This window comes from Corynebacterium sp. LaCa117, assembly GCF_046717765.1.
In the GTDB taxonomy this organism is placed as follows: Bacteria; Actinomycetota; Actinomycetes; order Mycobacteriales; family Mycobacteriaceae; genus Corynebacterium; species Corynebacterium kefirresidentii.
On the sequence record NZ_CP177102.1, the window covers coordinates 1 to 55,490 of the forward strand.

Annotated in this window: 51 protein-coding genes, 4 tRNA genes and 6 pseudogenes (1 of these 61 running past the window's edge); 30 read left to right on the plus strand and 31 right to left on the minus strand. The window is 57.5% G+C overall.

Annotation, left to right across the window (positions count from 1 at the left end; all coding sequences use genetic code 11):
- The 5 genes from dnaA (at position 1) to gyrB (ending at position 7,566) form a co-directional block, all read left to right on the plus strand.
- On the plus strand, positions 1–1,638 hold the full coding sequence (gene dnaA / locus ACLI1L_RS00005; protein WP_411707714.1) for a chromosomal replication initiator protein DnaA: 1,638 nt from the start codon (positions 1–3) through the stop codon (positions 1,636–1,638).
- Between the two features lie 746 nt (positions 1,639–2,384).
- Positions 2,385–3,566, plus strand: a complete 1,182-nt coding sequence (dnaN, locus tag ACLI1L_RS00010) for a DNA polymerase III subunit beta (protein WP_411707715.1) — start codon at positions 2,385–2,387, stop codon at positions 3,564–3,566.
- Positions 3,566–4,777 (plus strand): DNA replication/repair protein RecF, encoded by a 1,212-nt coding sequence (gene recF / locus ACLI1L_RS00015; RefSeq protein ID WP_411707716.1) that lies wholly within the window; start codon positions 3,566–3,568, stop codon positions 4,775–4,777. Before dnaN ends, recF begins: the two co-directional genes overlap by 1 nt.
- The gene (locus ACLI1L_RS00020; protein WP_411707717.1) at positions 4,770–5,339 is read left to right on the plus strand and encodes a DciA family protein; all 570 of its coding nucleotides are present in this window, start codon (positions 4,770–4,772) and stop codon (positions 5,337–5,339) included. Before recF ends, ACLI1L_RS00020 begins: the two co-directional genes overlap by 8 nt.
- Positions 5,340–5,496: 157 nt before the next feature.
- A complete protein-coding gene (gene gyrB, locus ACLI1L_RS00025; protein ID WP_294164487.1) occupies positions 5,497–7,566 on the plus strand; it encodes a DNA topoisomerase (ATP-hydrolyzing) subunit B in 2,070 nt (689 codons plus the stop codon).
- Between the two features lie 70 nt (positions 7,567–7,636).
- Here the strand turns inward: gyrB and ACLI1L_RS00030 are convergent, their stop codons facing one another.
- From ACLI1L_RS00030 to ACLI1L_RS00050, 5 genes are read right to left on the minus strand one after another with little or no spacing between them, the layout of a single operon-like run.
- On the minus strand, positions 7,637–9,112 hold the full coding sequence (locus ACLI1L_RS00030) for an MFS transporter (protein WP_411707718.1): 1,476 nt from the start codon (positions 9,110–9,112) through the stop codon (positions 7,637–7,639).
- Between the two features lie 42 nt (positions 9,113–9,154).
- Positions 9,155–9,592, minus strand: coding sequence for a DUF6918 family protein (locus ACLI1L_RS00035; protein ID WP_411707719.1), 438 nt, complete (start codon positions 9,590–9,592; stop codon positions 9,155–9,157).
- A gap of 20 nt (positions 9,593–9,612) precedes the next feature.
- Complete coding sequence (locus ACLI1L_RS00040) at positions 9,613–9,969, minus strand: hypothetical protein (RefSeq protein ID WP_005326875.1); 357 nt, start codon at positions 9,967–9,969, stop codon at positions 9,613–9,615.
- 38 nt (positions 9,970–10,007) lie between these two features.
- Positions 10,008–10,268, minus strand: coding sequence for a hypothetical protein (locus ACLI1L_RS00045; protein ID WP_005326874.1), 261 nt, complete (start codon positions 10,266–10,268; stop codon positions 10,008–10,010).
- A gap of 6 nt (positions 10,269–10,274) precedes the next feature.
- On the minus strand, positions 10,275–10,496 hold the full coding sequence (locus ACLI1L_RS00050) for a CopG family transcriptional regulator (protein WP_250409439.1): 222 nt from the start codon (positions 10,494–10,496) through the stop codon (positions 10,275–10,277).
- Between the two features lie 79 nt (positions 10,497–10,575).
- Between ACLI1L_RS00050 and gyrA the strand changes: the two genes are divergently transcribed.
- The 4 genes from gyrA to ACLI1L_RS00070 all read left to right on the plus strand — a co-directional run bounded on the left by gyrA (position 10,576) and on the right by ACLI1L_RS00070 (position 13,791).
- Positions 10,576–13,128 (plus strand): DNA gyrase subunit A, encoded by a 2,553-nt coding sequence (gene gyrA, locus ACLI1L_RS00055; RefSeq protein WP_411707720.1) that lies wholly within the window; start codon positions 10,576–10,578, stop codon positions 13,126–13,128.
- Positions 13,129–13,131: 3 nt separating this feature from the next.
- Positions 13,132–13,470 carry a DUF3566 domain-containing protein gene (locus ACLI1L_RS00060; protein WP_408921700.1) on the plus strand — a complete coding sequence of 113 codons (339 nt, stop codon included), beginning with the start codon at positions 13,132–13,134 and terminating at the stop codon, positions 13,468–13,470.
- Between the two features lie 162 nt (positions 13,471–13,632).
- A tRNA-Ile gene (locus ACLI1L_RS00065) sits at positions 13,633–13,709 on the plus strand.
- Positions 13,710–13,718: 9 nt separating this feature from the next.
- Positions 13,719–13,791: transfer RNA gene (locus tag ACLI1L_RS00070), tRNA-Ala, on the plus strand.
- A gap of 355 nt (positions 13,792–14,146) precedes the next feature.
- Here the strand turns inward: ACLI1L_RS00070 and ACLI1L_RS00075 are convergent.
- Positions 14,147–15,354: pseudogene (locus ACLI1L_RS00075) on the minus strand (IS110 family transposase).
- Between the two features lie 346 nt (positions 15,355–15,700).
- Here ACLI1L_RS00075 and ACLI1L_RS00080 point away from each other — a divergent pair.
- On the plus strand, positions 15,701–16,078 hold the full coding sequence (locus tag ACLI1L_RS00080) for an MmcQ/YjbR family DNA-binding protein (protein WP_200436167.1): 378 nt from the start codon (positions 15,701–15,703) through the stop codon (positions 16,076–16,078).
- Positions 16,079–16,145: 67 nt separating this feature from the next.
- Complete coding sequence (locus ACLI1L_RS00085) at positions 16,146–16,631, plus strand: MarR family winged helix-turn-helix transcriptional regulator (RefSeq protein ID WP_086589162.1); 486 nt, start codon at positions 16,146–16,148, stop codon at positions 16,629–16,631.
- An 18-nt stretch (positions 16,632–16,649) separates the two neighbouring features.
- On the opposite strand, the gene ACLI1L_RS00090 is transcribed toward ACLI1L_RS00085, so the two are convergent.
- Entirely contained in the window at positions 16,650–17,198 is a 549-nt protein-coding gene (locus tag ACLI1L_RS00090) for a DNA-3-methyladenine glycosylase (RefSeq protein ID WP_200436168.1), read from the minus strand.
- Positions 17,198–18,061, minus strand: a complete 864-nt coding sequence (locus tag ACLI1L_RS00095; protein ID WP_005329703.1) for a polysaccharide deacetylase family protein — start codon at positions 18,059–18,061, stop codon at positions 17,198–17,200. The genes ACLI1L_RS00090 and ACLI1L_RS00095 overlap by 1 nt, the downstream gene beginning before the upstream one ends.
- Before the next feature lie 167 nt (positions 18,062–18,228).
- Between ACLI1L_RS00095 and ACLI1L_RS00100 the strand changes: the two genes are divergently transcribed.
- Together ACLI1L_RS00100 and ACLI1L_RS00105 are read left to right on the plus strand one after the other, a co-directional pair.
- Positions 18,229–18,301: transfer RNA gene (locus ACLI1L_RS00100), tRNA-Ala, on the plus strand.
- Between the two features lie 247 nt (positions 18,302–18,548).
- Entirely contained in the window at positions 18,549–18,797 is a 249-nt protein-coding gene (locus ACLI1L_RS00105; RefSeq protein ID WP_005329702.1) for a hypothetical protein, read from the plus strand.
- Here the strand turns inward: ACLI1L_RS00105 and ACLI1L_RS00110 are convergent.
- From ACLI1L_RS00110 to ACLI1L_RS00120, 3 genes are all read right to left on the minus strand, one after another.
- Positions 18,794–19,264 carry a GNAT family N-acetyltransferase gene (locus ACLI1L_RS00110; protein WP_034668745.1) on the minus strand — a complete coding sequence of 157 codons (471 nt, stop codon included), beginning with the start codon at positions 19,262–19,264 and terminating at the stop codon, positions 18,794–18,796. The two genes, ACLI1L_RS00105 and ACLI1L_RS00110, sit on opposite strands and share 4 nt — an antisense overlap.
- Before the next feature lie 97 nt (positions 19,265–19,361).
- Positions 19,362–19,565, minus strand: a complete 204-nt coding sequence (locus ACLI1L_RS00115; RefSeq protein ID WP_005329698.1) for a hypothetical protein — start codon at positions 19,563–19,565, stop codon at positions 19,362–19,364.
- Between the two features lie 133 nt (positions 19,566–19,698).
- The gene (locus ACLI1L_RS00120; RefSeq protein WP_005329697.1) at positions 19,699–20,433 is read right to left on the minus strand and encodes a hypothetical protein; all 735 of its coding nucleotides are present in this window, start codon (positions 20,431–20,433) and stop codon (positions 19,699–19,701) included.
- Between the two features lie 282 nt (positions 20,434–20,715).
- Between ACLI1L_RS00120 and ACLI1L_RS00125 the strand changes: the two genes are divergently transcribed.
- Together ACLI1L_RS00125 and metE are read left to right on the plus strand one after the other, a co-directional pair.
- Positions 20,716–21,648: a methylenetetrahydrofolate reductase gene (locus tag ACLI1L_RS00125; RefSeq protein ID WP_248099367.1), complete on the plus strand. Its 933-nt coding sequence runs from the start codon at positions 20,716–20,718 to the stop codon at positions 21,646–21,648.
- Positions 21,635–23,905, plus strand: coding sequence for a 5-methyltetrahydropteroyltriglutamate--homocysteine S-methyltransferase (metE, locus tag ACLI1L_RS00130; RefSeq protein WP_411707721.1), 2,271 nt, complete (start codon positions 21,635–21,637; stop codon positions 23,903–23,905). The genes ACLI1L_RS00125 and metE overlap by 14 nt, the downstream gene beginning before the upstream one ends.
- 49 nt (positions 23,906–23,954) lie before the next feature.
- Here the strand turns inward: metE and ACLI1L_RS00135 are convergent, their stop codons facing one another.
- Positions 23,955–24,593, minus strand: a complete 639-nt coding sequence (locus ACLI1L_RS00135) for a DedA family protein (protein WP_150850937.1) — start codon at positions 24,591–24,593, stop codon at positions 23,955–23,957.
- Positions 24,594–24,735: 142 nt separating this feature from the next.
- On the opposite strand from ACLI1L_RS00135, the gene ACLI1L_RS00140 reads away from it, so the two are divergent.
- Positions 24,736–26,373, plus strand: coding sequence for a dihydroxyacetone kinase family protein (locus ACLI1L_RS00140; protein WP_411707722.1), 1,638 nt, complete (start codon positions 24,736–24,738; stop codon positions 26,371–26,373).
- Here ACLI1L_RS00140 and ACLI1L_RS00145 read toward each other — a convergent pair.
- Positions 26,333–26,992 carry an HAD family hydrolase gene (locus ACLI1L_RS00145; RefSeq protein WP_411707723.1) on the minus strand — a complete coding sequence of 220 codons (660 nt, stop codon included), beginning with the start codon at positions 26,990–26,992 and terminating at the stop codon, positions 26,333–26,335. The two genes, ACLI1L_RS00140 and ACLI1L_RS00145, sit on opposite strands and share 41 nt — an antisense overlap.
- Positions 26,993–27,061: 69 nt before the next feature.
- On the opposite strand from ACLI1L_RS00145, the gene ACLI1L_RS00150 reads away from it, so the two are divergent.
- The 3 genes from ACLI1L_RS00150 (at position 27,062) to ACLI1L_RS00160 (ending at position 30,116) form a co-directional block, all read left to right on the plus strand.
- Complete coding sequence (locus ACLI1L_RS00150) at positions 27,062–27,592, plus strand: peptidylprolyl isomerase (RefSeq protein ID WP_034668743.1); 531 nt, start codon at positions 27,062–27,064, stop codon at positions 27,590–27,592.
- Between the two features lie 109 nt (positions 27,593–27,701).
- Complete coding sequence (locus tag ACLI1L_RS00155; protein WP_411707724.1) at positions 27,702–28,355, plus strand: rhomboid family intramembrane serine protease; 654 nt, start codon at positions 27,702–27,704, stop codon at positions 28,353–28,355.
- 306 nt (positions 28,356–28,661) lie between these two features.
- Positions 28,662–30,116 (plus strand): phytoene desaturase family protein, encoded by a 1,455-nt coding sequence (locus tag ACLI1L_RS00160; RefSeq protein WP_411707725.1) that lies wholly within the window; start codon positions 28,662–28,664, stop codon positions 30,114–30,116.
- Here the strand turns inward: ACLI1L_RS00160 and ACLI1L_RS00165 are convergent.
- From ACLI1L_RS00165 to ACLI1L_RS00205, 9 genes are all read right to left on the minus strand, one after another.
- Positions 30,067–30,633, minus strand: coding sequence for a hypothetical protein (locus ACLI1L_RS00165; RefSeq protein WP_411707726.1), 567 nt, complete (start codon positions 30,631–30,633; stop codon positions 30,067–30,069). The two genes, ACLI1L_RS00160 and ACLI1L_RS00165, sit on opposite strands and share 50 nt — an antisense overlap.
- Positions 30,634–30,704: 71 nt before the next feature.
- Positions 30,705–30,974 carry a cell division protein CrgA gene (gene crgA / locus ACLI1L_RS00170; RefSeq protein ID WP_005326260.1) on the minus strand — a complete coding sequence of 90 codons (270 nt, stop codon included), beginning with the start codon at positions 30,972–30,974 and terminating at the stop codon, positions 30,705–30,707.
- 64 nt (positions 30,975–31,038) lie between these two features.
- Entirely contained in the window at positions 31,039–32,997 is a 1,959-nt protein-coding gene (gene pknB, locus ACLI1L_RS00175; RefSeq protein WP_411707727.1) for a Stk1 family PASTA domain-containing Ser/Thr kinase, read from the minus strand.
- A 3-nt stretch (positions 32,998–33,000) separates the two neighbouring features.
- Positions 33,001–34,446, minus strand: a complete 1,446-nt coding sequence (locus ACLI1L_RS00180) for a serine/threonine-protein kinase (protein WP_411707728.1) — start codon at positions 34,444–34,446, stop codon at positions 33,001–33,003.
- Positions 34,446–35,876, minus strand: coding sequence for a penicillin-binding transpeptidase domain-containing protein (locus tag ACLI1L_RS00185; protein WP_411707729.1), 1,431 nt, complete (start codon positions 35,874–35,876; stop codon positions 34,446–34,448). Before ACLI1L_RS00185 ends, ACLI1L_RS00180 begins: the two co-directional genes overlap by 1 nt.
- A complete protein-coding gene (locus ACLI1L_RS00190) occupies positions 35,873–37,225 on the minus strand; it encodes an FtsW/RodA/SpoVE family cell cycle protein (RefSeq protein WP_086589191.1) in 1,353 nt (450 codons plus the stop codon). The genes ACLI1L_RS00185 and ACLI1L_RS00190 overlap by 4 nt, the downstream gene beginning before the upstream one ends.
- Before the next feature lie 3 nt (positions 37,226–37,228).
- A complete protein-coding gene (locus ACLI1L_RS00195) occupies positions 37,229–38,593 on the minus strand; it encodes a PP2C family protein-serine/threonine phosphatase (protein ID WP_411707730.1) in 1,365 nt (454 codons plus the stop codon).
- Positions 38,590–39,042, minus strand: a complete 453-nt coding sequence (locus tag ACLI1L_RS00200) for an FHA domain-containing protein (protein WP_005329668.1) — start codon at positions 39,040–39,042, stop codon at positions 38,590–38,592. The genes ACLI1L_RS00195 and ACLI1L_RS00200 overlap by 4 nt, the downstream gene beginning before the upstream one ends.
- Positions 39,043–39,067: 25 nt before the next feature.
- Positions 39,068–39,901, minus strand: a complete 834-nt coding sequence (locus ACLI1L_RS00205) for a DUF3662 and FHA domain-containing protein (protein ID WP_005329666.1) — start codon at positions 39,899–39,901, stop codon at positions 39,068–39,070.
- A 199-nt stretch (positions 39,902–40,100) separates the two neighbouring features.
- On the opposite strand from ACLI1L_RS00205, the gene ACLI1L_RS00210 reads away from it, so the two are divergent.
- Both ACLI1L_RS00210 and ACLI1L_RS00215 read left to right on the plus strand, forming a co-directional pair.
- Positions 40,101–40,188 (plus strand) — tRNA-Leu (locus tag ACLI1L_RS00210).
- Between the two features lie 241 nt (positions 40,189–40,429).
- A complete protein-coding gene (locus ACLI1L_RS00215) occupies positions 40,430–41,170 on the plus strand; it encodes an SDR family NAD(P)-dependent oxidoreductase (RefSeq protein WP_239194784.1) in 741 nt (246 codons plus the stop codon).
- 18 nt (positions 41,171–41,188) lie between these two features.
- Here the strand turns inward: ACLI1L_RS00215 and ACLI1L_RS00220 are convergent, their stop codons facing one another.
- The 4 genes from ACLI1L_RS00220 to ACLI1L_RS00235 form a co-directional block, all read right to left on the minus strand.
- On the minus strand, positions 41,189–41,476 hold the full coding sequence (locus ACLI1L_RS00220; RefSeq protein WP_204610597.1) for a helix-turn-helix domain-containing protein: 288 nt from the start codon (positions 41,474–41,476) through the stop codon (positions 41,189–41,191).
- A gap of 199 nt (positions 41,477–41,675) precedes the next feature.
- Positions 41,676–41,888 (minus strand): helix-turn-helix transcriptional regulator, encoded by a 213-nt coding sequence (locus tag ACLI1L_RS00225; RefSeq protein WP_204611392.1) that lies wholly within the window; start codon positions 41,886–41,888, stop codon positions 41,676–41,678.
- A complete protein-coding gene (locus tag ACLI1L_RS00230; RefSeq protein ID WP_239194781.1) occupies positions 41,872–42,060 on the minus strand; it encodes a hypothetical protein in 189 nt (62 codons plus the stop codon). Before ACLI1L_RS00230 ends, ACLI1L_RS00225 begins: the two co-directional genes overlap by 17 nt.
- Before the next feature lie 386 nt (positions 42,061–42,446).
- Entirely contained in the window at positions 42,447–43,064 is a 618-nt protein-coding gene (locus ACLI1L_RS00235) for a class I SAM-dependent methyltransferase (RefSeq protein WP_204610596.1), read from the minus strand.
- 980 nt (positions 43,065–44,044) lie between these two features.
- Here ACLI1L_RS00235 and ACLI1L_RS00240 point away from each other — a divergent pair.
- Entirely contained in the window at positions 44,045–44,764 is a 720-nt protein-coding gene (locus ACLI1L_RS00240; protein WP_411707731.1) for a type IIL restriction-modification enzyme MmeI, read from the plus strand.
- Between the two features lie 41 nt (positions 44,765–44,805).
- On the opposite strand, the gene ACLI1L_RS00245 is transcribed toward ACLI1L_RS00240, so the two are convergent.
- Positions 44,806–45,774, minus strand: a complete 969-nt coding sequence (locus ACLI1L_RS00245) for a hypothetical protein (protein WP_411707732.1) — start codon at positions 45,772–45,774, stop codon at positions 44,806–44,808.
- A 71-nt stretch (positions 45,775–45,845) separates the two neighbouring features.
- Between ACLI1L_RS00245 and ACLI1L_RS00250 the strand changes: the two are divergent.
- The 4 genes and pseudogenes from ACLI1L_RS00250 to ACLI1L_RS00265 form a co-directional block, all read left to right on the plus strand.
- Positions 45,846–46,045: pseudogene (locus tag ACLI1L_RS00250) on the plus strand (hypothetical protein).
- A gap of 162 nt (positions 46,046–46,207) precedes the next feature.
- Positions 46,208–46,825 (plus strand): IS3 family transposase, encoded by a 618-nt coding sequence (locus ACLI1L_RS00255; protein ID WP_411707733.1) that lies wholly within the window; start codon positions 46,208–46,210, stop codon positions 46,823–46,825.
- Complete coding sequence (locus ACLI1L_RS00260; RefSeq protein WP_411707734.1) at positions 46,822–47,127, plus strand: integrase core domain-containing protein; 306 nt, start codon at positions 46,822–46,824, stop codon at positions 47,125–47,127. Before ACLI1L_RS00255 ends, ACLI1L_RS00260 begins: the two co-directional genes overlap by 4 nt.
- 22 nt (positions 47,128–47,149) lie before the next feature.
- Positions 47,150–47,587: pseudogene (locus ACLI1L_RS00265) on the plus strand (integrase core domain-containing protein); the annotation flags it as partial.
- A gap of 309 nt (positions 47,588–47,896) precedes the next feature.
- Here the strand turns inward: ACLI1L_RS00265 and ACLI1L_RS00270 are convergent.
- The gene (locus ACLI1L_RS00270; protein ID WP_408923094.1) at positions 47,897–48,478 is read right to left on the minus strand and encodes a hypothetical protein; all 582 of its coding nucleotides are present in this window, start codon (positions 48,476–48,478) and stop codon (positions 47,897–47,899) included.
- A gap of 17 nt (positions 48,479–48,495) precedes the next feature.
- Here ACLI1L_RS00270 and ACLI1L_RS00275 point away from each other — a divergent pair, with 17 nt between their 5' ends.
- Complete coding sequence (locus tag ACLI1L_RS00275) at positions 48,496–49,197, plus strand: recombinase family protein (protein ID WP_411707735.1); 702 nt, start codon at positions 48,496–48,498, stop codon at positions 49,195–49,197.
- A 128-nt stretch (positions 49,198–49,325) separates the two neighbouring features.
- On the opposite strand, the pseudogene ACLI1L_RS00280 reads toward ACLI1L_RS00275, so the two are convergent.
- Positions 49,326–49,658 (minus strand): annotated as a pseudogene (locus tag ACLI1L_RS00280) (transposase); the annotation flags it as partial.
- Between the two features lie 700 nt (positions 49,659–50,358).
- Here ACLI1L_RS00280 and ACLI1L_RS00285 point away from each other — a divergent pair.
- Together ACLI1L_RS00285 and ACLI1L_RS00290 are read left to right on the plus strand one after the other, a co-directional pair.
- Positions 50,359–51,507, plus strand: a complete 1,149-nt coding sequence (locus ACLI1L_RS00285; RefSeq protein WP_411707736.1) for a hypothetical protein — start codon at positions 50,359–50,361, stop codon at positions 51,505–51,507.
- Entirely contained in the window at positions 51,504–53,270 is a 1,767-nt protein-coding gene (locus tag ACLI1L_RS00290) for a hypothetical protein (protein WP_284790841.1), read from the plus strand. Before ACLI1L_RS00285 ends, ACLI1L_RS00290 begins: the two co-directional genes overlap by 4 nt.
- A 435-nt stretch (positions 53,271–53,705) precedes the next feature.
- Here ACLI1L_RS00290 and ACLI1L_RS00295 read toward each other — a convergent pair.
- Positions 53,706–54,084, minus strand: a pseudogene (locus ACLI1L_RS00295) (IS6 family transposase); the annotation flags it as partial.
- A 294-nt stretch (positions 54,085–54,378) separates the two neighbouring features.
- Positions 54,379–54,723 (minus strand): pentapeptide repeat-containing protein, encoded by a 345-nt coding sequence (locus ACLI1L_RS00300; protein WP_049358518.1) that lies wholly within the window; start codon positions 54,721–54,723, stop codon positions 54,379–54,381.
- A 187-nt stretch (positions 54,724–54,910) separates the two neighbouring features.
- Between ACLI1L_RS00300 and ACLI1L_RS00305 the strand changes: the two are divergent.
- Positions 54,911–55,490 (plus strand): annotated as a pseudogene (locus tag ACLI1L_RS00305) (IS6 family transposase); it runs 102 nt beyond the window's last position.

The window sequence follows — 55,490 nt, forward strand, 5'->3', positions numbered from 1 at the left end:
GTGACTGACCCACAAGCGAACCTGCATGCCATTTGGCGCGCGGTCGTTGATGACCTGCTCGCACAATCCGAGCAACCCAATTCCGAGGTCCCTAGTTTTTCCCATTCACAGCGCCTTTACCTGCAACTGGTCCGCCCCATCATGATGGTCGAGGGCTACACCCTCGTTGCCGCCGAGAACCTCGACGCCAAAAATGTGGTCGAAAATGAACTGGGCGAGTACATCGCCAAGGCCTTAACCCGGCATCTCGGGCGCCCCTGCTCCTTCACGGTTACCTTGGCTACTCCGCAAGAACCACAACCACCGGCCACAGAGCCTTCTCCACAGACAGCTCCCCCGCAACAGCAGCAGGCTCCGCAAGCGCAACAACCCCAGCACACGGAGCCTCCCCAGAACTACATTCCGCGCCCGCAACACTCTGATACCGGTACACAACCAGCGCCCGCACAAAACAACTGGCAATCCAGCCATGCCCCAGCCAGCTTGGATGAACTTGCCCAGCACTATAACCAGCAGCAGGCGCAGTCCGCGGGAAATTTCACCGACGCTAGCTCTAATTCCGCTCGCATCCCGCGCGAGGCTCCGGCACATGATCCCAACCGTGAAACTTCACTGAATCCGAAGCACACCTTCGATAGCTTCGTTATCGGGTCTTCGAATCGTTTTGCCAATGGTGCAGCCGTTGCCGTGGCCGAAAATCCCGCCCGTGCATACAACCCACTATTCATTTGGGGTGGCTCTGGTCTAGGAAAAACGCACCTTTTGCACGCCGCTGGTAACTACGCCCAGGTGCTGCACCCGGGTCTGCGCGTGAAATATGTGTCTTCGGAAGAATTTACGAATGACTATATTAATTCGCTACGTGATGACCGCCAGGAATCCTTCAAACGGCGCTACCGCAACCTCGACATCTTGATGGTCGATGATATCCAGTTCTTGGAGGGTAAAGAATCCACCCAGGAAGAGTTCTTCCATACTTTCAATGCGCTGCACCAAGCCAATAAGCAGATCATTTTGTCTTCGGACCGCCCGCCGAAGCAGCTGACAACGCTGGAGGATCGCCTCCGCACGCGCTTTGAAGGCGGACTTATTACCGATATTCAGCCGCCAGATCTGGAAACGCGTATCGCGATTTTGATGAAGAAGGCGGCAAATGACGGCACCGAGGTGGATCGCTCCGTGCTCGAGCTCATTGCCTCGCGCTTTGAATCTTCCATCCGCGAGCTCGAAGGCGCACTTATCCGCGTTTCGGCCTATTCCTCTTTGGTAGATGAGCCAATCAACGTAGAGATGGCGGAAATCGCATTGCGCGATCTGGCCCCGGATTCCGCTGATCGGCAGATCACCGCTACCTCAATCATGGAGGTCACGGCAGACTTCTTCGATATTGATGTAGAAACTCTGCGCGGCGCCGGCAAGAAGCGCGCGGTAGCGCATGCTCGCCAGCTGGCGATGTATTTGTGCCGCGAGCTTACCGAGCTGTCCCTGCCCAAGATCGGTGAACAGTTCGGCGGTAAGGACCACACCACCGTCATTTATGCGGATCGCAAGATCCGCAAAGAGATGACTGAAAAGCGCAATACATACGACGAGATCCAGGCGCTTACCCAGCGCATCAAGAATCGCGGTCGCGCCTAGATCTCGCCACCTTTTCTACAGCTCGTTCCTTAAGCGCCTTCCTTATATAAAGGAGGGCGCTTTTGTCTGTCCCTTTGTCACTTCGCGGATTCTGCTCGTACTACTTAAAGGTGAGACCAGAACTATAAGATCAGAGATTCTTGACTGAGACGCCGAAACTTGGTTCAAACCGTCCACACAGCCGCCTACACCTTCGTGTAATTCCACAAAGAACCCAGAAGATCCGCGAAAAGTACTCTCTTAACTGCGAAAAGAGTTATCCACAGCGTTATTCACACTTGTGTAATTCCACCTTTGTAATTCATAGATCTTACTCACAGTTTTAAATTCCACAGGCTCTATGCTGGGAGAACCACCCTGTGATCAGCGCTGTGTGTAGATCGGTGATCAAATGACAAAACCTGTGGATAAAACGGCGATCCCGTTAGTTGTCCACATTTTCCCCCGATTGATCACAGCAAGATCACAAGAATTGGCACACCCCGGATCTGTGTCCTGAACTTGTTGTTTAACTAGTTACCCACAGATCCCACAGCGCTTATTACTACTACTAAATTATTTCTCTGATCTGTATAGAAGAAAGAGGGTGTGTGGAATTCGGCCCGGCCTGCCTTTGGCCAGGCGCGGATCGAGCAGGCAAAGATGGAATTACACGTTGTGGCGCACCGCGCCCGATGCGGTAAGTTGGAAGCCAGTCTTTTGTAAGTAACAAATTTCCTACTTGCCTCAGAGGAGCTCTTCGCACCATGGATGAAGCCGTGTCATTTCGCGTGGCCAAAGATGACCTTGCCAACGCCGTAGCGTGGGTTGCTCGTAGCCTGCCGTCCAAGGTCACCCAGCCTGTGCTCCGCGCGATGCTAATCACCGCGGATGACAACGGTCTTGAGTTCACTGGCTTCGATTACGAGGTGTCCACCCGCGTCCGAATCGCCGGAATGGTGGATGAGCCCGGACAGATCGCGGTAGCCGGCAAGCTCCTCTCTGACATCGTCGCTTCCCTGCCCAACAAGGAAGTGGAGATTTCCCAGGTAGATTCCAAGGCCCTGGTTACTTGTGGTTCTTCCCGCTTTGAGCTGCCACTGATTCCTCTGGATGATTACCCGCAGCTCCCGGTTCTGCCGGAGGTTACCGGCACCATCCAGCCACAGCTATTCGTCGAGGCCATCCATCAGGTCGCCGCTGCGGCCGGCAAGGATGACACCTTGCCCATGCTCACCGGTGTGCACATGGATATCCGTGGCAAGGACATTGAGATGACGGCAACGGACCGCTTCCGCCTGGCCATGCGCACCTTGGAATGGGAGCCGAAGTCGCCGGATGTCGAAGCCAAGCTGCTAGTACCTGCTAAGACCCTGCAGGAAACCGGTCGTTCTTTGGATCCACATCTCAACATTCCAGTGGAGATCGCCGTGGGCACCGATGACAATATTGGTGCCGATGGCCTCTTTGGCCTGCACGCGGATAATCGCGAGACCACCACTCGCATGCTGGATGCGGATTTCCCTAATGTGCAGCCCCTGCTGCCGAAGAATCACACCAATATTGCCTCCATTGAGGTCGCCCCGCTGCAGGAAGCAATTCGCCGCGTGTCGTTGCTGACGGATCGCAACGCGCAGATTCGGATGGAGTTCGCCGATGGCCAGGTGACCCTTTCGGCCGGTGCGGATGCTGGTAATGCGACCGAGACCCTGCCGTGTGCATTCCATGGCCGCGATGAATTCCTCATCGCCTTCAATCCGGGCTACCTCAAGGATGGCTTGGCCGTCATTAATACCGACCGCGTGGTCTTCGGCTTTACCGAGCCTTCGCGCCCAGCCATCATGATCCCAGAACCGGAAGAGCTGCCTGAGGCCGATAAAGATGGCAACTTCCCCACGCCGGAGACCAACTTCACCTACCTGCTCATGCCGGTTCGCCTGCCGGGCTAATGTACGTCAGGGATCTCGATGTTCGGGATTTTCGCTCGTGGCCCGAACTTAATGTGCAGCTAGGGCCAGGGATCACCCTTTTTGTCGGGCGCAATGGCTTTGGCAAGACCAATATCGTTGAGGCCATTGGCTATACCGCTCACCTTTCCTCCCACCGCGTTTCCCACGATGCACCGTTGGTGCGTCAGGGCGCGGATAGTGCGCGGGTGTCTATTACCGCGGTGAACCAGGGCCGCGAGCTTACTACCCATTTGCTGATTAAGCCCCATGCGGCCAACCAGGCGCAGATTAATCGCACCCGCCTGCGCAGCCCCCGTGAGCTGCTGGGCGTGGTAAAAACTGTGCTCTTCTCCCCGGAGGACTTGGCCCTGGTGCGCGGGGAGCCGGCTGGGCGCCGCGCCTACCTCGATAGCATCATTGCCTCGCGGACTCCGCGGCTAGCGGGTGTGAAGGCTGACTACGATAAGGTGCTCAAGCAGCGCAATGCCCTGCTGAAATCGGCCTCCGCCAGCCTGCGCCGCGGCTATTCCGATAGCGATGGCGCCGCGGCACTGGCTACCTTGGATACCTGGGATGCGCAGTTAGCCCGCCTCGGAGCCCAGGTTATTGCCGCGCGCCTTGCGCTTGTCGACGCCCTCTTGGACCACATCCCCGCCGCCTATTCCGGCCTAGCGCCAGAATCACGGCCGGCACATGTGGAGTATAAGTCCACTATCGATACCTCTGACCGCGAGGTATTAGAGGCCGTCTTGCTTACCGAGCTGGCGAACGCTCGGCAGCGCGAAATCGAACGCGGCATTTCCCTCGTGGGCCCACACCGCGACGATCTGGTGCTTAATCTGGGTGATCAGCCGGCCAAGGGCTTTGCTAGCCACGGCGAGACATGGTCCTACGCCATCGCGCTGCGCCTGGCGGAATTCAACGTCCTGCGCCAGGAGGGAGGATCCGATCCGGTGCTCATCTTGGATGATGTCTTTGCTGAGCTCGATGCCAAGCGCCGCAAGCAGCTGGTCCACTTGGCCGCCGAGGCCGAACAGGTGCTCATCACCGCGGCCGTGGATGAGGATCTTCCCGGAAACTTGGAACCCATCGTGCGCTACCGCGTGAGTGTAGAAGATACCGAGACCGGCCGCATTTCCAAGCTCAGCGCCGAAGATTCTGCCGAAGATCTTGCTCAAAATGCCGCTGAGGAAGGTGAGGGGAATGAGTGAGGATCAAGGGGGCGTCGGCAAGCAGCGCATCGATCCCATCACCCAGTACTTCAAGCTGGTTCGGTCCACCTCCAAGAACCCGCCGAAGCTGACCCGCCCGGTGCCGAAGATGCCGGTGCCTTCGCTGGAGAAGGCGCAAAAGCAGGGGTATATGGGCTATCAACGGGGCATTCCCACAGGACCAGATGGCAGGAAGAAACGGCGCACGCTGGCCGTGCCGAGCCTGGGGTCCCAAATTAACCGCGAGGTGGTCAATCGTGGGTGGGAGCATGATCTGGCTAATGGCTGGGTGATGGGCAATTGGGAGCATCTGGTGGGCGAGCGCATTGCCGCGCATACGCAGCCGCAGCGGATTAAGGACAAGATTGTCTATGTATCCTGCGATAACTCCACGTGGGCAACGGAGCTGCGCTACCTGCAGCGGCAAATCCTGCGCAAAATCTCTGACCGCCTAGGCCCCGATGTCATTGTGGAACTGCGGATTCACGGACCGAAGCAAAGGCGCAATTATGAGGGGCGGCAGTGGGTCAAACCGCAAGGATCACAAGATACCTACGGCTAATAGGCTGAGGTTTACTCAGACCTGCACAATGTGAATAACCTCAGAGCGCGCCAGATTCCTATCTCTCACGGGTGTGGGGTGTCTTTCAGTAGGGGGTATCCGTGTAGAATAGTCAAGGTCTTAGAATTAGCTATAGCCAAAAGGAGAGCACGAATCCGTGGCTGAAGAACACGCATATGATGCCGGGTCAATTACGATCCTGGAGGGCCTCGAGGCCGTTCGTAAGCGCCCCGGCATGTACATTGGTTCGACCGGTTCGCGCGGCCTGCACCACCTCATTTGGGAGATCGTTGATAACTCCGTCGATGAGGCCATGGCCGGCTACGCCGACAAGGTTACCGTCAAGCTGCTGGAAGATGGCGGCGTAGAGGTCATCGATAATGGCCGTGGCATCCCGGTAGAAATGCACGCTTCTGGCGCACCTACCGTCCAGGTGGTCATGACCCAGCTGCACGCCGGCGGTAAGTTCGACTCCGATTCCTATGCCGTTTCCGGCGGCCTGCACGGTGTCGGTATTTCCGTGGTGAACGCGCTTTCTACCCGCGTGGAGGCGGAGATTAAGCGCGACGGTAAGCACTGGTACCAAAACTTCCAGAATGCCATCCCGGACGAGCTCGTTGAGGGCGGCAACGCCCGCGGCACGGGCACCAAGATCCGCTTCTGGGCGGACCCGGAAGTTTTTGAAACTACCGAGTACGATTACGACACCATTGCCCGTCGCCTGCAGGAAATGGCCTTCCTGAACAAGGGCTTGAGCATTGAGCTCATTGACGAGCGCGTCACCGAAGAGCAGATCGAGCTGGAAGAGATCGCCGATGCAGAATCTGGCGAGACCAGCGCGGATGAGACGTCCTTCGATGATGCCCCGGACGCCGGCGATACCTTCAACGAAGAATCCGGCGAGGCGAAGGACGCTGCGGCAGATAAGAAGCGCCGCAAGAAGGTCACCTTCCACTACCCGGATGGCTTGACCGACTACGTCAAGTACCTCAATAAGTCCAAGACCGCGATCCACCCGACCATCGTTTCCTTCGATGCGAAGGGCGAGGATCACGAGGTCGAGGTAGCGCTGCAGTGGAACCAGGGCTATAAGCAGTCCGTTCACACCTTTGCCAATACCATCAACACCCACGAGGGCGGCACGCACGAAGAGGGTTTCCGTGCGGCCCTAACCTCCCTGATGAACCGCTACGCCAAGGAGCATAAGCTCCTCAAGGAAAAGGACGGTAACCTCTCCGGCGATGACTGCCGCGAGGGCTTGGCGGCCGTCATTTCCGTCAAGGTGGGCGATCCGCAGTTCGAGGGTCAAACCAAGACCAAGCTGGGCAATTCCGAGATCAAGGGCTTTGTCCAGCGCGCGGTCAACGAGCACGTCAATGACTGGTTCGATGCCAACCCGGCAGAGGCCAAGGCCATTATCAATAAGGCTGTGTCCTCCGCGCATGCCCGCATGGCTGCCCGCAAGGCTCGCGAGATGGTGCGCCGCAAGTCCGCCACCGACCTCGGTGGCCTGCCGGGCAAGCTCGCGGATTGCCGTTCGAAGGATCCGAAGATTTCCGAGCTCTACATCGTGGAGGGTGACTCTGCAGGTGGCTCCGCTAAGGGCGGCCGCGATTCCATGTTCCAGGCCATCCTGCCGCTGCGCGGCAAGATCCTGAACGTGGAGAAGGCCCGTATGGATAAGGTCCTCAAGAATGCCGAGGTTCAGGCGATTATTACCGCGCTGGGTACCGGCATCCACGAGGAATTCGATATCAAGAAGCTGCGCTACGACAAGATCGTGCTCATGGCCGATGCCGACGTTGACGGCCAGCACATTGCCACGCTGCTTCTGACCCTGCTCTTCCGCTTTATGCCGCAGCTGGTTGAGGACGGCCACGTGTTCCTGGCTAACCCGCCGCTGTACAAGCTCAAGTGGTCTAAGGGTACTCCGGGCTATGCTTTTTCCGACGCCGAGCGCGATAAGCTGCTGGCCGAGGGCTTGGAGCAAAACCGTAAGATCAACAAAGATGACGGCATCCAGCGCTACAAGGGCTTGGGCGAGATGAACGCCTCCGAGCTGTGGGAGACCACGCTCGACCCGAGCACCCGCATCCTGCGCCGCGTGGATCTGGAAGACGCGCAGCGCGCCGATGAGCTCTTCTCCATCCTCATGGGTGACGATGTCTCGGCCCGCCGCTCTTTCATTACCCGCCGCGCAAAGGACGTCCGCTTCCTGGATATCTAGAGCGCAGTATGAAGCCCACCGTGGAATTTACCGCGGTGGGCTTTAATTGTGGCGTCGGAAAGCGCTGGGCCTAGGCCTGGGATCTGTGCTGATCCGCTACGGCGAATCCTAGGGAAGCGAGGCACATGGCGAGGATGACGCCGAAGCCGGCAATGATGGACAGCGGCCAGTCCGCGCTTGTGCCGTGCAAGGTGGCAAAAACGATGGCGGTAATAACGGCAAGCCCAATGGCCGTACCGATGCGCTGGCCGGTTTGGAGGACGGCGCCGGACGATCCGGCGTAGGCCTGTGGCACATGCGCCAAGGTGAGCGTTTGGTTGGGGGAGATGACCGAGCCTTGCCCGCCGCCAACAAAGGCCAGTGAAAGGACCATCCACCATTCGCTAGCGCCCCATTGCTCAGTGGCCCAGATAAGCGCAATGGTGGCAATGAGGCCGGAGATGGTCACGAGCATGCCCAGCACCACGACTTTGCGGCCGTGGACGGATACGGATCGGCCGGCCAGTGTGGCAGATATGGAGCTCAACAAGGCAGCCGGAATGCCTACGGAGCCGGCAGCCAGGGCGGAGTGTCCGAGTCCACTTTGGAAGTAGAGTGCCACGAGCACCCAAATGCTGGTAATACCCATAAACCACAAGGTGGCGATGATGGTGCCATTGCGAAAACTCGGGGTGGCGAAGATAGTGAGATCCACCATCGGCGGATGGCCGGTGGCCTTGTGGTGTCGCTCCCATAGCACCCATCCCACAAGGAGGACGGCGCCCAACAATAGGAGCCACCACACCGCCGGGGAAGCGGACGATTCCATGAAGGGGAAGAGGATGGCCCATACGGCAGCGCCGAGGATCAGCGCGCCGATGGGATCCAGGGTGGCTAGGGCCTTGAAGATGCCCAATTTATTGCCGGCGTCATCGCGTACGCGAGAGAACAGCGGCCGCGGAAACCACAGCAATCCTAAGATGATGGCAATAAGGCCGACGGGGAAATTGACCAGCATGGTCAGTCGCCAACCTAGGTCCGCGCCGCCGAGGCGAATGAGCAGGCCGCCCAGTACCGGTCCGATAGCCACGGCGATGCCCACCGTGGAGCCAAAGTAGCCGAAGGCGCGGGCGCGTTCCGGACCGCGGAAGTACTGCTGGATCATTCCCACGCCCTGCGGATTGAGCAGACCAGCGCCTATGCCTTGGATAAAGCGGGCGGCGTTGAGTGCCTCCGCGTTGGGGGCAAAGCCGGCGACGGCGGCGCTGAGGGAATAGATGGCAATGCCTGCTAGAAAGATGCCGCCGCGGCCGACGAGATCTCCGGCACGGCCGGCGGCAACAAGGATGACACCAAAGGTGAGCGCATAGCCGGAGAGCACCCATTGCACATCGGATTCAGAGGCTCCCAGGCCCGATTGAATCGAGGGCAGGGCTACGTTCACGATCGACACGCTCAGCAGGGACATGAAGAGTGCCGTGAGCAAAACGATAAGTACCCGCCAGCGGGCGGGATCCTGGCCGGCGGGGTACTCGGTTTGGTTAGCTGCGGAAGTAGTCACTTCCACACTTATACTCTGCGGTTTGTTCTAGGTTCAACCGTGCGGAAACTACATGTGTTTTTGCAGCACGCGGCCGAAATCCGGTACCGCAGGGGTGAGGAATTTCGAGGCCTTACCGCGCAAGGAGTTATAAGGCTTAGACAGCGCGGGGGAGTTAATCTGCTCGGCGTGCTTATCGGCCACCGACATGATGGAATCGCTCACCTGGGTGCTGCGGGGCTCGAGGAAGGAACCGAAATCCTGCTCGGAGGTTTCCGAAAATTCCTGCCAGTGCGGATCCAGGGTATTAAGGACATCCGGCAGCACGCGGCCCAGGGCCTTGGTGATGATGGCGGGGTCGACCTTCTTCGCGGCGGCGACGGCGCCCTTGAGCGCCATGCCGGTAATGCCCGATTGCTTGGCGACGACCCCCTCAACCAGCTCGCCGCAATCGTTAATCACCGCAGTGCGCTGCGGACCTGACATAAGTTCAGAAAGATGTGCCATGCTGCACCACCTTACGCGAGTTAGGCGGGCTGGCCCGGTAGGCCAGGGAGGTTGGCCTGAATGGCAGCAATCTGATCGGCGATCTGGCCCAAGCCGGCATCGCGGGCAGCTTTCTCCAGATCCACGTTAGGGGAGTACAGGGCCACGGCGCTGGCCAGCGCGGTGACACCGGCGGCCGCTGCGGTGATGATCAGGGTGAGGTCCAGCTGGGAAGAACCGGTAGAGGAACCACCGGCCTCTCCCGGCTTAAAGTCCGGATTTACCGTTTCTTTCCAGGAATCGGCATCAGCGGCGGTGGCGGTAGGAGCAGTCACGGCGGTGATAGCTAGCGCTACGGCGGTCAGGCTCGAGGCGGCAATCTTCTTGCAGCGGGACATGGTGGTAGTTCCTTTCTTGGGTCACTATCCCCAGTAACTTAGGTAACTTCTTTAACACTAAGGTAGACGCGCGCGCTGAACTTTGCGAACTCTGCGTTATACCCGCTCAGCACCGGCACGCGGGCTAATACCTCTGCCATTGCGCGGGCGGCATCGCGGTGGTTGTCGTGAATGGCAATTCCTTCCACCTTGGCGGTGCTGGCTGCCGCCGCGGCCGCTAGGGCGGCGAAGTTGGTAATGCGGACGTTAAAGCGAGCGCAAAACTCGCGCGCCAAGAGGTAGAGCTGTTCAGTAGTCATGCTTGCCTAAGACTGTGCGGGCCGGGCACGGCGGATTTCCGCCTCCAGCTCAGCGCGGCCGGGGAGGAGGGTGCGGGCGGTGGATTGCACGTGGGCGTCGGCAAGCGTGCGGGCTGCCGCCGCAACGATGGCGCGTACCACCGCCTCGTGCTTGGAGGTGCCCTGCGCGGAGGCCAGTAGCGTCAGCGCGTGATCCTGTTCGTCCGTAAGTCGCAATGTCATCGCCATGCCCCAAGTGATACCATGGTGATACCACCCGTGCGGCAATTCGAGTCCTGAAAAGCGCTAGAGGGTAGAATTTGGGGCTATGAGTGACAATAACGACGATCTTTTTGATCGCATATTTCCCATTGACATTAATGAGGAGATGGAGTCGAGCTACATCGACTACGCCATGTCCGTCATCGTCGGCCGCGCCCTGCCGGAGGTGCGCGATGGCCTGAAGCCGGTGCACCGCCGCATCCTCTACGCGATGTTCGATTCCGGTTACCGCCCGGAGCGCGGCTACGTGAAGTCCGCCCGCCCGGTCTCGGACACCATGGGTCAGTTCCACCCGCACGGTGACTCCGCCATCTATGACACCTTGGTGCGTCTGGCCCAGTCCTGGAACATGCGCTATCCGCTGGTGGATGGCCAGGGTAACTTCGGTTCCCGCGGCAACGACGGCCCGGCAGCAATGCGTTATACGGAGTGTAAGCTCACCCCGTTGGCCATGGAGATGGTGCGCGATATCCGCGAGAACACCGTGGACTTCTCGCCCAACTATGATGGCAAGACCAGCGAGCCAGACGTCCTGCCGTCCCGCGTTCCGAACCTGCTCATAAACGGCTCTGGCGGCATTGCCGTGGGTATGGCCACCAATATTCCGCCGCATAACCTCAACGAGCTGGCCGAGGCCATCTACTGGATGCTGGATAACCCAGACGCCGATGAAGAGGCTGCGCTGGAAGCCTGCATGGAACGCGTCAAGGGCCCGGATTTCCCCACCGCCGGCCTCATTGTGGGCGATCAGGGCATCAAGGATGCCTACACCACCGGCCGCGGCTCCATCCGCATGCGCGGTGTGACCTCCATCGAGGAGTCTGGCTCCCGTCAGACCATCGTCATTACCGAGCTGCCGTTCCAGGTCAACCCGGATAACCTCATCTCCAATATCGCGGAGTCCGTGGCCAGCGGCAAGATTGCGGGCATTTCCAAGATCGAGGATGAGTCCTCCGACCGCGTGGGCATGCGCATCGTGGTCACCCTGAAGCGCGACGCCGTGGCTCGCGTGGTGCTCAATAACCTCTACAAGCACTCCCAGCTGCAGACCTCCTTCGGCGCCAACATGCTCTCCATTGTTGACGGCGTGCCGCGCACCCTCCGCCTGGATCAAATGCTGCGCTACTACGTGGAGCACCAGATCGAGGTCATCGTTCGCCGTACCCAGTACCGCTTGAACGAGGCCGAGAAGCGCGCCCACATCTTGCGCGGCTTGGTCAAGGCCCTGGACATGCTCGATGAGGTCATCGCCCTTATCCGCCGTTCTCCCACCGTGGACGAGGCGCGCGAAGGCTTGAAGGAGCTTCTCGACGTCGACGATATCCAGGCCGATGCCATCCTGGCCATGCAGCTGCGCAAGCTGGCTGCTCTGGAGCGCCAGAAGATTATCGACGAGTTGGCCGAGATCGAGCGCGAGATCGCTGATCTGAAGGACATCCTCGCCCGCGAGGAGCGTCAGCGCCAGATTGTCCACGATGAGCTGGCAGAGATCGTCGATAAGTATGGCGATGAACGCCGCACCGAAATCATCCCGGCAACCGGCGATGTCACCGATGAGGATCTCATTGCCCGCGAGAACGTCGTGGTCACCATTACCTCTACTGGCTACGCTAAGCGCACCAAGGTGGATTCCTATAAGGCACAGAAGCGTGGCGGCAAGGGCGTGCGCGGCGCTGAGCTCAAGCAGGACGATATTGTGAAGAACTTCTTCGTCTGCTCCACGCACGACTGGATCTTGTTCTTTACCAACTTCGGCCGCGTCTACCGTCTTAAGGCCTATGAGCTGCCCGAGGGTGGTCGCGCCGCACGCGGCCAGCACGTGGCTAACCTGTTGGAATTCCAGCCGGAAGAAAAGATCGCACAGGTCATCCAGATTCAGTCCTACGAGGACGCTCCTTACTTGGTCCTCGCCACCCAGCAGGGCCGCGTGAAGAAGTCCCGCCTGACCGATTACGAGTCCGCGCGTTCCGCTGGCCTTATCGCCATCAACCTCAACGAGGGCGATGCGCTCATCGGCGCACAGCTCGTCTCCGAGGGCGATGACATCCTGCTTACCTCCGAGCAGGGCCAAGCTATCCGCTTTACTGCCGACGACGACCAGCTGCGCCCCATGGGCCGCGCTACCGCCGGTGTGAAGGGCATGCGCTTCCGCGGCGATGATCAGCTGCTATCCATGTCCGTGGTCCACGATGGCGAGTTCCTTTTGGTCGCCACCTCTGGCGGCTATGGCAAGCGCACCGCCATCGAGGAATACACCCCGCAGGGCCGCGGTGGCTTGGGCGTTATGACCTTCAAGTACACCCCGAAGCGCGGCAAGCTCATCGGTGCCATCTCCGTCGATGAGGATGACGAGATCTTCGCCATCACCTCCGCCGGCGGCGTCATCCGCACCGAGGTGGACCAGATTCGTCCGTCCTCCCGTGCGACCATGGGCGTGCGCTTGGTGAACTTGGCTGACGATGTCGAACTGCTTGCCATCGACCGCAACGTCGAAGAAGATGGTGAGGAAGACGCTCAGGCTGTAGCCAAGGGCGAAAAGACCGTGGATGAGGTCCAGCAGGAGCACAAGGCTGGCGATGCTTCCAAGGATGAGGAGTAATTAATGGCACGACGAGACGTAACGATTACGCGAATCTCGCCTATCTCGGCGTTCCGTGTCGGTCTGGCCCTGTCACTCGTCGGACTGATCGCCTGGATGCTGGCCGTATGCCTGCTCTACATCGGCCTGAACCAGGTGGGCATTTGGGAATCGCTCAATAGCCTCGTCGGCGGCGTCGGCGGCGGATTCGAGGTCACCTTCGGTGTCGTCATCTCCGCCTCCGCGCTCATCGGCGTTATTTTCGCCGTTCTCCTTACATTGCTGGCGCCTCTGATGGCGGTTATTTATAACGCCATCGTGGACGTCTTTGGCGGCCTGCGAGTCGACCTAGACAACCGCTAGCGCCTCTCTCGCCATAGCGGATGCCGGCACCTTCGGGTGCCGGCATTTTCCTTTCTTCAGCAGGAATCTTTCTCCTTTGTTTGATGGCGTAAAATGCTCATTGAGCAGGCGATTTGTATAAATCCGGGGATAGTATGTAGAGTTAATTCTCGTTCCGCACAAGGGCCTATAGCTCAGTCGGTTAGAGCGCATCGCTGATAACGATGAGGTCGCTGGTTCGATTCCAGCTAGGCCCACCACGGAACAATGGGGCATTAGCTCAATTGGTAGAGCATCTGCTTTGCAAGCAGAAGGTCAGGAGTTCGATTCTCCTATGCTCCACAGCATGAAGTCCGGCTTCCTCTTCGGAGGGGCCGGACATTTTTTATTTCCGCGGTCGTTCCCAAGCGCTCTGAGAAGTGACACAATGACGAGCACTCTACTCGGATCACCATTTTCGTCCATATAGACCAGCAAAACCGTCGACGAAAACCGAGTTTTGGATGGACGATATCGTTGAAGACAACGCTAAGCCAGTCTCGAAAAGGGGGGTGTTCCTATATAGGTTGTCAACTCCGTGGGTGGGCTTGTTGGGGGTGTGAAGGGTTTCTGCTTCGTCTCGTAGATGTTGTTTTGGGTACCTTGAGGAGCCGGTTGGGCTTGCTGTGCAATCGGCTTGGATGGGGGTCTGTTGGCTTTAGGCTGCTGCAGCCTCCTGAGCTGTAGAGATGTCTCGGTAGTGCTCGCCGTTTCGCATCATGGAGAAGAGAGCGTTGAGGCGTCGGCGTGCGAGTGCGACGACTGCGGCGTTGTGTCTTTTGCCTTCTTTGCGTTTTCGTTCATAGAATTGCCGGGAACGCTCGTGGAATCTGATCGATGCAAAAGACGATTGCCATAGGGCGTTCTTTAATTTTTGTTGCCAGCGCGGTTGGGCGAATTCGACATAATGGACGTTCCTGATTGATTTGTCCGTGGTGATAGGCCTGCATAGGACGCTAGGTGCGCTGCATCGGGGAGGTCGGACATATCGCCAACAGTCATGAGGATCTGTGCTGCGCTACGTGGGCCGATGCCGGGCATGGATAAAAGAATCTCGGTTTGAGGAATGTCTTGAATGAGCTTGAGTACCTGTGCTTCTATTTCCTTGCGATGCTCTAGTTTGGCCAGTGCGTCTTTGGCGGACATTGCTACGCCAAGTTCGGCGTATTCTGCGCCGGCAATGGACACGGTCTGTCCGTGGATGGCAGCAAGCATGGCATCGATGACAGGCTCGGGATTGCGCGCTTTGTGACTGCGCGCAAAGGCTGCTAGGCGTGTTTTACCGATGCGTCGAATCTTGGTGGGGCCGCCGTATTTTGCAAGTAGGTGGAGGATCCATTTTCGGTGAATCATCTGTCCGCGCAGGACATGTTCGAATGCAGGATAGGTTCCCACGAGCGCGGATCGCATCTGGTTAATTAGGCGTGTGTAGGCTCGGGCGAGGTCTTCGTCGATACCGTTGAGAACTTTCAGCTGGGTAAAGACTTCCTCAACGCGGTCGACGCTGCGCAGGGAGTCCGGAAGGTTAAGACCGGCATGGGCGATAACGTAGGCGTCGCGTACATCGGTCTTTGAGTTGCCGACGTGGATGCGAGAGAGCTGTCGCATCGCAAGCCCTGGTAGATAGCGAACATCTGCCCCCATGTGTTGGGCGACTGCGACGGTTAATCGGCCGATGTTGTTGGGCTGATCGACAATGACAAGGACCGAGGCGTTGTCGGCGAGGAATTGGCCGAAGAGCTTGCGTAGCGAGCCTTCATGCTGATTGATGCGTTTGGACAGGACTTGCCTGCCTTGGGGATCGAGGACGCAGGCGTGGTGGAAGTATTTGCCGACGTCTACGCCAATGACGAAGTCATAGGCCATGGGTGTGTTCCTCCTAGCGATGAATTAGAAGTTGGACTATTTGAGCTTCATCGCTGGGGGTGGTCGGACATACTTAGTACTGGCATCTACATTACTGTGAGACCTCATACCACCTGGGCTGGGTCAGGTTCCTATTGAGCTGTTTGAGTATGTCACTGTCTTCGGCGGCATCACCCCCGGATCATTTTCAGACAGGGGCGGGAATAAGCCATACCGAAGCCAGCGACTAGTTCTACTGTCCTTTCAGACGGAGGGAACGGAAATAAACATAACCCGCCCAATCGGGTGGACAGGCTATGAATCTTCGGTGCCCTGAGGTGGAACTGCTAACAACGAAATGGGGGCGATGTTGGACGGGAGCGGCATCTACAAGGTTGCGCGGCAGCGCGCCGAAGAGATGCTCGGCTCGCAGGTGCTGCATCCTTTTGGTCCCGACTGGGACGTATTTAAAGTACGCGGCAAAATTTTCTTGCTGTTGACAGCGGTGACCGGTCAACAGCAAATGATCATTAAGGCCGAGCCGGAGGACTGCCAAGCGCTACAGCAGCAGTATCCATTCATTGCGCCGGGCTACCACATGAATAAGCGGCATTGGGTTTCTGTCTATCCACACGCAGATCTGCACGAACGGCTGGTAGAGGAGTTAGTCACGGACTCCTATCGTTTGGTGGTGGAAAAGCTGCCGAGAGGGCGGCGGCCGATCGATCCGTCCTCTGTGCACTAAAGCCCTTTGTATTAAGGACAATGGCGAGTCACTTTAAAATTAAAGCCATGTTGATAGAATAAATCCCATGACCGAGCGCGATGACTACTGGCTAAATGATGAAGAGCTCGCATCATTTATGTCCTTAATGAGCGTAAATATTCGCTTGACCAATATTTTGGATGCTCAGCTGCGTGATGACGCAGGCCTGAGCTTTTTTGAATACACGGTGCTCTCTCGGCTATCTGAGGCGGAAAATCGCGAGATGCGTATGCGTGATTTGGCGATTACCGCCAATGGATCTTTGTCTCGCTTGAGCCAGGTTGTTACGCGCCTAGAAAAACAGGGGTGGGTCGTGCGCCAGCCGTGCCCGACTGACGGCCGCACCACCATGGCACAGCTGACGGATAGCGGCTGGGATAAGGTAGTCGAGACCGCGCCTGGACACGCTAAGCAGGCGCGAAGGTCCGTAATGGATAACCTGACCCGCACGCAGATCCGCCAGATGCTGCAGATCAATCGGCGGATCATAAAGGCCATTGAGAATGATGAGCGCTATGGTGGGCGCTATTAGGCAGTGTGCCTTGCGAGGCTATTGCTTGGGATAGCCGCGGCGGCCCGAGACGGTTTTATCGAATGGGATCCAAAACCGCAGGGCTGCTTCCTTGTTTTTCGAGATGCCGATGCGCGGTCCGCGTACCCATTCTGGTTCGGAGGTTCGCTCAATAATCTGAATTGGTTGGTGGTTATCTTCCAGCGTGAAGCCTAAGGCCTTACCCAAGTTGCCTGGTCCGCGGGCGAGATTATGAAAATCGGTGGTGCCGCGGCGGGCGAAGGCGATATCGGCGCCCTCGATGATTTCGCCGCCGCGCAGCAGGCAGCCTTGGCCGGTGCCATCAGGGGCGCAAACGATATTGACGTTGCGGTGGATACCATAAGAAATATAGACGTAGAACCTACCCGGCGGACCGAACATGGCCGCATTGCGCGGGGTCTTGCCATTGAAGGTATGTGCAGCGGAATCCTCGGCACCGAGGTAAGCCTCAACCTCCGTGAGGCGGATGCTTACCCCGGCATGGGTGAGGGTGCAGCCGAGGAGTTGGGGAGCGACGGCGTCGGCAGTCAGGGCAAAATCAATCATTAACCACGAGCGTAGTAGCGCTTACCTGCTACAGGGGTGCGCAGGAGGCGATCCAAGCTCACGGGCTCGAGGCCCTTCGCGCGCAGGCCGTCGATAACGCAATCGGCGGCGTCCACGGTGGTGGGGTGGATATCGTGCATCAGCACAATGGAGCCGGCGCGGGCGCCTTGCACAGCCGCGGAGCACACATGGTCGGAGTTGCGGTCCTTCCAATCCACGGTGTCGACGTCCCACAGCGCTTGGGAGACGCCCTTATCGCGGGTGGCCTGATCCACGGTGGCGTTGGTCGCGCCATAGGGCGGGCGTACCCAGCGCGTGCCTTGGCCGGTGGCCTTTTTGATGGCGGCATTGCCGGCGTCGATTTCCTGGGATACCTGGTCATAGGACAGGGTGTTGAGCTGGCGGTGGCTCTTGGTGTGGTTGCCGATGGTGTGGCCCTCGGCCTTCATGCGCTTGAGCAGCTCAGGATGCTGATATGCGTTGGGGGCTAGCACCATGAAGCTTGCGTGCGCGTTCTTTGCCTTGAGCTTGTCCAGTAGGCGGTTGGTCTCGGCACCGGGGCCGTCGTCATAGGTGATAGCTACGCAATTGGCACAGTCGACGCCACCTTCGCTGCGCGGCTGCGGCTTCTTTGGAGCTGGGGCGGCGGGTGCCTTCTTCCCGGGGGCAGAGTGTGGAAATGCCTGGGAGCTGAAGTCTTCGACCTGTGCGCGGGCATCCTCGAGGCGATGGTTGATTTCTCCTTGAATATCCGCGCTTGAAGACGCAGGCAATCGTGGGATTTGCGGTAACTGTGCATGAGCGGCTGCTGGCATGGCGGCGGCAATAAGCACGGTGAGTGCAGAGGTGAGGATGCGGCGCATAGTGTTCCTAAAAATGAGGGAAAGTGGACATGATGTGCCCATGACCCTAGCGCTCGAATGTAACCAAAGTGATAGGACATGCCTAAAGTGTCCAAAGTGATTTGAGTGGTTCAGGTTTTAAGCGGTTTGTGGTTGCTTCGGCTGCGGTAGTAAAGTGTGTAGGCACTGGGGCATTAGCTCAATTGGTAGAGCATCTGCTTTGCAAGCAGAAGGTCAGGAGTTCGATTCTCCTATGCTCCACAGCATGAAGTCCGGCTTCCTCTTCGGAGGGCGCCGGACTTTTTCAATGCAATGGGTGGATATACGTTTATGTCGCGCCTTTTGTCCATCTAAACCAGCAAAACCGTCGACGAAAAATGGGGTTTAGATGGACAAAAGTCCTGATCTTCGGAAGTCCGGACAGATAGTGCAAGGTCGCGGGGAGGAAACTTTAAGTACAGTAAGTGGGGAATTATTACTATTACGCGAAACCATTAGGAGACTAACCATGGCCGCCAACGTTCGCTACAACGATCCCTTTACCTCCACAGAGAAGAAAGTTTCGGCGCCGGAGGGCGCAGAATACGTTGTGGTGCGCAAACGTGGCGAGGCCGCAGTGGATGGCGAGGTCATGAGCTTTCACGGCACTCGTGAAGAGGCGCGCGAGGCGGTTATGGCCGGGCTGACCGAGGAATTTAAGACGGCCGTGGATAATGAGCCGATTTACGTTACGCACGCCCGCCTGCGCTCGCTTTAGAAGCGTTTTAGCATCACAAAGTGTCCCTCGTGGCTGCCCACGTGTTCAAAGCCGAGGTGCTCATAGAGCCCCTTCGCGCGGGGGTTATCGGGGTGGACGGCTAGCGAGATGCCGGGGGCATGCAGGGTGTGGGCGAGGGAAATAGCGGCGTCGATAAGCGCGGTGGCAATGCCCTGTCCCTTATAGCGGGCCTCAACCGCGATGGCGATCTCCGGAATGGCGGGCTCGACAAAACCAAAGCCGTGGTTGTCCTCCGTTCCCCAATTGAGCCACACGCCACCGGCCGGGACAAGCTCCTCCCAGGCGATGAAGCCGCCCTGGTTGGGATCCCAATTTTCCACGTAGAAGGCAAAATCATCGGCAAAATCGGGGGAAAGCTCGCCGTGCTCGTCACCGAAGGTATCGGTGAGGAAGTTGAGGCGGGCGAGGTAGGTGCGGTCAGATTCTTGGGTTGCGCGAAGTTCCATGGAATCCACGATAGTCGCCAGTGGTGCACACGGGGTACGCATGCGAAAATCCCCTCCGCACAGGCCAGTGACCTGTGGGAAGGGATGCGGCTGCCGCTTAGGCTAGGTGGTAATTGCGGACGTCGTGACCGTTAAACTCGCGCTCGATACCGGCCTCGTCTACGGAGTGGAAAGTGGTTCCGTTATCGATGGCGAAGCGCAGGTTATCCACGCGAGAGGAAGGGTCTTTAGACACCGCACCCGCTGGGAAGTAGTACGTTGCGCCGTCTTTGAGCTTGACGGTAAGGGTCTCAAAGCTCATTGTTCATCTCCTTGTAGAAAGATCCCTAATGTGGGAATTCAATCAAGAGATTTTTGTCTAAGCAAAGAAATGAGATCTAGGCAACGCTGAATATACCCCCACGGCGGGGTGGAAAGCGTATTTATTCTTTGACCTACAGGCGGTGCTTGCCCTCGTTTTGGTGGTCATCGGTAATGCGGGTGGTATCGGCTGGCTGAGCTTCTTCTTCGCGGTGCTTGGCCAGCTGCTCGTCGATGGAACCCAGCAGTTCCTCATCGCGTACAGCGCCTTCCTCAACGAGGTCAGACTGGGTGTCATTCTCGCTGGTGGAGGTGTAGACCAAGGTGGACTCAGGGGCGGTGTGGGAAGCGGACTGGAAGTCATCCACGCGCGGTGGGGTCTGGGATGGCTTGTCGTTGGAGCGCAGCCAGTAGTAGGCGGCACCGGCCGCGGCGGAAAGCACAGCGATAATGCCGGCGAAGATCCAGCCCTTGGAGGACTTCTGCTTCTTCTGTTTCTTGGCTACCTTGGCGGACTTCTTCTTAAGGTTCTTCTGCGCCTTCTGAGAATCCTTTTTGGCCTGCTTGCGGGCCTTCTTAGCCTTCTTGGTGGCCTCTTCCTTGGCGTCACTAAGGCGCTCGGTGGCGTCCTCGCGGTAGTTGTTGAACTCATCCAGGGCGCGCTCGAGGCGGGAGTGCGCGGCGCGGGTGACGGCGCCTGCCTGGCGGCGGGACTCGGCGAAGCTGCCGTTATCGCGCTCGTCCATCTTCTGCGCGGCCTCCTCTAGGGCGGTGTAGGCTTCGCGGGACTTTTCTTCGCGGTAGTTGTTGAACTGGCTCCACAGGTTCGATGCGGTCTTGAAGGCCACGTTCAGTGTCGTGGGGTTCATGGGGTGGAACACTCCTTAACTCAGATTTATCAATTCGCTTTCACCCAGCATAGTGACGTGTCGGGTGGTGTACCACCGTGAGCGCGAAGGCGTGCAGGGGGAACGTGCCAGAAATAGACCGCTTGGTTCAGAATATACGATTATTATTCGGCCAATTTTTCGCCAACCTCGCAGTTTGCAGGCTTGCAATGGTAATACCATTGCACAATCGCTACCGCGCAAACTGAACAGCTTGGTACGTTTTTGTCAACGCACCGACGACGACCAGCAAAGGAGGTGACCATGAGCCCGCGACTTTCGGCTTCCGCGCCCTTGGATTATGAAAGCGAAGAGGAATCCCATGTGCCTGAGCGCCTCGCCCTTTCCTTCGAGGTAATCCCGCCGCGCCACGATGCCGATGCCGCCAAGATCGACCGCTTACTAGAAGTCCTGGAAAGTTATCACCCCGATTACATCGCTGTGACCAGCTCTCAGCGCTCCGGTTGGTTGGAGGGAACCGCGGCCTTCATTGAGAAGATTTCGCATAACACCTCTATGCGCCCCCTGGCGCACTTAGCGTGCACGGCCGGGACGCGCGACGAGCTCATCGGGTGGATCAATCGCTTGGTAGATGCCGGAGTTCGTGGCCTGCTGGCTCTGCGGGGTGACCTCCCCGAAGGGGGCATGCCAGAGCACTACCTCCAGCATGCCGATGAACTGGTTCGCCTCATCCGGGAATTGGAAAGCCACCAAGCGGCCCGCTTTGCTGCCGGCCGACTCGCTGTAAGTGTGGCGTGCTATCCCAGCGGCCATGCTGAATCCAAAAACGAGGACGAGGACTTCGACGTCCTGCTCAATAAGCAGCGCCTCGGCGCGGACTTCGCCATCACCCAACTCTTTTTTGATGCCGAGGATTTTCTCCGCTTCGCCCAACGGGCGGAGTTGGCCGGGGTGAAAATCCCCCTCATTCCGGGGATTATGCCCATGACCAGCCTGCGCCGGTTGGAACGAATGGGGCAGCTGTCCGGGCTGCCCGTACCCGAAAGGGTGCGTACTCGGCTCGCGGCAGCGAAAACCCCAGAAGAGGAATACGAAATCGGCATGGAGCTTACCGCCCAATTGGCCCGCACCATCGTGGCCGGGGGCGCAGAAGGCCTCCATATCTATACCCACAACAATCCCGACATCACTCAAGACCTGTTATCTCGAATCGGAGTAAGCAATGACGAACACTAATTTCCCCAAGGCGACGATTGAGGGCTACCCTCGCGTCGGCACTAACCGCGAGCTCAAGCGTGCGCTGGAATCCTACTGGGCCGGCCGCATCGATACAGAGACCTTTGAGTCTGCCGCTCATTCCCTGCGCCTGGATACCTATAACCGCTTGCGCGACCTCGGTCTTACTGAGGACTATGCCATTCCAGCCGACGTCGCTTACTACGACCAGGTGCTCGAGACCGCACTGACCGTAGGCGCCGTAGCCGGCGAGACCCTGGATGATGAGTTCACCTTGGCCCGCGGCAATAAGGACACCGCGCCGCTAGAGATGACTAAGTGGTTCGATACCAACTACCACTACATTGTCCCGGAAATTTCTGATGACCAGGACTTTAAGGCGCGCCCACAGCGCGTTATCAAGCTGGTGGAAGAAGCCCGCGCAGCAGGCCACACCGTGCGCCCATACCTCGTCGGCCCGGTTACCCTGCTGGCCCTGTCCAAGCAGGCCGAGGGCGCGACCAAGTCCCCGCTCGACCGCTTGGATGATGCCGTCAAGGCCTACCAGGAGGTACTGGCCGAGCTGGATAAATCCGGCGTGAAGTGGGTACAGCTGGCCGAGCCTGCCCTGGTAGCGGACCTGACCGTTGCCACCGATGAGGAGCTTGCTGCTTACATTAAGAGCGCCTATGAGGCCATCTTGGGTGCGGACAACCGCCCGCAGGTCTACCTCACCACCCCTTATGGCTCCGCGCGCAAGGGCCTTGACGTTCTGGCGGAACTTAAGCCAGAGGCCGTCCAGGTGGATCTTTCCGTGGGCACCCTGGCACTCGATGAGGGCTACCTTGAGCGCGTGAAGAAGCTGAACTCTCACGTGGTTGCCGGGCTTATCGACGGCCGCAATGTCTGGGCCGCCAACCTACGTGACCTGCGCTCCAAGTACGAGGACCTAGAGGGATGCCTCGACTCCCTTTCTGTGTCTACCTCCGTATCCCTGCAGCACGTGCCGCACACCGTGGAGGCAGAAACCAAGCTGCCTGCCGACGTCGCTACGTGGTTCTCCTTCGCCAACGAGAAGGTGAAGGAAGTCGTCGCCCTGTCCCAGGGCCCGCTGGAAGCGCCGGAGGCGTACAACATCAGCGACCGCGCGGTGCGCACCCGTGCTGACTCTGAGCGTATCCACAATGCGGCGGTGAAGGCGCGCATCGAGAAGCTGCCGGCCGGCGAGGTCAAGCGCGAGCCTGCCTTTGCCGAGCGCAACGAGGCACAGAAGGAACTCGGCCTGCCGCAGCTGCCAACCACCACCATCGGCTCCTTCCCCCAGACCAAGGAGATCCGCCAGGCGCGTGCGGCGCACCGCAAGGGCGAGCTTTCCGACGCCGACTACAACGCCGCACTCAAGGATGAGGTCAAGTCCGTCATTGAGCTGCAAGAGCGCCTCGGCCTGGACGTCCTCGTCCACGGCGAGCCGGAGCGCAATGACATGGTGCAGTACTTTGCCGAGCTGCTCGATGGCTTTGTCACCACCGAAAACGGCTGGGTCCAGTCTTATGGCTCCCGCTGCACCCGTCCGCCAATCGTTGTGGGTGACATCTCCCGCCCTGCTGCGATGACCACCGAGTGGTCCAAGTACGCGCAGTCGCTTTCGGAGCACCACGTCAAGGGCATGCTCACCGGCCCGGTGACCATCCTGGCCTGGTCCTTCGTGCGAGATGACGTACACCAGTCCGTCTCCGCGGATCAGCTCGGCGTCGCGCTGGCAGATGAGGTGCATGACCTGGAAGAGGCCGGCATCGACATCATCCAGATCGACGAGCCCGCCCTGCGCGAGCTGCTGCCGCTGCGCGAGGAAGACCGCAAGGCCTACCTGGACTGGGCCGTGCGTTCCTTCCGCCTGGTAGCTCTCGAGGCCAAGCCGACCACCCAGATCCACACCCACCTGTGCTACTCCGAGTTCGGCCAGATCATCGATGCCGTTGCCGGCCTGGATGCCGATGTCACCTCCATCGAGGCGGCCCGCTCCCGCATGGAGCTGCTGGAGGATATCGACGAGACCTTCCACTCCGAAATCGGCCCGGGCATCTACGATATTCACTCCCCGCGCGTGCCTTCCGTAGCGGAGATGGCCGAGCTCATCCGCGCCGCGCTCAAGGACGTACCGGTCGAGCGCCTGTGGGTTAACCCGGACTGCGGCCTGAAGACCCGCGGCTACGAGGAGACCGAGGCCTCCCTGCGCAATATGGTGCTGGCTCGCGATGAGGTGCGCGAGTCCCTCTAACACCTCCCTAATCGCACCGCAATCCCGGCCGGGTAAAGAATAAAAATTCTTATTTGGCTGGGATTTCGCGCTGTGCCTTGCGGCGCTTATTGATCCAGCCGATGATCATCGGCAGCACGGAAATTGCCACTACGATCAGCATGATGATGTCGATGGAGTGAGCAATACCCGGGATGCCGCCCAGCAGTACGCCGACGAGCAGCATGGAACCTACCCAGCCTATGCCGCCAAGGATATTCCAGCGCAGGAACGAGGAGTAGCCCATTTCTGCGGTACCCGCGGCGAAGGGGACGAAGGTGCGCACAATCGGCACGAAGCGTCCCAGTACTAGGGCTACCGGGCCGTGGCGCTGGAAGAAGTCCTCCGCGCTATCGAGGTGTTCGGTGCGCAGGACGCGGGCATCGTCCTTGAAAAGCTTGCGGCCAAAGCGGCGGCCCAAGTAGAAGCCCACCTGGTCGCCGGCAAAGGCGGCCACCGCGGCCACGACAAAGAGCAGCCAGGCGTTGATGTCGAGTTCGTGGCGCAGGATGGCCGCGGTAACGAGCAAAGAATCACCCGGCAGGAACGGGAAAAGCACGCCGGACTCGATGAAGATGACCACGGCGACGCCGAGGAGGATATAAGGTCCAAAGCTTTGGAGCAGGGAACCTGCGTCCATAAGGTTGTGGAGGGAGGACAAGAAATCCATGTGTGGATCCTTTCTTAGTGGTTCCTTTAGTATCCTCCGCAAACTGCAAAGTAGCTGCGAATCCACTGGGTGTCCGAATGGAACCGATATGTTTCTTTTCTCCTCCTAGCTTCCGGGTAAGAAACATCACTAACGTGGGAGTATGAACCACTCCGCATTCCGCAATAGTCAAGACACTTTTCTCTCCGACGCCCTCGCTGGGCTCATCGCCAACCACCCCGATGCTCGCTGGCACGACGTTGGCTTCATTGGCCGCACCACGCCGCTGCGCACCGCGGATGGTGATCCGGCAGTGGCGGTGATTTCCGGTGGCGGTTCCGGTCACGAACCGATGCATGCCGGGTTTGTCGGCCAGGGCATGCTCGCAGCGGCCTGCCCGGGATTGCTCTTTACCTCCCCGAACGCGGTCCAGGTCAGCGAGGCCACCCAGTGGGCTGACCAGGGCAGGGGAGTAGTCCACGTAGTGAAGAATTACACCGGAGACGTCATGAACTTCACCGTCGCCCGCAACGCCGCCGAGGCGGTAGACACCCGCACGGTGCTGGTGGCCGATGATATTGCCACCGATGGCAATGAGGACGGGCCCGGCCGCCGCGGTACGGGCGCGACCATCCTGGTGGAAAAGGTCGCAGGCGCCGCCGCCTACCGCGGCGATGATGTGGACACGGTCGCTGAGTTGGGCAAGCGAGCCGCGGAGAATTCCCGCAGCATGTCCGTGGCGCTGGGCGCCGGTTTCATGCCGACCAGCGGCCGCGAAACCTTCGATCTCGAGGCCGGCCAGATGGAGGTGGGCGTGGGCATTCACGGCGAGCCGGGCACCCACACCGAGCAGGTAGATAGCGCGAGCGCCATTGTGAACCAGGTCCTGGAAAAGATCGTGCCCGCCCTTGACCTGGGCCAGGGCGATGAGGTGGTGTGCCTGGTCAATGGCCTCGGCGGTACCACCCCGCTGGAGTTGAGCCTGCTCTTTGGCGAGGCCTCCGCGCAGCTGGCCCAGCGCGGCGTCACCGTCGCCCGGTCGTTGGTGGGCTCCTACGTCACCGCGGTCAATATGCACGGCGCTTCCTTTACGCTGCTCAAGGCGGATGCGGAGCTGCTCGAGCTTATCGACGCCCCCACGTCCGCCCCCGCCTGGCCCCATACCCTAGGCGGTGCGAAGGCGGTGGAACCGGCCACCATCACCTTCCAGGATGAGCTGCCCAGCGAAGGTGAGGAGAACCAGTGGCTCACCGCCTTTGTGGAACGCCTCCAAGCATCCTTTGAGGCGCTGACCGAGCTGGATCGCAAGGCCGGCGACGGCGACTTTGGCCAGAACATGGAGGCGGCCTTCGGCGGCATCGAGCTTCCCTTGCGCGGCACGGATACGGAGATCCTCACCGGGCTGGCCAAGCGCCTGCTCGTCCTCGCCGGTGGTACCTCCGGCGCCGTCTTCGGCACGCTCTTTAATGAATTGGCCCGCGCGGAGTCGCTGGCGGACGGGCTCAATGATGCGGCCGACCTCATCCACGAGCTTGGTGGCGCGAAGCGCGGCGATCGCACCATGCTCGATGCCCTCATCCCTGCCGCAGAAAAGGCCTGCGAATTGGGGGCGAAGCATCCGGACCCGGAGACTTTGCAGGCGCTTTTCGACGCCGCGCATGCCGGTGCCCTCGACACCGAGGACCTCGCGGCAAAGAAGGGCCGCGCCTCCTACCTGGGAGATCGCAGCAAGGGAGTAATCGATCCGGGCGCCCTCGTGGTCAGCTGGCTCTTTGGTGGAGAACCACTTTCAGCGCGCTAAGCGAGCGCAGATCCCCATTCCCCGCACGGTCGAGGTGGAGCGCGTGCAGGCCCGCCGTGCGCGCGCCCTGCACATCGTTGGCTAGGGAATCGCCCACCATGAGCGTGTCCGCGGGGGCCGCGCCCAGCTGATCGCAGGCGGCAAGGTAGGCCGCGCGCTGCGGTTTGGGGCAGCCGAGGTCGACGGTGGGGATGAGGTGGACGTCGGCAAGCGCAAGGCCCGTGGCCTCCAGCTTTGCCTGCTGCATCTCGCGCTCGCCATTGGTGAGCACGCCCACCTGAAAGCCGGACTCGAGGGCCCAGGTGAGGGTGGGCAGGGCGTCGGCAAAAGCGCGCCACTGCTCCCGGTAGGCGGAAAGATAGCCGTCATAGGCGGCCAGCGCCTCAGCATCGTTCATCTCCCGGCTGAGGAATTCGCGGCAGCGCGCCGCCCGCTGACCCTGGTGGGTGACCTCGCCGCGCTCGTAGGCGCTGAACCAGGTGCGCTCGATGGCCGCAAAGCGCGCATGCTGGCCCTCGGGGAGTCCTAGCTCGCGGCACCACTGATCCACTGCGTCCCGGGCCGCGCCGGTGTGGTCGAGCAAGGTGTCATCCAGATCGAAAAGTAGCGCGCGAATCATGCCTTCAGGCTAGCGCGATCGCTGACAGCGTTATGTCATGCGCGGCAGGCGCGCGTTAAATTCTTTACAATGGCTGGCATGACTCAGAAGACCGCAACTGCAACGATGCATACCAACTACGGCGACATTGTTATCGATCTCTTCGGTAACCACGCACCGGTAACCGTTGAAAACTTCATTGGCCTAGCCAAGGGCGAGAAGGACTACTCCACCCAGAACGCAAAGGGCGAGCAGTCCGGCCCGTTCTATGACGGCGCAATCTTCCACCGCATCATCGAGAACTTCATGATCCAGGGCGGCGACCCTACCGGCACCGGCCGCGGTGGCCCGGGCTACCAGTTCCAGGACGAGTTCCACCCGGAGCTGCAGTTTGACCGCCCATTCCTGCTGGCCATGGCCAATGCCGGCCCAGGCACCAACGGCTCCCAGTTCTTCATCACCGTGGCGCCGACCCCGCACCTGAACAACCACCACACCATCTTTGGTGAGGTAACTGACGCTGCTTCCCAGGAGGTCGTGTCCAAGATCGCCAAGGTGGATACCGACCGCATGGACCGTCCGCACGAGGACGTTGTTATCGAGTCCATCGATATCGCGTAATCGCCTTTTCCTCGGGCCCGTCACCGCATTATTCGTGCGGCGGCGGGCTCGTTGCAGTTTTCCCCGAGCTATCCACAGCTTGATCCCCGCCTAAAGGACTGACAACTTCATGACCATGGTGAGAAACTATGTCCGCGCTACCCCAGCGACCGCACTCATTGCCGCCGTGTGCATCATCGCTTGGCTGATTACCGCGGTGCAGGCGCGCACGCTAGGAGCCACCTTCTATGATTCCCCGCTCGCAGCGGATTGGGGTCTGTGGGGACCGGATTATCCCTTCCACCCTCAGACTGCGCTGTCTTCGGAGTTCATGCACCTAGACGCGGGTCACTTGGCGGTGAATATGATCATGCTCTTGCTCATAGGCAGGGAAGTGGAGCGGACGCTTGGCACTGGGTTGTATCTTGCCGCTTATTTCACCTCTTGCCTAGGTGCGTCTGCCATGATCTTGAAATTCGACTTCAATACCCCCACCGTCGGCGCCTCCGGTGCGCTCTTCGCGCTCATGGTCATGCTGGTAGGTGCTTATCGTCAGCGCGGACTCGATCTCCGCGCGCCCATCGCCCTGGTTGTGGCGAACGTGGCCTATACCTTCCTGGCCAATGGCGTATCCCTATGGGGACACTTGGGTGGGTTGTGCACAGGTCTTGTGTTGAGCCTTGTTCTCTATCGAAAAAGCTCCTCTCTTCGCTGGGGCGGTGTTGTTGTGGTGGCCGCGATACTCCTCGCGTTCTTGGCCCAACAAGCTGGGTTTTGGGGATAACTGTGAATTTTGATCACCGGAAAGCATGTGCGAAAGAATTCCACAATGTTTATCCACAATGTGGATAACTACATTTTTGTAATTTACCGAACGCTTTTCCGGAGTTTTCCCTGATCACGCTGGTCTAGACCGTGCGGAAGTAAGAAAATCCGCCTGTGGAAGTCCGTGAAAACAGTTATCCACAGGGTGTTAATAATTGTGTGAAATTCACATTTCACAGGCTTTCTCCACAGCCTGTGGATAACTTTCTACCCACTGTGTGAGCAAGACTGATAAATTTGGGTACTGACCTGCATAAGGAGCATTGTGGATTATCAACCTCGCGCTGTGATCGTCGGCGCAGGACCTAATGGACTCACGGCCGCGGCGCGTTTGGCCATGGCTGGCTGGAGCGTGGATATCTACGAACGGGCTGACTGGGCCGGTGGTGCGGCAGCCTCCTCGGCGGAGATTTTTCCGGGCACGATTGTGGATCTCGGAGCGGCCGGGCACCCCTTTGGCGTGGCGAGTCCGGCGTTCCGCGCCCTCGATCTGGAATCCCATGGTTTGCGGTGGCTTAACGCCCCCTATCCCATGGCCCATCCGCTAGAGGGAGCCCCGGCCGGGATCTTGCAGGGTTCCTTGGCGGATACGGCCGCGGAGTTGGGAGCCGATGCCGGCGCGTGGACGCGGTTGCACGGACACATTGTCCGGCACATTGATGAGCATGTGGCGAATGCACTAACGCCGCTGGTGCGTTGGCCCGATCGCCCCGTGCGCTTGGCACAGTTTGGCGCGGCCGGCATCGCGCCCGCCAGCAGCTTGGCGCGGGTGGCATTTGATACGCCACAGGCCCGCGCCCTCTTCGCGGGCAGCGCGGTACACGCGATTACCTCGCCTACGAGGCCATTTACCTCCGCATTCGGCCTGCTCTTTGGCGGGTTGGGTATGACCCGCGGCTGGCCCGTGGTGGAGGGCGGCACCGGCGCTCTTATCGACGCCCTCTTAAACCTCCTCCGTTCCCATCATGCCCGCCTCCACACCGGACGCGAGGTTCGCGACCTGCGGGAATTGCCCGAAGCTGAGGCGATTATTCTGAACCTGACCCCGCGGCAGATCCTGGGTCTGCCGGGACTGGAGCTTCCCAGCCGTGTTCGCCGGAGCCTGGCAGGCTGGCGATATGGCAGCGCCGTCTTCAAAGTGGATTTCCACCTCAGCGAGCCCGTGCCGTGGACCGACCCGCGCGTGGGCCAGGCCGGCACCGTGCATGTGGGAGGTACGGTGGAGGAGATCTGTAGGGCAGAGGGGGACGTCGGTAAGCGGCGCATGCCCGAGCGACCCCTAGTATTGGCATGCCAGCAATACGTGGCTGACCCTTCCCGGGGGCTCACGCTGTGGACTTATGCGCACGTCCCGCGCGGCTATGCGGAGCGCTATCCGGGTGAGGTAACCGAGCTGATTACTGCGCAGATCGAACGCTTTGCCCCCGGTTTTCGGGATACCATCCTGGCTACCCACGCCACTAGCCCGGCCGAGCTGGAGCGGTGGAATCCCAACCTGGTGGGAGGCGATATCGCCGGCGGATCCATGACTGGGCTGCAAACTCTCCTGCGGCCACGCCTTTCGCCCCATCCGCATCGCCTCGCTCCGGGAGTATATATGGCCTCCAGCTCCGCCGCTCCCGGTGCTGGAGTGCACGGTATGCCGGGATGGTGGGCCGCCGAGGAAGCGCTCAGCGGGTGGAAAGGCGGCGCTGCCAGAAAAAGAGGCCCGCGCCGATGAGCCAGAGAGTCGCAGCGGCGAAGTACCCAGGGATGGTCGTGGTGCGGGGCAAGTAGGAACTGCCTGGGACGAGCCCTGCTATGACAGGCTCGAGGAGGAAGCCCAGGACGGCGAGATAGTCGAACCACCGGAACTGGGCCGAGGCCGCGCCGGCCAGCCCCAATACCGGTCCAGAGATGAGCGCCAGGATAAACCACTGGGCGTTGTACTCAAATGCCTCGCGCCAGTTGTACACACCGAAGACCACGAGCAAGGCGTAGTGCACGGCCAGCATCAAGATGATAATTCCCGTACCGGCCAGGAGTGCCTTGAGCCACCGGCCCGAAAAATTCTTGCCTATGAGGTAGCTAAAGATTCCCCACACCATGCCCGAGCCCAGGACGTTGCCTAGGTAGTTGCGCACGGAAAGGCGGAGGGGAGCGGCGCCGGTGAGTAGGGTGGTATCGGAAAACGCGATGTGCACGGCCGCGTAGGCCACCGAAATGATGAGGCCAGCAGCAAGAATATGGCGAGACATGTGGCTCCTAGATATGAAGAACCCTCGCCACCTACAGGAAGGAGGCGAGGGAACAGGCTGGGAGGTCTAGCTTAGCGCCATCCCATGGTCATCAGCAGGCCGATGATGGCCAAGCCAAAGCCAATGCCATAATTCCAAGCGCCGAGGTCCGCCATGAACGGGATGTCCTGGCCAGCGAGGTAATTGACCACGAGCCACAGCAAGCCGATGACCATCAGGCCTAGCATGATGGCTACGTACCACTTCGGGGTGCCCTCCGAATTGATCTTGACGGGGGTGCGGTTGGTAGCAGAGCTCGAGGTAGGGACGGAGGAGCTCTGAGAAATCTTTGACTTCGGCATAAGATACCTTTTCTAGATTTAAGTTCTTATCTAAGTTCGTACTGAGACCTTAGGATACCAGCAGCTATGGCTGCGGCAGAAGTGCAGCGGGGTCGAAATTCCACAAGCGGACCTCAATGTTTTGATCCTTACGCATGGTATCGCCTGGATTCACAGAGGCCCAGCCAATCTTATTATTATCCACCAGCGCGCCGGTCGGCACGGGCTCACCCGGCACCAGCTGGCCAGTCCAGCCAGCCGCGCGGAGCTCATCTTCGGCCTGCTTCTGACTCTGTCTTACCAGGTCAGGAGCCTTAAAGAGCATGCCATTGGAGACCTCAACGGTGACCGGCTTGCCCTTTTCCAGCTCCGCGCCCTCATTGGATACGCTTAGCACCGTGCCCTTCGGCTCCAAGGAATCGACCTCGCGCACGTCTACATCAAAGTCACTGGATTCGAGGCGGCTCTGGGCATCTTCTACATTCATTCCGGAAACATTGGGCACGCGCTTCTTTTCGACGCCCTTAGATACCGTCACCCGTACCTTCGATCCCTTAGACAGCTGCGTGCCGCCGGCCGGATCCTGCTTGATGATTTGGCCGGCTGGTGCTTCATCGTTTTCCTCCGAAACGTCGGAGTTGAGTGCCAAGCCCGCCTCTTCGAGGGCCTGGGAGGCTTCATCCAAGGTCATGCCGGTGATGTCCGGGACATCTGTAATTTCCTTACCAGAGGACACGGTCAACGTAACCGAAGCATTCTTTTGCAGCTCGGAACCCGGGGCGGGGTTGATGCGGATGACATTATTGCGAGGGATATCCGGGTTGGCTTCCTCGTTGACGGTAACCTGTAGGCCCATGTCTTCGAGTTCCTTAACCACTTCATTGCGTGGGCGGTTTTCCACCTCTGGCACGATGATCTTGTCGTGCGGGGCAGATTGGGTCTGGCGTGGCTTTTCGGGATCCTCCTTGTCATTGGAGAAGAAGTCCCATGCGAAGTAGCCCACGATAGCTACTAGAAGGGCAGCCAAGAAGGCAGCCAACCACTTCATCCAGCCGCCGCCCTGCTTGTCATCCTCTTCGGAGGGGCGGGTGGATTGAATCGGTGCGCGGTGCGCTGCCGCAGGGGCCGCGGCGGCACCCACCATCTCGGTAGGCTGCTCGACCTCGTCCTCATTAACATGCATGCGCGCTGCTGCGGTGACCTGTCCATTGCGCAGGCGTTCCAAATCGCCGGCCATCTCCCAGGCGGATTGGTAACGATCCGCAGGGTGCTTCGCCATTGCGGTAAGCACCACCGCATCAATATTGACGCGCTGGGTGGGGGTTAGTGAAGGATCCGCGATGAGCTCCGACGGTGGTGTCGGCTCTTCCTGTACGTGCTGATAAGCAACCGCAAACGGGGTTTCGCCCTCAAATGGGGTCTGACCGGTAAGGGCCTCGTAGAGCACGCAGCCCAGTGCATAGACATCCGAGCGGGCATCCGCGTTCTTACCGCGGGCTTGCTCGGGAGAAAGATATTGGGCAGTGCCGATAACGGCGGAGGTTTGCGTCATCGCCGAGGTGGAATCATCCAAGGCGCGAGCGATGCCGAAGTCCATCACCTTCACCTGGCCGGTGTTGGTGAGCATAATATTTGCCGGCTTGATATCGCGGTGGATAATGCCGGCTTCGTGCGAGGCTTGCAGTGCATCCGCTACCGGTTTGAGGATATCCGCCGCTTCTTGGGCGGATAGTGCTCCATCCTCGCGAATGATATCGCGCAAGGTGCGGCCATTGACCCGCTCCATGACGATATACGGGATGGTCATGCCATCCAGCTCGGTTTCCCCGGTGTCATAAACCGCCACGATATTGGGGTGATTCAACTTGCCCGAGTTCTGGGCCTCGCGGTAAAAACGCTCCCGGAAATTGACGTCGCGCGCCATTTCCGGGCGGAGCATCTTTACCGCAACCTGGCGGCCTAGGACAGTGTCTTCGGCAGCATAGACCTCAGACATGCCGCCGGCGCCGATGATCTCGCCTCTCCGATAGCGGTCATTGACCATCGCTTAGTCACCCTCCTGTGTCAGTAAATCAGCCAAGTCTCCGGGGAGCTCATTAGCCTGCGAGTTTACTGGAGTATCCAGCTCAGGTGTGTTTTCAACGTGCGTATCCTGCGGATTCTGTTGCGTCGGTAGGGCCGGGGGCTGCTGTTGGTGGGTGGGCGAGTGGCGCGTGGGTGTCTCACGGTGAGTAGTACGCGGAGTCTCTTCTTGCTCCGTCTCCTGCGGCTCGGTCTCTGTCACCGTCACCGGTGCTGGGGCCTCTTCCGTATCTTCGTCCGGGGTGTCTTGGTGGGTGGTGGTGGGATCGCGGTACTCCGTCACCACCGAGGTTTCCAGCGTGCTGGAGGGTGCGCTCGTTCCCTCGCTATCGCTTAGCTGCTGGTAGGCGAGGTAACCGCCGCCGGCCAAGGCCGCGAGGAGCAAGGTGATGCCCAGGCCCTTCAGAAAGGAGGAGCCACCTTTCGATTCCTTAACTGGAGCGGTTCCCGCTGCCGGATGGATCGTGGTGGGTTGGGCAACGTTGCCCAGCATCTCCGTCGAGGCGGACGGCGATGGTTCTGGTGCGCGCTGCGCTAGCGGAGCGGACTTGGGCTGCGGCGGGCGCTTGCCCAAGCGGACTGCGGAGATGGCTAGAGTGAACTCGTTGCCATCGGCGTAGCGGGTGGCCGGATCCTTGCGCAACGCAATGCGAATGAGCTCGCGAGCTGGGGCACTGATATTCGTCGATAGCGGCTCCGGCTCCTGGTTGATATGCGCTAGGGCGATGGACACGGAGGAATCTCCGGTAAAGGGACGCTTGCCGGCGAGCATTTCATAGCCAACGACGCCGAGCGAATAGACGTCGGAAGCCGGCGTCACATCCTTGCCTTGTGCTTGCTCGGGGGACACATACTGTGCGGTGCCTACCACCATGCCGGTGCGAGTCAGCGGCACGGCTGCGGCCGCCTTGGCAATGCCAAAGTCCGTGATCTTGACCTGGCCATTTTGCGTAATGAGCAAGTTGCCGGGCTTAATATCGCGGTGTACGAGCTCCATGCGGTGAATGATGGACAGGCCATGCGCAGCCTGCTCGAGGACGTCGAGAGCCAGCTCCTCCTGCAGCGTATTTTCGCGCGCCAGTAGGTCTGCAAGGGATTCGCCACGGACGTATTCCAAGGCCATGAAACAGAATTTGCGGCCGTTGTCTTCCAACTCGCGGTAGTCATAGGTAGCTACCACGTTCTCGGACTGAATAGATTCGGCCGATTTCGCCTCGTTGCGGAAACGCGAGAGGAACTCTTGGTTATCGGAAAATTCCGGGCGTAGAACCTTGAGTGCGACTTCCCGATCATTGCGGGTGTCATCGGCCAACCACACGGTGGACATTCCGCCGTGGCCGATTACCCACTGCAGCTCGTAGTCGCTGCCAATCAGTGCCTGGAGATGTTCCTTATTCTCGGCGCTATTCATTACTGCTCCCCCTGGTATGCGCGCAGGATAGCGCGGCCAATTGGGCCGGAAATCTTGCCGCCCGTCGCGGACTCACCTAAGTTACCACCATTTTTTACCACGACGCCCACTGCGATATCCCGCTCCGGATCGAAGGCAACGTACCACACGTGCGGGGCTAGGCCCTCGCCATGCTCAGCGGTACCGGTCTTGGAAGCAAAGCCATTGCCATCATATCCAGCGGAGGAACGCTCCGAGGCATACATCAAATCAGTAAGCGTAGCCGCAGTTTCCTCATCAACCGCCTGGTCCGCCTTCTTTGGTTTGGTGGTGCGGATGTCCTTCATCTGGGAGTCGGTAATGCGATTGACCAGGTAAGGCTGCATGCGGGTGCCCTTATTGGCCACGGTGCCCGCCATAACAGCGGCTTGCAGCGCGGTCATGGTGACATCACGCTGACCAATGGCGGACTGCGCCGTGGCCGCCCCATCCGGCAAATCACCCAAGGTACCGGCGGAGGTGGAGACGCCGAGGTCATAGTTTTCTCCCACGCCAAAGGCCTTGGCATACTTGCGCAATTCATCTGCGCCGAGCTGCTCCGACATCTCCACAAAAGCGGTATTGCACGACAGTGCAAAGGCGGTCTGCAGGGTTACCGCATCTTGGCCGTTGCACTTTTGGTTGGCATAGTTAGTCAGCTCCGTCACCGTGTCAGGCAAGGTAATGACATTGGAACCGGTCAAGGTGGAGGAAGGATTAAAGCCATTGTTCAGGCCGGCTGCGGTGGTGATGATCTTGAAAATGGAACCAGGAGGCAGCGTTTCTGCACCGGCGTGGTTGACCAGCGGCTGCCCCTCCTGCTCCTGCAGGTTGGCCCAAACGTCCTCGGCGGAATCGCCCATCAGATCATTCGGGTTATAGCCAGGGTTGGAGGCCATAGCCAGAATCTTGCCGGTGGAAGGCTGAATGGCAACCGCAGAGCCCTCGTAACCCGGGCCCACAAGCTGATCATAGGCAGCCTGCTGGAGTGCAGGATCGATGGTGACCTCTACATTTGCGCCCTGCTTCGGCTTATCGGCCAGAGCATCGAGCCAGTTTTGCTTCATCAATGAATCATCGGTGCCATTGAGGATGTCATTTTGGGAGGACTCTAGTCCCGAGGCACCAAATTGGCTAGACAGGTAGCCGGTCAAGTTGCCAAAGGCCGGTGAATCAATGGGGTAGGAGCGCGAGTAGGTCTCGTCTGGGTTCTGCGTCGACTGTGCCAATACGGTATTGCCCGCGAAGATCTGTCCGCGCGGGGTGGTCTGCATTTCCATGAAGCCGCGCATATTCCGCGGATTATGGGCGTATTTATCTTCAGAAAAAGCCTGAATCACCGTCAAGTTGACCAGCAAGATGGCCGTCAAAATGATGGCGAATAAGGACACTAGACGGATGGATCTATTCATCGGTGAGCCTCCTGGACCGACGGGAACATGGAGGTATCGCTCGGCGCATTGCTCGAGGTCTCCTGCATGGGGCGACGAGCCGCGTTAGAGATCCGCAGCAAGATCGCCAATAACACATAGTTAGCCATGAGAGAGGAACCACCGGCAGACATGAACGGCGTGGTCAAACCGGTCATCGGCAGCAGGGCGGAAATGCCGCCGGTGACCACAAAGACCTGGACTGCCAAGGTAAGAGAAAGACCGGAAGCCACCAGCTTGCCATAGGTATCGCGGGTGCGCAGCGCAGTGCCAAAGCCGCGGATGGCCAGCATACCGAAAAGCACCAGTACGCCGGCGAGGCCAATGAGGCCGAACTCCTCACCGATTGCAGCAAGGATGTAATCCGAGTGGGCCACCGGAACGAGTTCTGGATGCCCCTCGCCCAAGCCGCTGCCAGAGATACCACCGGAAGACAAGCCGAATAGCGACTGGGAGAGCTGGAAACCCGTGACGTCATAATTGCCCAGCGGGTCTAGGAAGTTAGAAAAGCGTTGCTGGATTTTCGCGGAGATCTGATAAATACCGAAACCACCTACACCGACGAGGACAACGCCGATAAGCAGCCAGCTCACCCGGCCCGTGGCCATAAACAGCATGCCAAGGACGGTGCTAAACAGCAGCAGCGCTGGGCCGAAGTCATTGGAGATACCCATGATGACGATCGCGACGGCCCAAATGATCAGGATGGGTGCGAGGTCGCGCAAGCGCGGCAGGGAGATACCCAGTACTCGGTATCCCGCCACGGTAAATAGGGAGCGCTTCTGCGTCAGCAGCATGGCAAAGAACAAGATCAGCAAGATCTTGGAGAACTCGCCGGGCTGGATTGAAAACGGACCCAAGTTTATCCAGATGCGTGCCTCCACGTCCGCAGGCTGCGGCCATACTAGCGGCAGGGCCAGCAGGACAAGGCCTGCGGCACCCAAGATATAGGAGTAGCGCGTCAGCGAGCGGTGATCCTTCAAAATGGCCAAGACCAGCACGAAGAGTACGAGTCCGACGACGGTCCACATGACCTGACGCACCGCGAGCCCGCTTTCTTTAACCAGATCTAGGCGGGCCAACATGATGAGCCCGATGCCATTGAGGATCGCCACGATGGGCAGCATGATCTGATCGGCATAAGGTGCTAAGAAGCACATCACCAGATGGGCGACGGTAAAGATGCCAATGAACCCGCCAATGAGATAAACCAGGTCCATGGTCAGAGCGTTGTCCTGGGAAAGCTCCAAGCTCACCAAGGTAATAGCGAAGACAATGGCGGCTAGGATGAGCAGGCCGAGTTCGGTCCCTCGGCTAAAAAACTTTTTCACAACCTACACCTCCCGGCAGGTGACGCCAGGCTTGTTTTTCTTGGCATCCTTCTTATCTTTTTGGCTCGGCGCTGTAATACATGGCTTGAGCGCCTTATCGCCCAAATCATTGACTTGCTGCTGCACCTCACCCAGATCACCAGTGGAGAGATGGTCGACGGCGCTGCGTTCAGATTCCGGTAGGTCCGTAACCTTTAGCGGTGCAAAGTCGCCCTTGCATGGCTCGCCGGAAAAGAGGAGCGAATTGCTGTCATTGATGCACACGTATTGGTTCGTGGAGTGTAGTTCCTTGCCAAAGACGGAGTAATCAGCACCCTGTTGGATGGTGATTTCCTGTTCCTCGTTGGTAGCTACGTAATACTTATTGGACAAGAAGTTCTTTGCCCACAGTCCGGCACCGATGACCAGCGCGAGGACGATGAGCAGGGCAAGAAGGACCTTCCAGCCGGTCTTTCGGCCGGAAGTTTCCTCCTCCGCTTCGTCCTCAGTGGGCTCCGGGCGCTCGTCCTCGGCATCCGCCATGACGGCCGGCGGAATTACCTGAGGCTTGCGGGAGAGTTGTGCCGCCCGCGAGGCGGAAGAATCCGGATGGGTTGGGTCTTCCGTAGGGCCCGCGAGGGCGCCCACGCGGAATGGTTTGTGCTCCTGGGGGCTTTCCTCAGTTACCTCACCGATAACCACGGTGACATTATCCGGGCCTCCGGAGCGGATGGCTAGGTCCACCAGGGTGGAGCCGGCCTGCTCAATGCTGCCTTGCCCCAGTGCGGTCTCAATGGTGGATGCGGTTACCGGATCCGAAAGCCCATCGGAGCACAACAGGATACGGTCGCCGGGCTTGGCGTCGAGAGTAAATAGCGTTGCTTCGACCGGGCGGCCCGTATAGGCCTTTAGGATGAGGGACTTTTGCGGGTGCGACGAGACGTCGCCTGGGTCCAGTTCGCCCTTATCCACCAGGGATTGCACGTAGGTATCATCCTTGGTGATCTGCTCGAGTTTGCCGTCGCGCAGCAGGTATCCGCGGGAATCACCCACGTGGCAGACGCCGAAATCCGTGCCGTTGAAGAGCATGGTGGATAGCGTGGTGCCCATGCCTTCGGTTTCTGGATGGGCCTTGACGTGATCACTGATGGCCTCATTGGCCTGGTCAGCGGCCGCTTCCAGCAGTGCTTTAGTGTCTTCTTGGCCCGGATCTTGGTCCAAAATTTCTAGGTGGTTGACCATCAGCTCGGAGGCAACCTCGCCCGCCGCGTGGCCGCCCATGCCATCGGCCAAGATCAAAAGGTGAGGACCGGCGTAGCCTGAGTCCTCGTTGTTATCGCGAATGAGGCCGCGATCGGACTTAGCAAAGAAGTTCAGCTTCAGTGTCATGCGTTCAACCTCACGGTAGTGCGGCCCAGCTTAATTTCGGAGTCCGCGCCGACTACCTCGGGTTGGTCGATGCGCACGCCATTGACAAAGGTGCCATTGCGAGATTCCAAATCTTCTACTACCCATTCGCTACCGCGGCGGAATAGCCGGGCATGGTGGCCAGAAGAATAATCATCGCCCGTGACAAAATCGCAATCAGAAGCTCGGCCCAGCGTGCAATCCTCTAGTGTGCCCAATTCCATGTGGGAGCCTTGCAACGGCCCCTCAACGATGGACAGCTGCTTAATCGCTTCCCGACGCCGCGGTGCCCCCACCTTCTTCGACTGCTGGCGGATAGCACCGGCGGACTTATTGGTATCGCGGCGCATGGCGTTCAAGGCCACCAGGATAAAAATCCAGAGCAGAGCCAACAAGCCGATGCGAAGCGCCAGCATGATGACTGCATCCATGGCGACCTCCCTTCCTTAACTGAACTTAGTAGCTGTGCGAATCAAGGCCCGTGATGCGGACCTCGATGTGGGAATGGCCCATGGTGATCACGTCGCCGTCGGCAAGCAGCCAATTATCAATCGGCGTTTCATTCACGGTGGTGCCATTGGTGGACTGCAAATCCACCAAAACCGCATCCTGGCCGTTCCAGGTAATCTCCGCGTGCTGGCGGGATACGCCCGTATCCGGAAGCCGCAGGTCGGCGTCGTTGCTGCGGCCGATAATATTGGAGCCTTCTTGCACGTGATAAACGCGCGAGGAGCCATCCTGCAGCATCAGGTTGACTGCGGGGCCCTGTGGCTGCGGAGCGGGTTGACTATCTGGAGCAATGAAAGCGGTAGTTACCGCGTCATCAGCCGTATTCTCGTGCTGCTCGGTCATCTGGTCCTCCTGACCATCAAAGTCGTGGAAAATAGCCTCAAAACCGGTCTCTTCCGTGGGCTCGTGATCAATAAACGAGGACACGCGAAGCTGACCCGTGCGCAAACCAGATTCTTCTGCCACTCGCACAATCACGGGGCCCGCAAGGGACCATCCGCTATTGCGAATGAAGCGCGTCAACTGGTCTGCACAATCGGCCGGCAGATTGCGATCCTGCGACAAGTTCTCCAAATCCTTGGAGGAGACACCCACAGTCATTACGTTCGGACTATAAAGGTTGTCATCGTCGCCGCGCGCGAGATTGTCCTGAGCTTCTTGCTTTAAAAGCTCATCAATTTCCGCGGGAACGACCTTGCCGCCGAAGACAAGGGCCATGCCGTTATCAAGGCCGCGTTGCATGGCGGAGTCCAGCTTCGCCAGCTTTTCTAAAAACGCCACGAGCCATTCTCCTTTCCACCATGCAGCGATCAGTAGCGATCAGTATAGTTTGTTCACCCCCTCGAAACGTAGATGGCGACGCGAAAGTTCCCAGAAATTTCCCTTCTCTTTGCCCGAAATAGTTTATTTTTCCTGCAGATTTGTAGTTCTGAGCAGCATTCGTGGTATCTTTATCAAGTCGCTAAGACATCCACACCCTGCCCGGGTGGCGGAATTGGCAGACGCGCTGGCTTCAGGTGCCAGTGTTCGATAAGGACGTGCGGGTTCAAGTCCCGCCCCGGGCACCATGAGCAGTTGAACAAACTGCACGACCGGAAGTAACAAACTCGAAAGGGTATGTTACCTCCGGTTTCTTTCGTTTTCCGGTTTTTAAGGGCCGAGGATTGAACGTGCGGGGATTGAGGGCGCACATCCCGTTTGAGGGCAATGTTTGATGTGACGATGGGTTATGGGTTCGCGAGTTCGGAGGGATTTCGCTAGGAGCGGAATCCGTGGCTTTTTTATGTGGGGATGGGGATTATTGACGGCATGGAACAATCAACGAAGAAAGCCGCATTAGTTACTGGTGGGTCGCGTGGTATTGGACGTGCGGTAGTAGAAACCCTTGCACGGGGTGGGTACGACGTTGTACTGACGTGGAATAGTAACCGCACCGCTGCGGATGAGGCGGTCACTGATTTGTCGTCCCGGGGCTATCAGGTTCGTGCTGTACGTGCAGATCTAAGTGCCAGTGATTCTGTCGAAGAAACGGTTAAAGAGCTAGCGCAAGAAGGTCCTTTTAATGTCGTTGTCAACAACGCCAGTGCCGGAACTGAGATCGGGCCCATAGTTGATACTGAGTTAGACGAATGGAATAAGGCCATCACTATTAATGCGACGGCCCCTTTCCTGCTTATTAAGCATCTTGCTCCTTCGATGCCTCAGGGAAGTTCCATTATTAATATTTCGTCGTTGAATACTTTGTTGCCGCAACCTGGGATCGCTGAGTATTGCGCGGGGAAGTCTGCTTTGGAAGCACTGACGCAAGTAGCTGCTAAAGAACTTGCAGCTAAAGATATTACGGTCAACGCAATTCGGCCAGGAGTAACAGATACCGACGGCCAGCGAGAGGCCAATCCGGACCCGGAACTAAGGCAACAGCTCGCACAGATGACCCCTATGGGTAGGTTGGGCCGCCCGGAAGATATTGCAAAGGTAGCCGCTTTCCTTGCGGGGCCAGAGTCGCGCTGGGTTACTGGCCAAATGATTACGGCCTCAGGCGGACTGTAAATCGGTGCTTGGATGTGTTTAGGCTGCTAGGCACAGGCCCTGATTCGACGAGTGTGAGGCGCGGTCGAGTAAATCGTCGATGCTGAGGTTTAAGGATTGGTGGATGCTGCGAATGACTTCTGAGGATGCTTCTTTCCTGCCACGTTCAATATCTGATAGGTGGGATCGTGACAGGTTTGCTTCATCGGCTACGTCTTGGAGAGTCTTGGATTGTGCTATCCGCGTTTGGCGAAGTGCTTGTCCGATGCGTGTTCGAAGCAAGTCGGGTGTTGGGTCGGTTGATAAGGAAACGAGTGTCAGCGGCATACTCTTACCCTACGGTCAATGTGTAAATCGCGCATAGCGAATTTGTGAATTGAAGTGCCCCGGGTTTTGTTCCGTACCCTCAAATTGACGGCATAGATTCAATCTCCGATGCCCACTTTCAAGGGTTCAGCCCGGTAGCCTCAGCCTGTTGATAAGAGATGCCCTAGCCTTTACTTTATCGGGCGAATGCGCGTACGTCTTACCGCGGGCTGTGGCTAAAAAGCTCGTCCACTGTTGATTGAAGAACATTTGCCACCCTTTTTGCTACCGAAAGGCGCAGATCGGCTCCCTGCTCAGCGGCATAGATTGTTTGGCGTGATACTCCTGCGGATTCCGCAAGTTTCGATTGGGTTAGCCCTTTCCGAATTCGCGTGGTTCTTAGCATGTTGTTTGTTCTATCGGGCGTTTGCATCTTTGTCACTGAGATCAACGGCCTGAGCCACTGCAACACCGCCAAAAACCACCGCTAGCATTGCCAGGCCAGCGTATACATAGATATTGCCCCAACCCTGAGAGTAAAGAGTCACTAGGGCCATCATGATTAAGACGTTTACGGTTGCTACCAGGGTGCGTTGCTTAGTCACATTTCCTCCTCGGATGTCTTTAACGTCGGTGACGTAAATATACTTTACACAATGACAACCATTTAATGCCTAGGAAAGGTCAAATCAACGCTTATTGATCGCTATGAATTTTCCTAACAGAGAGGGGAAAGTCGGTTCTGTAAGTCGATCTTTCCTTTTGGCTCGTTCTTAAAGCAGAAAGCTTGAAAGAGTCTCCAATCTGCTGTTTTGGTTTTCCGGTTTTGGGGTGTGAGTAGAGGTGCTGGGCTCTCTTGGAGAGCGAAGTCGATGAGGTTCCAAAATGCTTTTCACTCGCCCCGTTTCGTGCAGGGGTGGAAGGTTACCGGCCTGACCGAGGGGCTACTGACTTGTCGAATGTGTCGGTGCCAGGTGGTTGGGTTGCTGGATTAGGAGTTAGTAAATCCGCCGGATGGTTTAGTCCACCTGAGTGTGTATCGGTAGTAAAAACGTCGTTGAATGCGGCATCCGGGGAGAACAATTTTGGCTATGTCGCAAATTTCTTTCAGCGACTTTTGTGGTTTTGAAGTCTTCATACCGGGATAATATTCCTCACGATGGGCTTTACTCATCAAACGTACTGGGATGACGAGTGCTCCGGAGATGAACCAGTCGGCCGCAGTTTTGTTGGAGGCAATCCCTATCACGAATAGTTCTCCTCCGGGTGATAGGAGTTCTGCGAGCCGTTTGAGTGCCGGTTCGAGTGGGAGGTGGTGGAGTGTTGCCACTGCCGTGATGAGATCGAACTGCTGTCCTAGTAGTTCTGGGGCGTCGAAAACATCGCCGAGAATTACAGTTGCGTTTGGGACGGTGGCCAGAAGGGCCCTAGCCTGTTTGACTGCATGGGGGTCTGAGTCTATGCCTCTTACGTCATGGACTACCTCCGCGAATTTGCTGACTAGCAGTCCGTCTCCCGAACCAACGTCAAGGACTTTCGAATCCGGCCCCGGGGCAGCGGCGAGCAGTTCAGAATGGTAGGCCGTGTTGTGATTCCAGCGACTTGTCATGGCATGGTCAATTTTACCGAATTGGATGGAGCTGAATTGTCAGAATCCCGCAAGCTAACTATTGGGACAATCGTTCCATTACTAATTTGTAGTTCACTTGCCGCCGCAACAGACTCAGAGGAAGCGCAAGATAATGCGTCCTGCGTTGCGTTTCGTCTATTTCGGTATTTTTTAAGAGACTGAATTAAGAGTGGAAAGGAAATGGAAGAGTTTACGGTTGGGGCTAGAGCAGCGGCATGCAGAGCTTGCAGTGAATGCTGCTCGTCTGTGGTGTGACATGGTGCTTACAACTTACAGTTCTGAAACCGCACCTTGGCGTTCCGAGGAGCCGGAAGGATAAGGCTGTCAATCCAGTTGAGGAATGTCGACCGATAAACCTCTGGGAGATTTTATAAAACAAATGTGCTAATGCTCGTTTGGTCCTGCTGGGCGAGCTTTTTCATGTCCACAGCATGTTCCAGATAAGGGAAGCAAATGGTTTAGCGGTGATTCTGCGGCCTAATTTGCGGCCGATTGAAGCGCCTTAGTAGCGGAATTAATACTCGGGAGATTCCATATCCGCAGCTCGGGAGACACTTTTTGAAAAGCCATGCTGAGCTGCCATCGTGAACATCACACCATGAGCAGTTGAACAAACTGCACCACCGGAAGTAACAAACTCGAAAGGGTATGTTACCTCCGGTTTCTTTCGTTTTCCGGTTTTTAAGGGCCGAGGATTGCACGTGTGAGGATTTAGGGTGTGAATCCCACTGTCGTGGGTTTGATGGAGTAGTCGATGTTGCGGAAGCCATAGCATGAGTTGTTTTCCGCGGAGCATGGGATTAACGCTTATCTAGTGGACGGGGCAAATGTCCTAGTCGAAACCCGAAACGCGGTATTGTCACCTAGTCTCGCGTCCGCTGTTTTGGAAGCATGCCGAATGATGGGGGTATCTCGTCCCCAAAGCAGGGACAGCGCGCCCAGACAATGATCCTATTGCTATGAAATACGTGCGTCGTTTTATAGGCGCTCAAGAGCTAATCCGGAAAGCAGACCGTTGGTGTTTTTGGATGGCGGGGGACGACTTTTCCCCTTCCGACATATCCAAATCGGTGACCCTCAAAGAAGCCGTCACAGTAGTCCAACAGCATAGAAATAGGAGCACTCGCGCAGCGACAAAGAAGCTTGCTGATACGTCACACTTGTTCGGCGAGATACGCCAACCTGCCACAGAGTATGTAGCTATTCCTCGCCACGTTAGTGAAACCCGCAAATACTGGACTGCTCAAATCAACCCTCCCTCAGTAATCTGCGGCGATGCCAACATGCTGGTATCTGACCCAGACGGGCTACAATTCGGCTTCATTTCTTCATCGATGTTCATCAGTGGGCAAAGAACTGTAGGCGGAAGAATCAAATCGGATTATCGTTTCTCCAGCACCCTGACGTGGAATACGTTCCCCGTCCCAGAACTCGATGAAGCTACTCAGAAGCGCATCATCAAGGCTGGCCAAAAAGTCCTCGACGCTCGCGCGCTGCACCCGGATCGCTCACTCGCGGAGCACTATAACCCGCTGGCCATAGCACCAGAACTGGTGAAGGCGCATGACGCGCTCGACCGGGAAGTGGATAAAGCAATGGGAGCGCCTCGCAAGCTCACTTCGGAGCGCCAACGCCTAGAGATTCTGTTCGCCAACTATGCGCGGCTTATAAGAGGTTGATTATCTAGTTTGACGGGGATTTAAATGAAACGCTTGGGGGTTTATACATAGATAGCGATAGGCAATACGGTGATTGAAGGTCCTTCTACACTTGTCTTGAAATCGAGATCCAGCAGTTGGTGAGTGTCTGCCTCTTCGGCTAAAGGGCGAAGGATTTCATCTAGAGCTTCCACCTGCAGTCGGCTAAGCAGTTTGTTTCTCTCCAGGATTGGGACATTCTCTCGAATAGGGGAAACGACTTTGCCCAGAACGGTAAATCTTCCATCTAGTAGCCGATCGAAATCTTTGGATTTGAAATACTCCTTTTCGCAGACGGTAACAGCGGTCAGCGAGTGTTGGCCCGCCCCAATTGAGGCATAGAATTCTTTAGTTTCGGAACCGCGGAAATCCATTCTTATAGCAGAGGTAATGTCTGCTGCAAGTGCCGCCTGGTTCTCCGCCCTAGCGTCATAGATTTCTCTAATACCGCTGATTTTCTCTACTGGGATCTGGGTATCTGCATTAGAAGCTTGCTCTCTAAGGGTGTCTATCTCTTCAAGCCCTTTGGAGCGGTGGATATATCGAGTTATAGCCGCAGTTAACTCAGGGGTAAGGATATCGAGGATGGCGTTAGCCTCGTTAGCTTCAAAGCTAGCCTCAAATTCAATAAAATCTCCCACTTGGAATTCCGAGGCGCTTTCTGAGTTTTCTACCCGAGTTATTAGCTCCTGCCGTCGAAGTTCGGATCGGGCTTGGTCTAGAAAAAATTCTTGGGAATAAACGAATTTTTGGTGGCGGGTTGTAGCGACTTCCTCACTATTTGATTGAGAGTGTGTATAGCTCCCTTGTGCACCGAGGTTGGTTAGCCAGGGAAACACGTTAGCTTTTGCGGCAATTGCGGCCTGTTTCTCGGACCCGTCGCCTTTCCCTGTGGTCGAATTGTTTTCGAACTCGGTAGCTTCCAGTAGTCCTGCTTTGTAAATCTCTTGGATGATGCCAGAGACGAAATCTGCGTTTTGGTAAATGACCACAGTTGGGAGGGAGGGGGTGAGATGTGGGGGATGACTATCCATGTACTAGGCCTATCACATGGGGAAGTGAAGTGCTCCAGGTTTTGTTCCGTTTGAGTAGATGGGAAAATCTTCGAATATGCCAAGAAAATTTGACCGGGATGCGAAGGACCGTGTGGTCCGTCTTGTAGAGGACCGCATCTTGGCGGAAAATATGTCGATGCAAGCCGCGTGCCAGTCAGTAGCTCCAAAGTTGGGGGTTTTATGGCACACGGCTCGTCAGTGGACTTAAGCTTGCCGGTCCTGTGGGGAAACATCCCAGAACCTGTGCCTGAAGACTTGGCTGCGGAAAACGCGAGGCTACGCCGTGAAAATCAAGAGTTACGCGATACTAATGAGCTGCTGAAGGCGGCCTCAGCTTTTTCGCGTCGGAACTCGACCCAAAACGTCGGAAATGATCCGGTTCATTGATGAATACCGGAATTGTTTCTCTGCTGAGTTCATCTGTAAGACGTTGAAGGATAACCGGGCTGGTGGGTTCATCACCTCGCGTGGTTATCGCCAGTTCAAGGCCCGTGGGTTAAGTGCTCGTCGCCTTCGCGATGCTGTGCTGGTTGAACGCATTAGTTCTATTCACCGGGATAATTACGGTGTTTACGGTGTGCGGAAGATGTGGCATGCTCTTCGCCGTGACGGAATTGATATCGGTCGTGAACAAACTGCCCGGCTGATGCGCTTGGCCGGTGTTTCTGGCAAAAGCAAAGGTGGATCACCAATTACAACCCGTAAGTCTAACGTGCCTGATCTGCGCCCAGACTTGGTCGAGCGTGAATTCAAAGCCCAAGGACCGAATAAGCTGTGGGTGGCTGACATTTGCGTATGTGCGCACGAAAAAAGGCTTTGTGTATGCCGCGTTTGTCACCGACGTTTACTCTCGACGAATCGTTGGGTGGGCGTTATCAGATTCCATGCGGACCGAAGCACTGCCGCTGCAAGCTCTCAACCAGGCGATGGTGTGCTGAGGAAACGACAGGTCTCATTCACCATTCGGATCATGGGTCGCAGTACGTGAGCGTGGTCTACAACGAGCGACTTGCCCAGCATGGCATTGCCGCTTCCACTGGGACGGTTGGTGACTTCTATGACAATGCTTTGGCTGAAAATGTTAATGGCTCCTACAAGAACGAGCTGATGCATACTCGCAGGTGGGGTGACGTTGTCGAGGTAGAAATCGCGACGCTCAAATGGGTGTCATGGTGGAACGAGACGAGACTTCACCAAAGCTTGGGATACCGAACCCCAGTCGAAGTGGAAACTGAATTTTGGAAGCAGAACCCGCCGCAAGTAAAAATAGAAATCAAGGCAATTGCCTAGGAACAAAACTCGGGGCACTTCATTCAGCCGAAAAATTGTTGGTGTCGCTACACGCTCGACAATGCGCACCGACGCGCTGCCGATGGAGGCTTTGGAGCATGCGTTAACGACTGCAGGGCGAATCCATGGAAACCAGCTGATTCACCATAGCGATCGGGGCAGCCAGTATGTGTCACTGAAGTATTCCACTGCGCTAGCTGAGTCAGGAATCCGCCCGAGTGTGGGAACAGTCGGCGATTCTTACGACAATGCTCTAGCCGAAACAGTCAATGGTCTCTACAAGGCTGAACTGATTCATGCCCAGGGCCCGTGGACGTCGGTCGGGGAAGTCGAACTGGCCACCTTGCGGTGGGTGCATTGGTGGAACACTAAACGACTTCACGAAGCATTGGACTACGCCACCCCACAGGAAATAGAAACCGAGTACTATCTCACCGAGCCCATCAACACAGGGCCGTAAAAGAAGCGGAACTAAACCCAGGACGCTTCAGTTTCGTAGACGGCGCGGCATGTCGGTGTCAACGTCTAGGAGTATTGAGCAGAGTGACATTTAGCCCGCTGCGTTCGGCTTGGTCGATGTGGATTTGGTTAGGAAACTAGGATGAGGCCGCCGATCCAGCTAAGGAAACGGACGGTGCCAAACGGTGCCAAATGGTGCCAAATGGTGCCAAATGGTGCTACCCTAGTGTTATTGCCACCTGTTACGACAGGATCGGAAGAAGACCCTGGGGCCCAGCCGGACGACTGGACCCAGGGTCTTCGCCTTTCTCTAGAGGGAATCCGGGGTGGGACGGTTGAGGACCACTTTCTCGTGCAGCTTCTCCCAGTACTGCTCTTCCCCTAGATGGACGGAGTTCAGTGCTCCCAGAACGGCATCTGGAATCCAGAGCAGTGGATCATCGCCACCGCGTACGTGTCGCAGTCGGATGCCAGCACTTTGCCCCTGGCCCTGCAGGGCAACTATATGGGCGATGTCTCGCTTGTTTTGTGCTTCTTGCCGGCTTTCCAAAGTGACGTTGTGGACGTGCATCTCGGAGAGCTCGAAGTACATCTGCTCCAGGCATTTCCTGCGGTGTCTCTCCGTCTTCTTGCTCACTTCACTCTGGTGGGTGATGATCGCTTGCATGGAGTCGATCCCAGAAAGGGTGTCCACAATTTTCCGGCGTCGGCTATTACGTTCGTCGGTCCAGTGAAGTTTGACCTGGCCAGGAAGCCGTAGTGGACGCAGCTCCTCGCGTACTTTTTCCAAGTCTTGAGTGTCGATGATGGCTGCACACACCATGTACTCCTGCCGGTCTGGGGGTCTGAGGGCGGAGGACTCATCGATGTAGGCGACTAGCTGGGATTCCACCCTGAAATTGTAGCCTAGTGTTCAAAGACAACTTCCATATGGCGGGATGCAAGCCACGATCGATGTGGTCAGAAACAGCCACCGGGGAACTAGACAGCTGCTGTCTGTATGGAACAGAACCGTCACTACCTCTCGACCTCCCAGAACAACCAGAGGTTGTTGCGGGGCAGAAAATCGGCTACGCGCGTGTTAGTCCCAAAGACCAGAATCTTGACCGGCAAACCGCAGCATTAAAGAAGGAAAAAGTCTTCCGCATCTTCACCGACACGGTGAGTGGCTCCTCCACCCAGCGCCCCGGCTTAGATGGGGCACTGAATTATCTGCGTGCCGACGATCAACTCATCGTAGTCAGCATGGACAGACTTGCCCGCTCCCTTATCGACCTCCACCGCCTGGTCGATGAACTCACCGAACGCGGAGTATCCGTCAAGTTCCTCAAACGCTTAGAGAAACGGTTGTTGATCTGCACAAAGAAAACACGGAGGACAAGCCGCCCTCGCTTTCGGATGGGGATTCGGAATATAATGAGGGTAAAGCACTTGAAAGAGGTGACTCCGACGATGGCCATTCGAACGAATAAGGCAAAGGGCAAGGTCACGGTTAAAGGTGATAAGCCTGCTGCTCGCGTAAAGCTTCGTCGCCGCGACCACATCACGCCTGAATACGCATGGCGCGTTCGCCAGGAAGCCCTCGAATACGCCCTAAAGGTTTTGCCGTAGGTTAGACCCTGTGGATGAGTGGCTCCATATCGGTAAATATGCGCACCTGACTTAGGGCATAAAGAAAGCGCCCGCGTGGGGCGCTTAGCGATGCTTGGGGCCGTCTCGGGGCCGGGGTTGGGTAAGTATTAGGCGGCGATTTCCTTGCTGTCGGTGGGTGTGTCGTCGACGAGGTTGGCAGCGATGATTTCCTTGGTCTGGGTCAGGCTGGTCAGCGATATGTAGCGTTTTTGCTGGATCCACTCATCGTGTTGTTTCGCAAGGACGGCCCCGACCGGCCGGATGACGGCTTCACGGTGTGGGAAGATCCCGACGACGTCGGTGTGACGTCGGATTTCTCGGTTGAGCCGTTCGGTGGGGTTATTGGACCAGATCTTGGTCCATACCGGTTTCGGTGCAGTAGTAAAAGCTATCAGCTCATCGAGTGATTCCTCTAGGTAGTCGGCCAAGTGAGGAAGCTTCTGTCCACAGAACTCTACATGCGGTATTGCAAACCTCCCTTAAGGTGACGCGGGTGAAGTTGATCGGTGGTGGAAGATCAGACAAATGCGCAGGTAATTGAATGATTTGTTTTGTACCGGTTGGAGCCGGTAATCTATAAAAGCCCATTACGGGCAACGCTTGGACGACTATGTACACAGCCCACTCAGGGCTACTGAATTGAAGTGACTTTATTGTCACTACTGGCCAGGATTTTTTCTGGCTGGCGCAGGCTTTATGTCTGTGTTCTCGTGGCACATCCGTGTCGCGAGTCGGTAGCTGTGTGAAGGAGGGCTTGATGGAAATTCCGTCAGCGCATTTTGGCCGTAAGGCCTGTCGGGTAGTGCCCGACGACGCGATTGTGCGCGTCGAATTACGCTTACCTGCGCCATTCGTGGCGAAGCTTTCTGCTGAGTCAGCGAAGCGCGGGTGCTCCATGTCGCATGTGATGACGCAGTGGCTTTCCGAAGCAGGTCGCTTCCGTGGTGATGATAGTCAGGGTGCAGGGGGTGCATCTGTGACCTAAAACTGCTTATCGGACAAATCCGAAAACAAAACAGGGCACAATCCTGCCAGATTGGGCCCTGCGGTCACGAAAATTTTTGTCGAAATTTTCGTGAGTATATCCATTCAACACGTTCTACCTATGTGAAGGAGATGGCTCGATCTTGTCATGCCTAAATGCGTTTTGCAATCGCGAATTTTCCAGTGCTGCCGTCGTCGTGGAATCGGGGTGTGATCATGGGGCGTTTTAAGGCCTTAGCAGCAGCACCAAGCTCGGAACCAACCAAGAATGGTCGAACTGGTGGTACGGCGACGTTGACTGTGGTGGCCGGGGATATAGCGCCTGAGCGTGTGCGACGCTTGACCCGCCGGACCATCCCTGATGCAGATCGGTATGTCCGACTCCGGGAGGTGGGGATCCGGCGTCCTGTAGGCCCGTTGCGTTCGCAGGCAATCGAGAAGGCCGCGCTGGTCCAGGCCCATACGCGCGAGCTTGATGAGGTCGCCGATGCGAAAGCGTGCCGCGTGTTAGCGCGGTATCTCTACGACGAGGGGTTGATATATGGTGTCGTCGATGAGGAAAGGGCCTTGGTCAGGGAGGCGGTCGATCGATGGCTTTTTAGAGATGACGTTTTCAATCGTCGAGCACAGCGCACCTATCGCACTATACTGTACGCCGCAGGTAGGGCACTGTATCCGCACCAGTTTCCAGAGCCGCACCGCTCACGCGGTCCGCGTCGGAAGGCGGTTGCGCCAGCTTCCGAGCCACTGGCAGATGAGCTGTACGCCATCGTGCCCTCGCTGAGTGGCTCTTTGCGCCAGCAGCTGCTCGTGATTTTGGATCTCACCACCGGAGCCGGGTTGTCGGCAGGAGAAATTCGTCGTCTCCGCGGCACCGATATCACTGCGCTAGAACTTCAGGAAAGAACCGTCGTCGTTGTTGCGGTACGCAAAAAGGGCGTGGTAAGTCGAGTGGTGCCAGTCGTGTGCCCGATTCGCGGGCACCGTCTGCTCACCCGCGCCCAAGAGGCGGGCGGTGAGTTCGTCTTTCCCTGTGTGGGACAGACCATGCCACGCAACGCAATATGTCATGTTGCAGATAGGTTGGATGAGCAGGGCTTTCCGCGTTTTAATGCGGCCGCATTGCGAAATCGTTGGGTGGTCGATTTGGCCACAGATCCGGCTATACCCGCAGCAATGCTGCTTAAGCTCGCTGGCATCGCCGATTTGCGGATTCTGCACGACCTGGATGAATCGCTGCCGAACTATTCGGCGGCGGATATCGCGCATGCGCTGCTGCGGACCAAGGAGGCTGCAGAGGTATGACGATCGCACTACAGGAACAAAGGTTGACCTTTTCGCGCACCTACCTGGAGGAATGCGCACAAGTGATCGACAAATCTGGAGCACATACATTCATCGAGTTTTATCGACGGCAGGCAAAAGGAATAGGTGGGCGCAAGCCAACCGGCCCACACTACTCCGTCTTTGCCGTCTTAACGATAGGACTAGCGCTCATTGGTACTCAGCGTGCGCCGTCCATGGCAGAGATCTGGCGTACCCTCTGGGATCTGGATGCCGACACTCAGCAGCGACTGGGACTTGACCTGCACGGATATAGCGGGGAAGGAACCTATCACTCATTCGCCATGTGGCTGACCAGATATCTGGAACCGCTGGATTCTCTACCGGATATCCGTGCCCGCCGAGACAAAAACGGAGCTCATCGTCAAACGATGGCTGCGCGGACCGAGGAGCAGCAACAGGCCTCAGTAGTCGCCAGCGAGCGCCTTCACCATGTTGTTAATGCCATCGTAGCTGGGTCTATCGATGACCCGTCCCCCTCGGGGTACAAAGGCGACGTAGTTGCGGATGAGACGATCATTGATTTGGCTGGTCAGTCCCAAGGGCTGGGCAGCCGCGACGATAAGCTACGCGGTGCAGCCTATTCCGGCGCCTTCTATATCCGCGATCGCGAGGATCACTCCCTGCATGCCGAGGCCGGAAGGCGACGCATCACCAAAGGCGGTGTAGGCCTCGGTGTGACTGCAGTCAGTCGGGTCGGGCCACCCCAGGCGGTCTATGGCATACCGCCAGTAATCACCGCCATATCAATCGACAAACCAAGCTCCGGGTCGGTGACGAGCTTGGAGCGAGCTCTTCGCTTCCACCAAGAAAATGGCTTTGACCAGCGCACGAAACGCGGTCGGATCCCTTTTCTCACCGTGGACATGGGCTACAACGCGAAACGTCAATTTTCTGATGTTGTACTCGATGCGGGGTATGCGCCTATTGTGCGGTATCCGATCTTGTGGCGCACCATCATGGCCTCAGATGCGCCAGGAGCAAATGACATGTCTAGCGGCCCAGTCCAGATCGCAGGTGACTTCTACTGCCCCATGGCCCGTCACCTGGCAGGTGACGGGAAAATCACCCGCCGTACTGTGGATCTTCTCGACGAACCGGACGGTTTCGAGCAGCACGACGCACAGATGGAAGCCCTATTTCCACTGCTGATGGGCACGAATTCGCGTCCGTATCGTAAACGGGCGACCCGCGGTAGACCCAGCAAGCAAGAGGTTGAAGGTGATCTTCCGGTGAAAATCGATCTGGTTTGTCCCGCCGTCCAAGGCAGGGTGAAATGCCCGCTTAAGCCGGCTTCCATGGTTTCTGCCGGAGACGGAGCCCCTACTGTTGCACCGTCCTGGGATGCCACACGGTACCGGTGCTGTTCAAGCTCGAGTATTACTCATACCTACACCCCTGAGCAGTGGAAAAGAGCTCAGTGGGGGTTAGTGCCAGGCTCGTGGGAGCACACCACCTACTACGAATCCGCACGTGCCATTACTGAACAAAGGTTTTCTATTATGAAATCCCACTACGTCACAGGTATGGATAACCTGAAGCGCGGCGTCCGGAGAGAGCCAATGCTCTATATCACCATTGCTCTGTGGATAGCTGCAACGAATCGGGCTATTCAGGATTCATACGCTAGGCGGCGGCCGTCGGAGGATTCGATGAAAAAGCGCCTGCGCATGATTGAAGAAGATCTTGGTCGTACCCCGGTAAAGGCTCCACCTCGAACCTAAAAGGTCTGGAAATTATTTAGCACGCATGTACTAACGCTCGTCCTGCTTCGACAGGGCGAGCTTCTTCTTCCGTCAACGGGAGGGCAAAAGTGAAAAAGTTTGCTCGCAGAGGCCACTTATAGCACGGTCTATCATCGACTTATCGGCCTAGTCGAGGTGGAATTTATTCTCGGGAGATTACATAAGTGCTGCTCGGGAGCTGTACACAAAAATTACCGTGTGACCATGGAATGTGAGCAGCACACCATGAGCAGTTGTACAAACTGCGACACCGGAGGTAACAAACTCGAAAGGGTTCGTGACCTCCGGTTTCTTTGTTTTTGTGAACTTTGGCGGTCGAGGATTGCAAGTGTGGGGATTTACATCCGAACTCCCGCTCTCGGCTTTCGTACTTTTGTTTTCGATGGTGTCAACAAGTCATCTTGCTTGTTGTCTTGATCTGAGGGCCTTGGCCAGGAAACGCTTCGCTGCAGCCACGTTCCGCTTCGGAGAGAGGTAAAAGTCCAGGGTCTGGCCACCGGCGGTGATCGCCCGATAGAGGCAGCATCACCTGCCGCCGACTCGGATATAGGTCTCATCCACCCGCCAGGAACTGGCCTGCCAGTCAGGTACCTGCCGGTACCACCGTGTTTGCTTGTCCAGCTCAGGGGCGTATTTCTGGACCCAGCGGTAGATCGTGGTGTGATCGACCGGCACGCCCCGCTGAAGTCATCATTTCCTCCAAATCGCGGTAGCTCACCCCGTAGCGGCAGTACCACCGCACTGCCCATAGAATGATGCCACGGGAAAAATGACAACCGGAGAAGATACCCATGGCTGTGACTATTTCACGTCGCTCTTCCTACTGCCCCAACTTTGCAACAACACCCTCATGTTTGCCGCCGGTCTATCTGAAAGAATAAACAGGTAAAACCACGTTCCGGCGAACATACGCTAAAGCATATGCTTTAGCGTATGTTGTGCCATATGTTTAACCATATGGTCTGCCATATGGTTAAACATATGGCAAGCGCTGTGGGGCGTATATTCACCCGCCCCATCGCGGTAGCTATGCGTTTTTCAACGCCCGATACACCGTAGGTCTTGAACGGAATTCGTGTAGGCGCAATCAGGGGCTATAAAGTATCGCATTACTTGCATCCAAACCTGTACATTCAGAAAATTGCCTTGGACTGGCGGTAACAGGTACCAGATATGCGTTCGTAAAATTCGCGCGCGTTAATGTCGCTCCACGAAGGTCTGACTCGCTAAGAATTGCGTTCGTAAAATCTGCGTCGGTGAAATCTGCCGATTTCAAGTTAGCCCATGCCACCATGGAGCCGCGAAACGAGCATCCTTTGCATATGCTTCCTTCGAGATTGATATCCGTCAGGTCATAGTTGGACATATCTTTCCCGGAAATGTCTTTCCCAGCGAGCTCCGTGGCCCACGATTGAGGCATCGTTTTGTACATTTGCTATTTAATCTGCGGTGAATTGATAATCCATTGCGGGCAACGGCCTTGGTAGCCAAGGCAGTGGGTGGTTACAACTCCGTAAGGTTTGCCGTCCCTTATCTTGTTGAAGCCAACCACCGTTAATATGTCTGGTGTTGTTGCAAAGTTGGGGCAGTAGGAAGAGCGACGTGAAATAGTCACAGCCATGGGTATCTTCTCCGGTTGTCATTTTTCCCGTGGCATCATTCTATGGGCAGTGCGGTGGTACTGCCGCTACGGGGTGAGCTACCGCGATTTGGAGGAAATGATGACTTCAGCGGGGCGTGCCGGTCGATCACACCACGATCTACCGCTGGGTCCAGAAATACGCCCCTGAGCTGGACAAGCAAACACGGTGGTACCGGCAGGTACCTGACTGGCAGGCCAGTTCCTGGCGGGTGGATGAGACCTATATCCGAGTCGGCGGCAGGTGATGCTGCCTCTATCGGGCGATCACCGCCGGTGGCCAGACCCTGGACTTTTACCTCTCTCCGAAGCAGAACGTGGCCGCAGCGAAGCGTTTCCTAGCCAAGGCCCTCAAATCTAATGCGTCAGCCGGGTATCCCAGAGTGATCAACACCAATAAAGCACCCTCCCTAGCCAGGGCAATCGCCGAGTTGAAGTCAGAGGGAATCTGCCCGCCACCAGTGGAACACCGGCAGGTGAAATACCTCAACAACATCCTGGAAGGCGACCATGGTCGGCTGAAGCGGATCCTCGGGCCGAAAGGCGCTTTTAAGAACCGG

What these genes read in the sequence shown, in the direction of transcription:
- ACLI1L_RS00285 (WP_411707736.1), top strand. Translation starts at nt 50,359, where the DNA reads ATGCGTTTTGCAATCGCGAATTTTCCAGTGCTGCCGTCGTCGTGGAAT.
- recF (WP_411707716.1), top strand. Translation starts at nt 3,566, where the DNA reads ATGTACGTCAGGGATCTCGATGTTCGGGATTTTCGCTCGTGGCCCGAA.
- ACLI1L_RS00120 (WP_005329697.1), bottom strand. Translation starts at nt 20,433, where the DNA reads ATGAACCCCACGACACTGAACGTGGCCTTCAAGACCGCATCGAACCTG.
- ACLI1L_RS00145 (WP_411707723.1), bottom strand. Translation starts at nt 26,992, where the DNA reads ATGATTCGCGCGCTACTTTTCGATCTGGATGACACCTTGCTCGACCAC.
- ACLI1L_RS00225 (WP_204611392.1), bottom strand. Translation starts at nt 41,888, where the DNA reads ATGCAAACGCCCGATAGAACAAACAACATGCTAAGAACCACGCGAATT.
- ACLI1L_RS00105 (WP_005329702.1), top strand. Translation starts at nt 18,549, where the DNA reads ATGGCCGCCAACGTTCGCTACAACGATCCCTTTACCTCCACAGAGAAG.
- ACLI1L_RS00255 (WP_411707733.1), top strand. Translation starts at nt 46,208, where the DNA reads ATGATCCGGTTCATTGATGAATACCGGAATTGTTTCTCTGCTGAGTTC.
- metE (WP_411707721.1), top strand. Translation starts at nt 21,635, where the DNA reads ATGACGAACACTAATTTCCCCAAGGCGACGATTGAGGGCTACCCTCGC.
- ACLI1L_RS00110 (WP_034668745.1), bottom strand. Translation starts at nt 19,264, where the DNA reads ATGGAACTTCGCGCAACCCAAGAATCTGACCGCACCTACCTCGCCCGC.
- ACLI1L_RS00240 (WP_411707731.1), top strand. Translation starts at nt 44,045, where the DNA reads ATGAAATACGTGCGTCGTTTTATAGGCGCTCAAGAGCTAATCCGGAAA.
- ACLI1L_RS00020 (WP_411707717.1), top strand. Translation starts at nt 4,770, where the DNA reads ATGAGTGAGGATCAAGGGGGCGTCGGCAAGCAGCGCATCGATCCCATC.
- ACLI1L_RS00085 (WP_086589162.1), top strand. Translation starts at nt 16,146, where the DNA reads ATGACCGAGCGCGATGACTACTGGCTAAATGATGAAGAGCTCGCATCA.
- ACLI1L_RS00135 (WP_150850937.1), bottom strand. Translation starts at nt 24,593, where the DNA reads ATGGATTTCTTGTCCTCCCTCCACAACCTTATGGACGCAGGTTCCCTG.
- ACLI1L_RS00040 (WP_005326875.1), bottom strand. Translation starts at nt 9,969, where the DNA reads ATGTCCCGCTGCAAGAAGATTGCCGCCTCGAGCCTGACCGCCGTAGCG.
- ACLI1L_RS00150 (WP_034668743.1), top strand. Translation starts at nt 27,062, where the DNA reads ATGGCTGGCATGACTCAGAAGACCGCAACTGCAACGATGCATACCAAC.
- pknB (WP_411707727.1), bottom strand. Translation starts at nt 32,997, where the DNA reads ATGGTCAATGACCGCTATCGGAGAGGCGAGATCATCGGCGCCGGCGGC.
- ACLI1L_RS00220 (WP_204610597.1), bottom strand. Translation starts at nt 41,476, where the DNA reads ATGCCGCTGACACTCGTTTCCTTATCAACCGACCCAACACCCGACTTG.
- ACLI1L_RS00050 (WP_250409439.1), bottom strand. Translation starts at nt 10,496, where the DNA reads ATGGCGATGACATTGCGACTTACGGACGAACAGGATCACGCGCTGACG.
- ACLI1L_RS00235 (WP_204610596.1), bottom strand. Translation starts at nt 43,064, where the DNA reads ATGACAAGTCGCTGGAATCACAACACGGCCTACCATTCTGAACTGCTC.
- ACLI1L_RS00165 (WP_411707726.1), bottom strand. Translation starts at nt 30,633, where the DNA reads ATGTCTCGCCATATTCTTGCTGCTGGCCTCATCATTTCGGTGGCCTAC.
- ACLI1L_RS00035 (WP_411707719.1), bottom strand. Translation starts at nt 9,592, where the DNA reads ATGGCACATCTTTCTGAACTTATGTCAGGTCCGCAGCGCACTGCGGTG.
- ACLI1L_RS00200 (WP_005329668.1), bottom strand. Translation starts at nt 39,042, where the DNA reads ATGGATGCAGTCATCATGCTGGCGCTTCGCATCGGCTTGTTGGCTCTG.
- crgA (WP_005326260.1), bottom strand. Translation starts at nt 30,974, where the DNA reads ATGCCGAAGTCAAAGATTTCTCAGAGCTCCTCCGTCCCTACCTCGAGC.
- ACLI1L_RS00125 (WP_248099367.1), top strand. Translation starts at nt 20,716, where the DNA reads ATGAGCCCGCGACTTTCGGCTTCCGCGCCCTTGGATTATGAAAGCGAA.
- ACLI1L_RS00215 (WP_239194784.1), top strand. Translation starts at nt 40,430, where the DNA reads ATGGAACAATCAACGAAGAAAGCCGCATTAGTTACTGGTGGGTCGCGT.
- ACLI1L_RS00045 (WP_005326874.1), bottom strand. Translation starts at nt 10,268, where the DNA reads ATGACTACTGAACAGCTCTACCTCTTGGCGCGCGAGTTTTGCGCTCGC.
- ACLI1L_RS00155 (WP_411707724.1), top strand. Translation starts at nt 27,702, where the DNA reads ATGACCATGGTGAGAAACTATGTCCGCGCTACCCCAGCGACCGCACTC.
- ACLI1L_RS00060 (WP_408921700.1), top strand. Translation starts at nt 13,132, where the DNA reads ATGGCACGACGAGACGTAACGATTACGCGAATCTCGCCTATCTCGGCG.
- ACLI1L_RS00290 (WP_284790841.1), top strand. Translation starts at nt 51,504, where the DNA reads ATGACGATCGCACTACAGGAACAAAGGTTGACCTTTTCGCGCACCTAC.
- dnaN (WP_411707715.1), top strand. Translation starts at nt 2,385, where the DNA reads ATGGATGAAGCCGTGTCATTTCGCGTGGCCAAAGATGACCTTGCCAAC.
- ACLI1L_RS00115 (WP_005329698.1), bottom strand. Translation starts at nt 19,565, where the DNA reads ATGAGCTTTGAGACCCTTACCGTCAAGCTCAAAGACGGCGCAACGTAC.
- ACLI1L_RS00300 (WP_049358518.1), bottom strand. Translation starts at nt 54,723, where the DNA reads ATGTACAAAACGATGCCTCAATCGTGGGCCACGGAGCTCGCTGGGAAA.
- ACLI1L_RS00180 (WP_411707728.1), bottom strand. Translation starts at nt 34,446, where the DNA reads ATGAATAGCGCCGAGAATAAGGAACATCTCCAGGCACTGATTGGCAGC.
- ACLI1L_RS00140 (WP_411707722.1), top strand. Translation starts at nt 24,736, where the DNA reads ATGAACCACTCCGCATTCCGCAATAGTCAAGACACTTTTCTCTCCGAC.
- ACLI1L_RS00090 (WP_200436168.1), bottom strand. Translation starts at nt 17,198, where the DNA reads ATGATTGATTTTGCCCTGACTGCCGACGCCGTCGCTCCCCAACTCCTC.
- ACLI1L_RS00080 (WP_200436167.1), top strand. Translation starts at nt 15,701, where the DNA reads ATGTTGGACGGGAGCGGCATCTACAAGGTTGCGCGGCAGCGCGCCGAA.
- ACLI1L_RS00095 (WP_005329703.1), bottom strand. Translation starts at nt 18,061, where the DNA reads ATGCGCCGCATCCTCACCTCTGCACTCACCGTGCTTATTGCCGCCGCC.
- ACLI1L_RS00185 (WP_411707729.1), bottom strand. Translation starts at nt 35,876, where the DNA reads ATGAATAGATCCATCCGTCTAGTGTCCTTATTCGCCATCATTTTGACG.
- gyrA (WP_411707720.1), top strand. Translation starts at nt 10,576, where the DNA reads ATGAGTGACAATAACGACGATCTTTTTGATCGCATATTTCCCATTGAC.
- ACLI1L_RS00195 (WP_411707730.1), bottom strand. Translation starts at nt 38,593, where the DNA reads ATGACACTGAAGCTGAACTTCTTTGCTAAGTCCGATCGCGGCCTCATT.